Annotated in this window: 56 protein-coding genes and 1 tRNA gene (2 of these 57 cut by a window edge); 22 read left to right on the top strand and 35 right to left on the bottom strand. The window is 67.9% G+C overall.

The genetic code is table 11. The features are described 5' to 3' along the window. The 3 genes in view from dnaG to dusB are tightly spaced (each overlapping or abutting the next) and all read right to left on the bottom strand, a layout consistent with a single transcriptional unit that may run on beyond the window. Positions 1-1,634, bottom strand: partial view of a DNA primase gene (gene dnaG / locus GLO27_RS05560; protein ID WP_029260226.1) — the 5' portion only. The gene continues 226 nt to the left of window position 1, outside the view; only the first 1,634 of its 1,860 coding nucleotides appear in the window; the start codon lies at positions 1,632-1,634; its stop codon lies beyond the left edge, outside the window. Continuing rightward, complete coding sequence (locus tag GLO27_RS05555; RefSeq protein WP_167253976.1) at positions 1,634-3,019, bottom strand: deoxyguanosinetriphosphate triphosphohydrolase; 1,386 nt, start codon at positions 3,017-3,019, stop codon at positions 1,634-1,636. The genes dnaG and GLO27_RS05555 overlap by 1 nt, the downstream gene beginning before the upstream one ends. Continuing rightward, the gene (gene dusB, locus GLO27_RS05550; protein WP_021198588.1) at positions 3,009-4,163 is read right to left on the bottom strand and encodes a tRNA dihydrouridine synthase DusB; all 1,155 of its coding nucleotides are present in this window, start codon (positions 4,161-4,163) and stop codon (positions 3,009-3,011) included. The genes GLO27_RS05555 and dusB overlap by 11 nt, the downstream gene beginning before the upstream one ends. Before the next feature lie 59 nt (positions 4,164-4,222). On the opposite strand from dusB, the gene GLO27_RS05545 reads away from it, so the two are divergent. Next, positions 4,223-4,717 carry a glutathione peroxidase gene (locus GLO27_RS05545; RefSeq protein ID WP_021198587.1) on the top strand — a complete coding sequence of 165 codons (495 nt, stop codon included), beginning with the start codon at positions 4,223-4,225 and terminating at the stop codon, positions 4,715-4,717. A 33-nt stretch (positions 4,718-4,750) separates the two neighbouring features. On the opposite strand, the gene GLO27_RS05540 is transcribed toward GLO27_RS05545, so the two are convergent. Continuing rightward, positions 4,751-5,437 carry a DsbA family oxidoreductase gene (locus tag GLO27_RS05540; RefSeq protein WP_167253974.1) on the bottom strand — a complete coding sequence of 229 codons (687 nt, stop codon included), beginning with the start codon at positions 5,435-5,437 and terminating at the stop codon, positions 4,751-4,753. A gap of 69 nt (positions 5,438-5,506) precedes the next feature. Here GLO27_RS05540 and GLO27_RS05535 point away from each other — a divergent pair, with 69 nt between their 5' ends. Then, the gene (locus GLO27_RS05535) at positions 5,507-6,118 is read left to right on the top strand and encodes a hypothetical protein (RefSeq protein ID WP_021198585.1); all 612 of its coding nucleotides are present in this window, start codon (positions 5,507-5,509) and stop codon (positions 6,116-6,118) included. Here GLO27_RS05535 and GLO27_RS05530 read toward each other — a convergent pair. Continuing rightward, positions 6,058-6,861, bottom strand: coding sequence for an isoprenyl transferase (locus GLO27_RS05530; RefSeq protein ID WP_167253972.1), 804 nt, complete (start codon positions 6,859-6,861; stop codon positions 6,058-6,060). The two genes, GLO27_RS05535 and GLO27_RS05530, sit on opposite strands and share 61 nt — an antisense overlap. Continuing rightward, positions 6,858-7,601: a DNA repair protein RecO gene (recO, locus tag GLO27_RS05525; protein ID WP_021198583.1), complete on the bottom strand. Its 744-nt coding sequence runs from the start codon at positions 7,599-7,601 to the stop codon at positions 6,858-6,860. The genes GLO27_RS05530 and recO overlap by 4 nt, the downstream gene beginning before the upstream one ends. Before the next feature lie 34 nt (positions 7,602-7,635). Here recO and GLO27_RS05520 point away from each other — a divergent pair, with 34 nt between their 5' ends. Beyond that, complete coding sequence (locus tag GLO27_RS05520) at positions 7,636-8,334, top strand: TRIC cation channel family protein (protein ID WP_021198582.1); 699 nt, start codon at positions 7,636-7,638, stop codon at positions 8,332-8,334. A 19-nt stretch (positions 8,335-8,353) separates the two neighbouring features. On the opposite strand, the gene GLO27_RS05515 is transcribed toward GLO27_RS05520, so the two are convergent. Next, positions 8,354-9,088, bottom strand: coding sequence for a TetR/AcrR family transcriptional regulator C-terminal domain-containing protein (locus GLO27_RS05515; protein WP_167253970.1), 735 nt, complete (start codon positions 9,086-9,088; stop codon positions 8,354-8,356). 67 nt (positions 9,089-9,155) lie between these two features. On the opposite strand from GLO27_RS05515, the gene GLO27_RS05510 reads away from it, so the two are divergent. Then, on the top strand, positions 9,156-9,536 hold the full coding sequence (locus tag GLO27_RS05510) for a VOC family protein (RefSeq protein ID WP_167253968.1): 381 nt from the start codon (positions 9,156-9,158) through the stop codon (positions 9,534-9,536). Positions 9,537-9,617: 81 nt separating this feature from the next. Here GLO27_RS05510 and leuA read toward each other — a convergent pair whose 3' ends face one another. Beyond that, a complete protein-coding gene (leuA, locus tag GLO27_RS05505; RefSeq protein ID WP_021198579.1) occupies positions 9,618-11,372 on the bottom strand; it encodes a 2-isopropylmalate synthase in 1,755 nt (584 codons plus the stop codon). A 193-nt stretch (positions 11,373-11,565) separates the two neighbouring features. On the opposite strand from leuA, the gene GLO27_RS05500 reads away from it, so the two are divergent. Both GLO27_RS05500 and GLO27_RS05495 read left to right on the top strand, forming a co-directional pair. Continuing rightward, complete coding sequence (locus tag GLO27_RS05500) at positions 11,566-12,213, top strand: hypothetical protein (RefSeq protein ID WP_029260221.1); 648 nt, start codon at positions 11,566-11,568, stop codon at positions 12,211-12,213. A gap of 56 nt (positions 12,214-12,269) precedes the next feature. Then, the gene (locus GLO27_RS05495; protein ID WP_167253966.1) at positions 12,270-12,770 is read left to right on the top strand and encodes a hypothetical protein; all 501 of its coding nucleotides are present in this window, start codon (positions 12,270-12,272) and stop codon (positions 12,768-12,770) included. Positions 12,771-12,822: 52 nt separating this feature from the next. Here GLO27_RS05495 and GLO27_RS05490 read toward each other — a convergent pair whose 3' ends face one another. From GLO27_RS05490 to hrcA, 12 genes are all read right to left on the bottom strand, one after another. Next, on the bottom strand, positions 12,823-13,734 hold the full coding sequence (locus tag GLO27_RS05490; protein WP_292775348.1) for an NADP-dependent oxidoreductase: 912 nt from the start codon (positions 13,732-13,734) through the stop codon (positions 12,823-12,825). A gap of 60 nt (positions 13,735-13,794) precedes the next feature. After that, positions 13,795-14,268 carry a hypothetical protein gene (locus GLO27_RS05485; protein WP_167253962.1) on the bottom strand — a complete coding sequence of 158 codons (474 nt, stop codon included), beginning with the start codon at positions 14,266-14,268 and terminating at the stop codon, positions 13,795-13,797. Then, the gene (locus GLO27_RS05480; RefSeq protein ID WP_021198574.1) at positions 14,265-15,245 is read right to left on the bottom strand and encodes a hypothetical protein; all 981 of its coding nucleotides are present in this window, start codon (positions 15,243-15,245) and stop codon (positions 14,265-14,267) included. Before GLO27_RS05480 ends, GLO27_RS05485 begins: the two co-directional genes overlap by 4 nt. Beyond that, positions 15,238-15,765 carry a sigma-70 family RNA polymerase sigma factor gene (locus GLO27_RS05475; protein WP_167253960.1) on the bottom strand — a complete coding sequence of 176 codons (528 nt, stop codon included), beginning with the start codon at positions 15,763-15,765 and terminating at the stop codon, positions 15,238-15,240. The genes GLO27_RS05480 and GLO27_RS05475 overlap by 8 nt, the downstream gene beginning before the upstream one ends. 54 nt (positions 15,766-15,819) lie before the next feature. Beyond that, the gene (gene era, locus GLO27_RS05470) at positions 15,820-16,716 is read right to left on the bottom strand and encodes a GTPase Era (protein WP_167253958.1); all 897 of its coding nucleotides are present in this window, start codon (positions 16,714-16,716) and stop codon (positions 15,820-15,822) included. After that, a complete protein-coding gene (locus tag GLO27_RS05465; protein WP_021198571.1) occupies positions 16,709-18,004 on the bottom strand; it encodes a hemolysin family protein in 1,296 nt (431 codons plus the stop codon). Before GLO27_RS05465 ends, era begins: the two co-directional genes overlap by 8 nt. Continuing rightward, on the bottom strand, positions 18,001-18,459 hold the full coding sequence (gene ybeY, locus GLO27_RS05460; protein ID WP_021198570.1) for an rRNA maturation RNase YbeY: 459 nt from the start codon (positions 18,457-18,459) through the stop codon (positions 18,001-18,003). Before ybeY ends, GLO27_RS05465 begins: the two co-directional genes overlap by 4 nt. Continuing rightward, positions 18,456-19,481, bottom strand: coding sequence for a PhoH family protein (locus GLO27_RS05455; protein ID WP_208323627.1), 1,026 nt, complete (start codon positions 19,479-19,481; stop codon positions 18,456-18,458). Before GLO27_RS05455 ends, ybeY begins: the two co-directional genes overlap by 4 nt. A gap of 79 nt (positions 19,482-19,560) precedes the next feature. After that, positions 19,561-19,911, bottom strand: coding sequence for a histidine triad nucleotide-binding protein (locus GLO27_RS05450; protein ID WP_021198568.1), 351 nt, complete (start codon positions 19,909-19,911; stop codon positions 19,561-19,563). 67 nt (positions 19,912-19,978) lie between these two features. After that, on the bottom strand, positions 19,979-20,707 hold the full coding sequence (locus tag GLO27_RS05445) for a 16S rRNA (uracil(1498)-N(3))-methyltransferase (RefSeq protein ID WP_167253957.1): 729 nt from the start codon (positions 20,705-20,707) through the stop codon (positions 19,979-19,981). Between the two features lie 2 nt (positions 20,708-20,709). Further along, on the bottom strand, positions 20,710-21,825 hold the full coding sequence (gene dnaJ / locus GLO27_RS05440) for a molecular chaperone DnaJ (protein WP_029260212.1): 1,116 nt from the start codon (positions 21,823-21,825) through the stop codon (positions 20,710-20,712). Between the two features lie 37 nt (positions 21,826-21,862). Beyond that, the gene (hrcA, locus tag GLO27_RS05435) at positions 21,863-22,894 is read right to left on the bottom strand and encodes a heat-inducible transcriptional repressor HrcA (RefSeq protein ID WP_029260211.1); all 1,032 of its coding nucleotides are present in this window, start codon (positions 22,892-22,894) and stop codon (positions 21,863-21,865) included. A gap of 103 nt (positions 22,895-22,997) precedes the next feature. On the opposite strand from hrcA, the gene GLO27_RS05430 reads away from it, so the two are divergent. Further along, the gene (locus tag GLO27_RS05430; protein ID WP_243844748.1) at positions 22,998-24,416 is read left to right on the top strand and encodes a carboxylesterase family protein; all 1,419 of its coding nucleotides are present in this window, start codon (positions 22,998-23,000) and stop codon (positions 24,414-24,416) included. A 13-nt stretch (positions 24,417-24,429) separates the two neighbouring features. On the opposite strand, the gene hemW is transcribed toward GLO27_RS05430, so the two are convergent. The 3 genes from hemW to lepA all read right to left on the bottom strand — a co-directional run bounded on the left by hemW (position 24,430) and on the right by lepA (position 28,238). Next, positions 24,430-25,647 (bottom strand): radical SAM family heme chaperone HemW, encoded by a 1,218-nt coding sequence (gene hemW / locus GLO27_RS05425; RefSeq protein ID WP_167253953.1) that lies wholly within the window; start codon positions 25,645-25,647, stop codon positions 24,430-24,432. Continuing rightward, positions 25,647-26,300: a DUF1990 family protein gene (locus tag GLO27_RS05420; RefSeq protein WP_017830360.1), complete on the bottom strand. Its 654-nt coding sequence runs from the start codon at positions 26,298-26,300 to the stop codon at positions 25,647-25,649. The genes hemW and GLO27_RS05420 overlap by 1 nt, the downstream gene beginning before the upstream one ends. An 84-nt stretch (positions 26,301-26,384) precedes the next feature. Beyond that, a complete protein-coding gene (gene lepA, locus GLO27_RS05415) occupies positions 26,385-28,238 on the bottom strand; it encodes a translation elongation factor 4 (protein WP_167253950.1) in 1,854 nt (617 codons plus the stop codon). Between the two features lie 241 nt (positions 28,239-28,479). On the opposite strand from lepA, the gene GLO27_RS05410 reads away from it, so the two are divergent. The 5 genes from GLO27_RS05410 to GLO27_RS05390 all read left to right on the top strand — a co-directional run bounded on the left by GLO27_RS05410 (position 28,480) and on the right by GLO27_RS05390 (position 34,978). After that, the gene (locus tag GLO27_RS05410) at positions 28,480-29,463 is read left to right on the top strand and encodes an ABC transporter permease (protein ID WP_021198561.1); all 984 of its coding nucleotides are present in this window, start codon (positions 28,480-28,482) and stop codon (positions 29,461-29,463) included. 2 nt (positions 29,464-29,465) lie between these two features. Next, positions 29,466-30,395 carry an ABC transporter permease gene (locus GLO27_RS05405; protein WP_031206745.1) on the top strand — a complete coding sequence of 310 codons (930 nt, stop codon included), beginning with the start codon at positions 29,466-29,468 and terminating at the stop codon, positions 30,393-30,395. After that, positions 30,392-32,320, top strand: coding sequence for an ABC transporter ATP-binding protein (locus GLO27_RS05400; RefSeq protein ID WP_021198559.1), 1,929 nt, complete (start codon positions 30,392-30,394; stop codon positions 32,318-32,320). The genes GLO27_RS05405 and GLO27_RS05400 overlap by 4 nt, the downstream gene beginning before the upstream one ends. A gap of 117 nt (positions 32,321-32,437) precedes the next feature. After that, a complete protein-coding gene (locus GLO27_RS05395; protein WP_021198558.1) occupies positions 32,438-34,147 on the top strand; it encodes an ABC transporter family substrate-binding protein in 1,710 nt (569 codons plus the stop codon). A gap of 75 nt (positions 34,148-34,222) precedes the next feature. After that, positions 34,223-34,978, top strand: coding sequence for an alpha/beta hydrolase (locus GLO27_RS05390; protein ID WP_029260205.1), 756 nt, complete (start codon positions 34,223-34,225; stop codon positions 34,976-34,978). Here GLO27_RS05390 and GLO27_RS05385 read toward each other — a convergent pair. Together GLO27_RS05385 and GLO27_RS05380 are read right to left on the bottom strand one after the other, a co-directional pair. After that, a complete protein-coding gene (locus GLO27_RS05385) occupies positions 34,973-36,211 on the bottom strand; it encodes an MFS transporter (protein WP_021198556.1) in 1,239 nt (412 codons plus the stop codon). The genes GLO27_RS05390 and GLO27_RS05385 overlap by 6 nt on opposite strands. Then, positions 36,208-37,587, bottom strand: coding sequence for a family 1 glycosylhydrolase (locus GLO27_RS05380; RefSeq protein WP_167253948.1), 1,380 nt, complete (start codon positions 37,585-37,587; stop codon positions 36,208-36,210). Before GLO27_RS05380 ends, GLO27_RS05385 begins: the two co-directional genes overlap by 4 nt. 222 nt (positions 37,588-37,809) lie before the next feature. Between GLO27_RS05380 and rpsT the strand changes: the two genes are divergently transcribed. Continuing rightward, complete coding sequence (gene rpsT / locus GLO27_RS05375) at positions 37,810-38,070, top strand: 30S ribosomal protein S20 (RefSeq protein WP_017830351.1); 261 nt, start codon at positions 37,810-37,812, stop codon at positions 38,068-38,070. Positions 38,071-38,172: 102 nt separating this feature from the next. Here rpsT and holA read toward each other — a convergent pair whose 3' ends face one another. The 5 genes from holA to GLO27_RS05350 all read right to left on the bottom strand — a co-directional run bounded on the left by holA (position 38,173) and on the right by GLO27_RS05350 (position 46,259). Beyond that, positions 38,173-39,210 (bottom strand): DNA polymerase III subunit delta, encoded by a 1,038-nt coding sequence (holA, locus tag GLO27_RS05370; RefSeq protein WP_021198554.1) that lies wholly within the window; start codon positions 39,208-39,210, stop codon positions 38,173-38,175. A gap of 61 nt (positions 39,211-39,271) precedes the next feature. Next, complete coding sequence (locus GLO27_RS05365) at positions 39,272-41,599, bottom strand: ComEC/Rec2 family competence protein (protein ID WP_040569597.1); 2,328 nt, start codon at positions 41,597-41,599, stop codon at positions 39,272-39,274. Then, the gene (locus GLO27_RS05360) at positions 41,596-42,210 is read right to left on the bottom strand and encodes a ComEA family DNA-binding protein (RefSeq protein ID WP_167253946.1); all 615 of its coding nucleotides are present in this window, start codon (positions 42,208-42,210) and stop codon (positions 41,596-41,598) included. Before GLO27_RS05360 ends, GLO27_RS05365 begins: the two co-directional genes overlap by 4 nt. Before the next feature lie 112 nt (positions 42,211-42,322). After that, entirely contained in the window at positions 42,323-44,908 is a 2,586-nt protein-coding gene (gene leuS, locus GLO27_RS05355) for a leucine--tRNA ligase (protein ID WP_292775311.1), read from the bottom strand. Positions 44,909-44,933: 25 nt separating this feature from the next. Next, on the bottom strand, positions 44,934-46,259 hold the full coding sequence (locus GLO27_RS05350) for a chorismate-binding protein (RefSeq protein WP_167253943.1): 1,326 nt from the start codon (positions 46,257-46,259) through the stop codon (positions 44,934-44,936). Positions 46,260-46,300: 41 nt separating this feature from the next. Here GLO27_RS05350 and GLO27_RS05345 point away from each other — a divergent pair, with 41 nt between their 5' ends. From GLO27_RS05345 to GLO27_RS05335, 3 genes are read left to right on the top strand one after another with little or no spacing between them, the layout of a single operon-like run. Continuing rightward, entirely contained in the window at positions 46,301-46,972 is a 672-nt protein-coding gene (locus tag GLO27_RS05345) for a DedA family protein (RefSeq protein WP_029260200.1), read from the top strand. Positions 46,973-46,976: 4 nt separating this feature from the next. Then, positions 46,977-48,002, top strand: coding sequence for a phosphatase domain-containing protein (locus tag GLO27_RS05340; protein WP_029260199.1), 1,026 nt, complete (start codon positions 46,977-46,979; stop codon positions 48,000-48,002). 1 nt (position 48,003) lies between these two features. Next, positions 48,004-48,867, top strand: coding sequence for a hypothetical protein (locus tag GLO27_RS05335; RefSeq protein WP_021198547.1), 864 nt, complete (start codon positions 48,004-48,006; stop codon positions 48,865-48,867). Positions 48,868-48,870: 3 nt separating this feature from the next. On the opposite strand, the gene GLO27_RS05330 is transcribed toward GLO27_RS05335, so the two are convergent. From GLO27_RS05330 to GLO27_RS05315, 4 genes are read right to left on the bottom strand one after another with little or no spacing between them, the layout of a single operon-like run. Further along, positions 48,871-50,079, bottom strand: coding sequence for a glycoside hydrolase family 3 N-terminal domain-containing protein (locus GLO27_RS05330; protein ID WP_243844747.1), 1,209 nt, complete (start codon positions 50,077-50,079; stop codon positions 48,871-48,873). 20 nt (positions 50,080-50,099) lie between these two features. Then, complete coding sequence (locus tag GLO27_RS05325; RefSeq protein ID WP_021198545.1) at positions 50,100-50,756, bottom strand: NAD(P)H-binding protein; 657 nt, start codon at positions 50,754-50,756, stop codon at positions 50,100-50,102. 28 nt (positions 50,757-50,784) lie between these two features. After that, positions 50,785-51,312, bottom strand: a complete 528-nt coding sequence (locus GLO27_RS05320; protein WP_167253941.1) for a hypothetical protein — start codon at positions 51,310-51,312, stop codon at positions 50,785-50,787. Then, positions 51,309-52,100: a hypothetical protein gene (locus tag GLO27_RS05315; protein WP_167253939.1), complete on the bottom strand. Its 792-nt coding sequence runs from the start codon at positions 52,098-52,100 to the stop codon at positions 51,309-51,311. The genes GLO27_RS05320 and GLO27_RS05315 overlap by 4 nt, the downstream gene beginning before the upstream one ends. A gap of 138 nt (positions 52,101-52,238) precedes the next feature. Between GLO27_RS05315 and GLO27_RS05310 the strand changes: the two genes are divergently transcribed. Beyond that, a complete protein-coding gene (locus GLO27_RS05310; protein ID WP_167253937.1) occupies positions 52,239-53,261 on the top strand; it encodes a DUF2804 domain-containing protein in 1,023 nt (340 codons plus the stop codon). Here the strand turns inward: GLO27_RS05310 and GLO27_RS05305 are convergent. Beyond that, on the bottom strand, positions 53,248-54,318 hold the full coding sequence (locus tag GLO27_RS05305) for an NAD(P)-binding domain-containing protein (protein ID WP_167253935.1): 1,071 nt from the start codon (positions 54,316-54,318) through the stop codon (positions 53,248-53,250). The two genes, GLO27_RS05310 and GLO27_RS05305, sit on opposite strands and share 14 nt — an antisense overlap. Positions 54,319-54,464: 146 nt before the next feature. On the opposite strand from GLO27_RS05305, the gene GLO27_RS05300 reads away from it, so the two are divergent. The 5 genes from GLO27_RS05300 to GLO27_RS05280 all read left to right on the top strand — a co-directional run. Next, a tRNA-Ala gene (locus GLO27_RS05300) sits at positions 54,465-54,537 on the top strand. Positions 54,538-54,601: 64 nt separating this feature from the next. After that, positions 54,602-55,222: a hypothetical protein gene (locus GLO27_RS05295; protein WP_029260186.1), complete on the top strand. Its 621-nt coding sequence runs from the start codon at positions 54,602-54,604 to the stop codon at positions 55,220-55,222. A 106-nt stretch (positions 55,223-55,328) separates the two neighbouring features. Beyond that, positions 55,329-55,526 (top strand): hypothetical protein, encoded by a 198-nt coding sequence (locus tag GLO27_RS05290; protein ID WP_029260185.1) that lies wholly within the window; start codon positions 55,329-55,331, stop codon positions 55,524-55,526. Between the two features lie 65 nt (positions 55,527-55,591). After that, positions 55,592-56,065, top strand: coding sequence for a DUF6153 family protein (locus GLO27_RS05285; protein ID WP_167253933.1), 474 nt, complete (start codon positions 55,592-55,594; stop codon positions 56,063-56,065). Between the two features lie 106 nt (positions 56,066-56,171). Beyond that, a protein-coding gene (locus tag GLO27_RS05280) for a DUF305 domain-containing protein (RefSeq protein WP_167253931.1) crosses the window boundary here: on the top strand, positions 56,172-56,460 show its beginning. Its footprint extends 317 nt past the window's final position; 289 of the gene's 606 nt are visible here — the first part of the coding sequence; it begins with the start codon at positions 56,172-56,174; its stop codon lies beyond the right edge, outside the window.

Here is a 56,460-nt window from a genome sequence, read left to right as displayed (position 1 = left end):
AGCGAGCGGTAGGGCTCGCGGACGCCGTTCACGGCCTCGGTCACCCAGCCGGCCCTGGTGCGGTCGGGAGCCGCGGCGACGGCCTCGCGCACGGCATCCAGTGCCGGGGTGCGGAACGGCGCCTCCAGAGCCCTGTTGAGGAGGGCCTGATCAACCTGATGCCCGTACTGCAGGGCTCCCATCAGCGCATCGCGTTCGACCGCGACGTCGGGGCTGCGAGGCAGGGTCGCGAGAGTGACCGGAGCGACGAGGGGAGCGCCGGTCACCGAGTCGATCTGCGGAGCCTCCCGACGCACCTGATGCGGTGCAGGTCCCCCACGAGCCGCGCGTTCGACTTCACTGCGCACCTCGGTGGGATCCATCCCGAGCCGACGCGCCAGCACACGCTCGTATCCCGGCCGGAGGAGCTGGTCACGGATCTCGGCCACGATCGGAGCCGCGGCCCGCAGAGCCCCGACCCGACCCTCGACCGTCGAGAGGTCGAAGCCACTGAGCTTGCGGTCGATCGCGAACTCGAACATCGGCTGCTTCGCGTCCATCAGTCCGCGAACCGCGGCGTCTCCGCGCTGAAGACGCAGATCACACGGGTCGAGGCCGTCGGGCGCGACGGCGACGAAGGTCTGCGCGTTGAAACGGTCGTCCTCCGTGAAGGCACGCAGCGCGGCCTTCTGCCCCGCCTCGTCACCGTCGAACGTGAAGACGACCTCACCGGATGCGTTGTCGTCACCCATCACCCGGCGCAGCACCTTGATGTGATCGGTGCCGAAGGCCGTGCCACATGTCGCGATCGCCGTCGTGAGACCGGCGAGGTGACAGGCCATCACGTCGGTGTATCCCTCGACCACGACCACACGGCGAGGGTCGCCGCGAGCGATGTCGCGCTTGGCGAGGTCGAGCCCGTACAGCACCTGCGCCTTCTTGTAGATGGGCGTCTCCGGGGTGTTCAGGTACTTGGGTCCCTGGTCGTCGTCGAAGAGCTTGCGCGCGCCGAATCCGATGGTCTGCCCCGAGACATCCCGGATCGGCCACACCAGACGCCCGCGGAAGCGGTCGTAGACCCCGCGCTGCCCCGTGGAGACGAGACCCGCATTGCTCAGCTCCTCGCGGGTGAACCCCTGTGCGGTCAGGGCCTTGAGCATCCCGTCCCAGCCGCGCGGAGCGAAGCCGACTCCGAAATGCGCAGCAGCTCCGGCGTCGAATCCTCTCTCGCCGAGAAAGCGCCGTCCGGCCTCCGCATCAGGGGTGAGCAGCTGCGCACGGAAGAACTCCGCCGCCGCGGTGTTCGCCGCGTACAGCCGGCTGCGGCCGCTCGTCTCGGGGGCTGCTCCCCCGTCTTCATAGTGCAGTGTGTACCCGATACGCCCGGCGAGACGCTCGACCGCTTCCGTGAAGCTGACGTGATCCATCTCCCGCAGGAAGGAGTAGACGTCCCCCGACTCCCCGCATCCGAAGCAGTGGTAGTACCCTACCTGCTGGCGCACATGGAAGCTCGGGCTCTTCTCATCGTGGAAAGGACACAGCCCCTTGAGCGACCCGACACCGGCCGACTTGAGAGCGACACGCTCCCCGATGATGTCGGCGATGTTCGTGCGCGCCTTCACCTCATCGACATCGGCCTGCCGGATCCGGGGCATCAGTGCGCCCTTTCGGCGACGGGCAGCCGCTCGGCGTGCGCCTGGGCGCCAGGGCGGGCGTGACGGGGAGTCCAGATCCCGACCTCGGCCGGATCGATCTCGCCGACGAGGCGGTTGTGCCAGTCGATCGCGCTCTGGTCGGTGAGGCTCGCGATCTGGTCCACCACGACTCTGGCGCGTTCGGTGTCGTTCTCCGCCGCGACGAAGTCCGCGGCGAACGCGGGCTCGAGCACATCGGACCCGGCGGACCACAGCGCGTCGGTCGACCAGAGGGCGTCGGCGAGTCTCTTCAGCACACGCCGCTGCTCCTTGTAGACGCCCTTGCGGGCTTCGATCGTGACGATCGCCTGCCCCATGATGCCCTTGAGCACGGCGATCTCGACCTCGATCACTCGCGGGACGACGACATGGGCGTTGTAGCGGACGAGTGCTGTCGTGCCGTAGGCCTCCGTGGTCGCGGAGACCGAGGCTCGGGCGAAGCGTCCGATCAGATCGCTCGTGAGGTTCTTGAGACGGGCCAGTGCCTGGCGGGAGCGGTCGAACGACGAGAGCCACATCGGCTGCGACGCGAGGCGGTAGAGCGCATCGGCGAGTTCATCGCGAGTGAAGTCGTATCCCACCCACTGCTGGATCCGTCCGACGAGAGCGTCGTGCTGACGGGGGTCGGCGAGCTGAGCGACGTCGACATAGCCGTTCACGATGGCGTCCTCGAAGTCGTGGACCGAGTACGCGATATCGTCGGAGAGATCCATGATCTCGGCTTCGATGCAGCGCAGACGCCCCGGCGCCCCTTCGCGCATCCAGCGGAAGACCGCCTCGTCCTCGGGGTACACCCCGAACTTCAGCCGACCACCCGGGTCCGGCACCGGACTGTCGACCGTCCACGGGTACTTGCAAGTGGCGTCGAGGCTCGCACGGGTCAGATTCAACCCCACGGAACGGTCGGCGTCGTCGAGGACCTTCGCCTCCAGCCGCGAGAGGATGCGCAGGGACTGGGCGTTCCCCTCGAAGCCCCCGATGGGCTCTGCCCACTCGTTGAGAGCTCGTTCGCCGTTGTGACCGAAGGGAGGATGCCCCAGGTCGTGGCTCAGGCACGCCGTGTCGACGACATCCGCCGAGACGCCGAGGGCGACAGCGAGCTCGCGCCCGACCTGAGCCACCTCGAGGGAATGCGTCAGCCGGTTGCGGGCGAAATCCGCGGTGCTGGCGGGACTGAGCACCTGCGTCTTCGCGGCGAGTCGGCGCAGCGCGGCGGAGTGCAGAACACGGGCACGATCGCGAGCGAAATCGTTGCGCTCGGAACGATGGGTTTCGGCGAAGAAGCGTTCGGCGTCTCGCGCGTCGTAGCCGTCGGCGCGCAGGCCTGCCTTGGGGTCAACCGCCACTGTTCTCGATCTCCGCTCCACGCATCATCTCCGAGGTGTCGGATGCGATCTCCCGCGACTCCAACCACTTCTCCGGCAGGGCGGTGCGCTTCGGGTGTCCCGCTCGACCGCGCTGCCCCTCGGCGTCCGCACCGGGATAGGGCGCCGTGTGATCGAGCCGGCCGAGGAGGTCGTCGATCTCGGCGAGGCTGGATGCCGTGGCGAGTCCGGTGCGGATGTCGCCCCCGACCGGGTAGCCCTTGAAGTACCAGGACACGTGCTTGCGGATATCCCGGCACCCGCGGTCCTCGTCCTCGAAGAACTCGACCAGCAGCTCGGCGTGGCGACGGAAGGCGTTCGCGACGAAGCCGAGTGTCGCATCGACGGTCTTCCCCTCCCCACCGAAGGCCGTGGCCAGCTCGCCGAACAGCCACGGGCGTCCGAGGCAGCCACGTCCGACCACGACACCGTCGCAGTCGGTCTGCGCCATCATGCGCACGGCGTCGTCGGCCGACCAGATGTCGCCGTTGCCGAGCACCGGGATGCTCGTGACCGCCTGCTTCAGCTCGCCGATCGCATTCCAGTCCGCGAACCCCGAGTAGAACTCGCCAGCGGTCCTGGCGTGCAGCGCGACCGCGGCCGCCCCCGCATCTTCAGCCGCTCGCCCGGCATCGAGGAAGGTGAGGTGGTCTTTATCGATGCCCTTGCGCATCTTCACCGTGAGAGGGATGTCGCCTGCGGCTTTCACCGCCTGGTCGACGATGTCGGCGAACAGCTTCGACTTCCACGGCAGCGCCGCGCCCCCGCCGCGGCGCGTGACCTTCGGCACCGGGCACCCGAAGTTGAGGTCGATGTGGTCGGCGTGGTCCTCGGCGACGATGATGCGGACGGCCTCGGCGATGGTCTTCGGGTCGACGCCGTACAGCTGGATGGACCGCGGCGTCTCCGACTCGTGGTGGCGGATCAGTCGCATGGTGGTCTCGTTGCGCTCGACGAGAGCGCGCGAGGTGATCATCTCGCTGACGTACAGCCCGGCGCCGTACTCACGACACAGTCGCCGGAAGGCGGTGTTGGTGATCCCCGCCATGGGTGCGAGGACGACCGGCACGTCGAGATCGATCGGACCGATGCGAAGGGGGCGGGCAGGTGCGGTGGCGAGAGTCATGTCCCCTCTATTCTCCCAGACGCGGAGCCCACGGGGATGCGGCGATCTAAGCTGTGAATATGACCGAATCCGCGCTCCGCACGATCCCGTTCACCGACGCGAAGGGCGAGGAGAAGACGCTCGACGATCTCGGTGCCGACGTGGTGCTGGTCGTGAACGTCGCCTCCAAGTGCGGCCTGACGCCGCAGTACGAGCAGCTCGAGGAGCTGCAGCGTCTGTACGGCGACCGCGGGTTCACGGTCGTCGGCTTCCCGTGCAACCAGTTCTTCGGCCAGGAGCCCGGCTCGGTGGACGACATCCTCGAGTTCTGCTCGACGACGTACGGCGTCACGTTCCCGGTCAACGACAAGGTCAAGGTGAACGGCAAGAACGCCGCGGAGCTCTACAAGGCACTCAAGGAGACCCCGGACGCCGGCGGAAAAGCCGGACGGGTCGAGTGGAACTTCGAGAAGTTCCTCGTGCTGCCGGATGGGGACGTCCTGCGCTTCCGCCCGAAGCAGAAGCCGGACGCCCCCGAGATCGTCAGCGCCATCGAAGCCGCGCTGACCCGCTAGATCGAGCCGAGCGGTCGGACCGGCGCCGAACGGTCAGACGGCTGCCGTCTCCGTCTCGGCTTCTCCGCGCTTCGCCCAGAGGTCGCGGAGGACGTTCTCGAACGCCGCCGGTGGCTGCGCCCCGCTGATGCCGTACTGGCCGTCGACGACGAAGAACGGCACACCCTGGATGCCGTAGGCGCGGGCCTGGGCCTGATCCTGACGAACCGCCGGCAGGTACTGCTCGCTCTCGAGCGCCGCGCGAGCGCGATCTGCGTCGAGGCCGACCTCGGTCGCGAGCTCGACCAGGTCGTCGATACGGCCGACGTGCTTGCCTTCGGTGAAGTAGGCGGACATGAGCCGCTCCTCCAGCTCGTGCTGCAGGCCCTCGGCCTTCGCGAAGTGCAGCAGCTCATGAGCCTTGACCGTGTTGGTGTGCTGCAGCAGGTCGAAACGGTACTCGAGTCCCGCGTTCGCGGCGACACCGGTCACATTCGACAGCATCTGCTCGACCTGCTCGCGCGGCATTCCCTTGTGCCCGGCGAGGAAGTCGATCTCGTCGCCGTCGAAGTCGACGGGGGTGTCGGGCGAGAGCTCGAAGGAGTGGAAGGTGATGTTGACCTGCGGTGCGTCCTCGTCGGCGGCGACCGCTTCGAGACCCTTCTCGAGGTTGCGCTTGCCGATGTAGCACCAGGGGCAGGCGATGTCGGACCAGATGTCGATGGAGATGGGTTCAGTCACACTCTCATGCAACCGCATGCGCCTATGAGCTATTCCGAGGCAGCCACAGCTCGCGGGTAGGCTTCTCGGATGCTCTCCGCCGACGACCCGCTGCCGCTCCGGCCGGAGCGGGTTCTGGTGGCGGGCGTCTCCGGCTCGGGGAAGACGACCCTGTCGCGGCGTATCGGCACGATGTGGAGCCTGCGCCACGTCGAGATCGACGGTCTGTTCCACGGACCGAACTGGACTCCTCGCCCCGAGTTCCTCGACGACGTGCGCGCCTTCGCGTCCGACGACCGTTGGGTCACCGAGTGGCAGTACACGAGCAAGGGCACGGATGCGATCCTCACGCCGCGCGCGCAGCTCGCCGTCTGGCTGGACTATCCCCACCGCGTCGTGCGCGCCCGTCTGATCCGGCGCACGCTCGCCCGCGGCATCCTGCGACTCGAGCTCTGGAACGGGAACCGCGAGAAGGGACCGTGGAACCTGCTGAACCGCGATCCCGAGGAGAACATCCTCGCGTGGCAGACGGCGACGCTCCACAAATGGAGCGAGCGGTTTCCGGCCCTGCAGGAACACTTCCCCCACCTCGTCGTCGTGAGGCTGCGCCATCCGCGGGAAGCCGAGAGGTGGCTCCGGGCTCAGGCCGAGGCCTCCGGCGTGTCGATCGCGCCGCCGAAACGACGATCGCGCGACAGATAGATACCGATGGCGCGCCACAGCTCCTCACGCGAGAAATCGGGCCAGAGGGTGTCGAGGAACACCATCTCGGCGTAGGCCGACTCCCACAACAGGAAGTTCGAGGTGCGTTGCTCCCCCGAGCTGCGCAGGAACAGGTCGACGTCCGGCATGTCGGGCACATACAGGTTCCGGCGGATCATCTTCTCGGTGATCGCCTTCGGCTTCACCCGCCCGGCGGCGACATCCTCGGCGACCGCCCGCATCGCATCGACGAGCTCCACCCTGCCGCCGTAGTTCACACACATGGTGAGGGTGAGCACGTCGTTGCCACGAGTGAGCTGCTCGGCGTGCTGGAGCTCCTTGATGACGCTTCCCCACAGACGCGGCTTGCGTCCGGCCCAGCGGATCCGCACGCCCCATTCGTTGAGCTGATCACGGCGTCGGTGCAGCACGTCGCGGTTATACCCCATCAGGAAGCGAACCTCCTCGGGAGAGCGCGCCCAGTTCTCGGTCGAGAACGCGTACACGGAGAGATGCTTCACCCCGGCCTGGATCGCGCCGGCGACCACATCGAGAAGCACCTCCTCCCCTGCCTTGTGACCTTCGATCCGGTTGAGACCCCGGCGGTTGGCCCAGCGGCCGTTGCCGTCCATGACGATCGCCACGTGCTCCGGCACGGCCCGGAACGCAGGGGGATGCACGCCGGTCCAGTCCAGCGGGCGATAGGCCACGGCGTCCTTGTGCGTATACGGCTTCGGGCTCACCGTTCTCCTTCCGAAGGGATGTCGGACACGTGGGCGAGGGAGCGGATCCCGCGTTCCAGATGCCATTGAGCGTAGGCGGAGACCAGGCCGGACGCGGCGGCCGTGTCGGCGGGCGAAGACCCGTCGATGACGTCCCACTCGCCGGCGATCAGCGCCCGGAGCAGCGCCAGGGTCTTCTCGGCGACGCGGGGGCTCCCGGCAGGGGCGCAGTTCTGGCAGACCAGTCCGCCCAGCTGCGCGACGAACCGGGAGTGCGGACCCGGAGTGCCGCAGCGCGCGCATTCGTCGAGGGAGGGCGCCCATCCGGAGAGGGACATCACCCGCAGCAGATACGAGTCGAGGATGCTGCGGGCGACATGCTCTCCGCGGGACAGCGCACGCAGCCCGCCGACGAGGAGCAGGTACTGGTCGGGCGTCGCCTCCGAGTCGCTCAGGCGATCGGCCGTCTCGACCATCGCGTTGGCCGCCGTGAACCGGTCGTAGTGCGCGGCGATGTCCGTTCCGTAGGAACCGAGCGACTCGGCCTGCTGCACGATGTCGAGCGAGCGGCCTTGATACAGCTGCACGTCGGCGACCATGAACGGCTCGAGTCTGGCCCCGAACTTCGACGAGGTCCGGCGCACGCCCTTCGCGACCGCGCGAACCTTGCCATGACGCCGCGAGAGCATGATGACGATGCGATCCGCCTCACCGAGCTTGTGGGTGCGCAGGATCACCGCTTCGTCTCGATAGGTGGGCACCCTCCGATTATCCTCCGTGCGCGAGAATGGAGGCGTGACCGAACCGCTCTTCACCATTCCGCTGTGGGCGGACCTCCTCGGCGTCGGCCTCGGTGGCGTCCAGGGCGCGATGTTCGCATCGGGGTTCCAGGGGCAGCGTCGACTCGACTGGCTCGGCGTCTCGATCATCGGCATCATGATCGGGATGGGTGGCGGTCTCATCCGCGACATCCTGCTCGGGCAGACGCCCGCCACCCTGCAGAATCAGTGGTATCTGGTCACCGCCGGCGGTGCGGCCCTGCTCGGCATGCTGCTCGCGGGCCTCTTCACCCGGCTGAACACCGTGATCGTGGTCCTCGATGCCGTGGTGATCGGCATGTTCGGCGCCTTCGGGACGAGCAAGGCCCTCGCATTCGGGATCCCCGAAGTCCCGGCGGTCTTCATCGGCGTCTGCGCCGCGGTCGGTGGCAGCGTGCTCCGCGACATGCTCATGGGGCTTCCGACCGCGATCATGCACGTCGGTTCGCTCTACGCGGTCGCCGCGGGGGCAGGATGCACCTTCATCGTGATCGCCGTCGCCCTCGGGATGCCGATCACTCTCGCGGCGGTCATCGGCATCGCCGTCACAGCCGTCATCCGGGTCCTCGCCGTCACGTTCGACGTCTCCCTGCCCGAGCAGCGGCGCATCTACCGCCGCAAGGTGGCCGCAGAGACCGGCGCGATCGCGATCGTCAAGCCCAGCGCCGACCTCTGAGAACCAGCACGACACGCTCTCAGCGCGGCGAGGAATCCGAGACGATGCCGGCGAGCCCGTCGATCACCCGTGCCACACCGAAGTCCCATGCGACGTCGGCGTCGTAGGGGCCGTCCATCGCTTCGCCGGCTGCTTGACCGACCGCCTGAGCAAGGGGGAAGTCCGCCCCGAGATATCCCGTCACGCGCGGCGCGGCGTCGGCCCAGAACGGCCCGAAGCGCTCCCGCTCTGCACTCCCGCGCATTCTCGCCGCCGTCGCCCTCACGAAGTCGAGGACGAAGGACAACGCCGCGTCACGCTCGACAGCAGACAGTCCGGCGTCGTCGAATGCCCGCAACTCGCGGTCGTACTTCGCTATCGTTCCCGGACCCACGACGACTCGAGCATCATCGACGTCCAGCAACCACGCATGGGCGCGGAACAGGGCGAGATTCTCATCGACCACGCGACGCACGCGGGCTCGCCACCCCGCTCCGTCCGCCGGCGACGTCACCATCCTCGCGTGCGCCTCGTCGACCATCAGGACGAGCAGGTCCGCCCGACTGTTGACGTGCGTGTAGACGGACATCGCCGTGAGGTCGAGCGACTGCGCCAGCGCACGGACCGTCACCGCCTCGGCCCCACCGGCGTCCGCGAGTTCGATCGCCCCGGACACCACGGCGTCGACGGATACGCGAGAACGCGGCCCGCGACGCCCGTCCGCTCGCTCGGACGCGTCCTTGCGCCAGAGCAGGTCCACGAGATTCTTGGCCATTTCGGAATACCCTCCCGCGTCGACAACTTAACTCTGTACGTTGTACGTAGTTTATGACAGGAGAACCGTGAACATCACTCAGACCGCCATCTCGCTCAACGTTCCCGACGTCGCCGCCTCGGCGTCCTTCGCCAAGACCCACTTCGGCTTCGAGGAGGCGATGTCCGCCGAGGGCTTTGTCTCCCTGCAGCACCCGGACTCTCCACCGAGCATCATCTTCCTCGAGACCGGACTGAGCACGTTCCGCCCGCAGGAGATCTCCGGCTCCGCAGGGGAAGGCACCCTGGTCGTGTTCGTCGTCGACGACATCGACCGGGAGTTCGCGCGCATCTCCGACGCCGGAGCGCGGGTCATCACTCCCCCGGAGACCGAGCCGTGGGGTGAGCGCTACTGCCAGTTCGCCGATCCGAACGGTCTCGTCTGGCAGCTGGTGCAATGGGTCGCATAGCCCCCTGACCAGAGGTGCACACACAGACGACGGCGGCCGGGATCCTCGGGGATTCCGGCCGCCGTCGTCGAGACGCATCGATCAGACCGCCGCGAGCTCCTGCTGACGCGTGCGGATCGAACGGTTCACACCCGACACGATCGCCTTGAGGGACGCGGTCGAGATGTCGCCGTCGATGCCGACGCCCCACAGACGCTGATCGCCGACCTGCAGCTCGACGTAGGCTGCCGCCTGCGCGTCGCCACCGGCGCTGAGCGCATGCTCGACGTAGTCGTACACCGTGATGTCGAAGCCCTGCCCACGCAGCACCTCGACGAAAGCGGCGACAGGCCCGTTGCCGTTGCCGGTGACGGACACCTGCTGATCGTCGTCGCGCAGGACCACGTCGAGGGCGACGTCGCCGGACATGTCACTGCGGGTCTGCGTGGCGAGGAGCTCGAAGCGTCCCCACTTCGCCGCCGTGTCGACCGCCGGAAGGTACTCGTCGTTGAAGATCGACCAGATCTGCTCGCTCGTGACCTCTCCACCTTCGGCATCCGTCTTCGCCTGCACGACGCCCGAGAACTCGATCTGGAGCTTGCGGGGCAGATCGATCGCGTGGTCGGCCTTCAGCAGGTAGGCGACACCGCCCTTGCCGGACTGCGAATTCACGCGGATGACGGCCTCGTAGGAGCGACCGAGGTCCTTCGGGTCGACGGGCAGGTACGGTACGGCCCACTCGATGTCGTCGACCGTCACGCCCTCGGCCTCGGCACGCACGGCCATGGCTTCGAAGCCCTTCTTGATCGCGTCCTGATGCGATCCGCTGAAAGCGGTGAAGACGAGGTCGCCCGCCCACGGGCTGCGCTCCGGCACCGGCAGCTGGTTGCAGTACTCGACCGTGCGCTTGACCTGGTCGATGTCGCTGAAGTCGATCTGCGGGTCGATACCCTGCGTGAAGAGGTTGATGCCCAGCGCGACGATATCGACGTTGCCCGTGCGCTCGCCGTTGCCGAACAGGCATCCCTCGATGCGATCGGCGCCGGCCATGTAGCCGAGCTCAGCCGCTGCGATCGCGGTACCGCGGTCGTTGTGCGGGTGCAGCGACAGGATCACGTTCTCGCGGTGCGCGAGGTGACGGCTCATCCACTCGATCGAATCGGCGTAGACATTGGGCGAGGCCATCTCGACCGTGGCGGGCAGGTTGATGATCACCTTGCGGTCGGGAGTGGGCTCGAAGACCTCGATCACCTGGTTGCAGATGTCGACGGCGAACTCGAGCTCGGTGCCGGTGTAGCTCTCGGGCGAGTACTCGTAGTAGACCTTCGTGTCGGGGATGGTCTTCTCGAACTTCCGGCACAGACGCGCCCCCTCGAGCGCGATGTCGATGATGCCCTGTTTGTCGGTGCGGAAGACGACCTCGCGCTGCAGCACGCTCGTCGAGTTGTACAGGTGAACGATGGCCTGCTTGGCGCCGGCGATCGACTCATAGGTGCGCGCGATGAGGTGCTCACGCGCCTGCGTCAGCACCTGGATGGTGACGTCGTCCGGGATCAGGTCCTCTTCGATGAGCTGACGGACGAAATCGAAGTCGGTCTGGCTCGCCGAGGGGAAGCCGACCTCGATCTCCTTGTACCCCATGCTGACGAGCAGCTCGAACATCACGCGCTTGCGCTCGGGCGACATCGGGTCGATCAGGGCCTGGTTGCCGTCACGGAGGTCGACCGCGCACCAACGGGGCGCCTTGGTGATCCGGGCGTCGGGCCAGGTGCGGTCAGGCAGGTGGACGTTGATCTGCTCGTGGAACGGCCGGTACTTGTGGATCGGCATAGCGGACGGGCGCTGAGTGTTCTGCATGATGGGGCTTCTTCTCTTCGTCAAGATGAACGGGCCAACACAAGCGCCGCGACGAGGAAGGCCCTAGCTTTAGGACTCGTCGCGGCAGCTAAGAAGAAGCAGACCGCCGAAAGGCATGAGGTCATGCTAGCAGGGATGCGATCGCGGTACCGACGTGTCTGAGACGATCCGGATCTCACCGACACTCGTCGGTATGAGCACATCGCAGCGTCGCCTGTCCATCGCCGCCGCCTCAGGCGTCGCCCTCCTGTTCCTGAGCGCATGCACGACGGGCCCCGGCACCTCGCCGGCTCCGACGAGCACGACGGCGTCGTCCGAGCAGCGCATCGAGGACGCCCGGCCCGATCTCCCCGAAGGGCGCGTGATCGGGGTGGGTACGGTGCTGGACGTGGGTGGCGACGTGCAGCTGTGCATGGGAGCGATCATGGAGTCGTCTCCTCCGCAATGCGACGGCGTCCCCGTCGACGGCTGGTCCTGGGACGACGTGGAGGGTCGCGAGTCCAGCGGGGAGACGACGTGGGGTGCATACGCCGTGTATGCCACCTACGACGGCGAGCGACTCACGAACACCGATCCGCCAATCATGCTCGCACTCTTCGACCCGATCGCCCCGGAGGATCCCACGGACGGTGTCGACGGCACGACGCCGCCCGGAGAACTCAGCCGCATCCAGGACGACATCTCGGCCCGCCTCGGCGATGAGGCGGTCACCCTCCGCACCGATCGCGGTTACGTGTGGCTCGATGTCGTCTGGGATGACGGGACGATCCAGGATGCCGCGGACGCGGAGTACGGAGACGGTGTCGTGATCGTGACGTCCGCGCTCCGGGAGATCGACTGAGCGCCCGCCGTCGTGTGCGATCATTTCCACATGCATAGACCTCCGGTCGCGATGCGATGAGAATCGAGTTGCTCATCGGCGGGTTCGCCATCCTCATCGGCATCCTCGCGTCGATCCTGTCCCGGCAGACCACCGAGCTCATCGTCGCGGGGAACTACGTGATCGGATCACATCGCGGATCCGTGGCGAATGCCACGCAACGACCATGGATGACACGACTGATCGGCATCGTTTTCGTGATCGTCGGAGCCGCCCTCGTGGTGTACGGCGTCGATGACGCGCCTGGTCCCCGCCCCGCTCCTGCTGAGCAGTGGGAGCTCATCCTGCCGCTCGTGTCCTCGGGTGTTCTGGGAGCCTTCGGGCTCGGCGTCCTCGCCTCACGACGCCGCCTCACCGCCCTTGCCGCCGAACGGTTGAAGGTGAATGGTGCTGAGATCTATGAGGGCGATCAAGCGGAGAGGAGCGCCCGCATGATCGTGTTGACGTTCGCTATCTGGATCTTCGTCGTCTCCGCATTGATTTCTGCGGCCGGGGTCATCTTCTACCTGCGGGCCTGAGCCGGAGGACGCTGAAGCAGCGGACACACATCGGACAGACAACGCCCCTGCACTAGGGGATCAGAGCGATCTTGCCGCCGGGATGGCCGGTGGCGAGAAGCCGATGCGCCGCCGGTGCGTCGGCCAGGGGGAACGTTCGGGCCAGAGGGACCACGAGATCGCCGTTCTGTGCCAGCGCGACCAACTCTCCCCGCACCTCGTCGCGGAAGCGGGCGCTCTGAGGCATCGACCCGGCAATGAAGAGGATGCCGTCATCCTCCGCGCGACCCGCGGCGGCGATCGTGACGATCCGTCGACGGTCGGCGACGAGTTCGAGGGACGCGTCCATGGCTTCCCGAGTTCCCGCCGTGTCCAAAGCCGCAGCGATCGGAACATCCGCAAGGTCGCGGACTCGGCCGGAGAGCCCGGGGCCGTACTCCACAGGGACGCCCCCGAACCTTCGGACTTCGCCGAAGCGGGATGGGCTCGCCGTTCCGATGACGCAGATGCCGCGGAGCCGCGCCTGCTGCAGCACGCTCACTCCGACGGCGCCGGACGCGCCGTGGAGAAGGATCGTCTCCCCTGGTGCCGCAGCGGTGACGGCGAGCATCTCTGCGGCCGTGGTGCCGACGAGCAGCAGATTCGCGGCCTCTGGGCGCGTGAGCGTCGACGGCTTGGCGAACACTTTCTCGGCGGGCACGGTGATCTCGGTCGCGTAGCCCCCGCGCACGCGGAAGGCGATGACCTCGTCGCCGATGTCGACGGCCCCCGAGCCTGTCCTGGTGTCCGCGCCGATGGCCGAGATCTCCCCCGAGACCTCATACCCGATCGGGACGGGCAGCTCGATGCCCGTGCGGGGAGCCGCGACATGCTTCGCGTCTGCGGGGTTCACCCCCGCGGCGCGGACACGGATCGTGACCTCGCCGGGTTCGGGAGTGCGCAGCTCATGCTCGACGAACGCCCAGGTCTCGGGCGGGCCCCACACCGGCGCGGTCCACTGCCACGCGCGGAACGGATCAGTCGAGGCCACGGTGCGCGATGCTTCTCAGAGGACGCAACGCAGGTTCGTGACGGTGCCCGATACGTTGGACCAGTTGCCCGCGTAGATGGTGGCGAGCACCGATGATCCGTTTCGCGCCTGCATGTAGCCGGAGGTCCGTGCATTCGCCGCTGACCTGGTCACGAAGCTCGCAGGCACGGCGTTGACGCTGCACGAGCTGAAGCTCAGGATGCTCCCGCCGAGTGACGCGAGATTGAATGCGCAGGTCTTGCCGGTCGCGCAGCCGCCGACTGTGCGCGCGGAGATGCTGGACGCGCCGACGATCTGCAGCTCCATGCCGAGATCGGGCCACACCGCTCGCGTCGCATCGATGACGATGCCGCCCGGCACCTCTTCAAGCATGGCGGCGACGGCAGGATCGACCTCACGATCGCTCGGGTCTGCGGCCATCGCCGGAGTCGCTCCGAAGGCGACGAGCAGCCCGAGGACGATCGCCGCGAGAGCAGTCGAGCGCTTCATCGGAACACATCCTCCTCCACGTCCCACATCTGATACGAGATGATCGAGCCTGCCGCGAAGAGCTCGTCGGCGATCAGAACGGTACGCTCCACTCCGACGATCCTCCCCGTGTCGCGGGACACCAGGACCACGTCGCTCACCGCCCCGTCGGGCGACTGCACACGGATACCGTCGACGGGTCGCCCCAGCCGATCCGTCGTCGTTCCGAGCGCCTGACCGCCGCCGGCCTCCTCGAGGAGGAGCAGCAGCTCGCGGTGCTGCGCATTCGTCAACGTCCATTGGCCGAGGACGGAGGTGAATGCGGTCTCCACGTCGAATGCCGTCGGGTCGTCCGGCATGCCGAACGCACGGAGCATCGCCACCATGTCGTCGTGCGCCTCACCGGGCACAGCGGTCCAGGGAGTGGTGAAGTCCCCCGGTGCCATCACCAGATCGTTGACCACTCTTCCGCTGCTGGTGACCTCTGCAGCATTGCTCGCCGCCGCATCCGAGGGGTCGTACGGAACTCCGTCGATGGTGGTCGCACGTCCGGACCCGTCCGGTTCCCACGTGAGCGTCGAAAGCTGGGGAACGACGGTCGTGGTCTTCGAATCGACCTCGACGTTGAACCCCCATGAGGCGGTCCTGACCGATCGCACCGGCTCACCGGGACCGGGGCTCTCGGCGAGGCTCGCTTCGGCCCCGTCGACGACCTGAGCGACAGTGACCGAGCCGTCGAACTCGAGCGGTGACGGCATCCCGGCCACCGCCGCCCCCTGCGGGGAGAGTACGGCGAAGGCCAGAGCCGTCGAGGCTGCGACCGCGGTCAGACCGGAAGCCCAGCCGAGTGCACGCCGACGGCGACGCCTCGGTGCGGTGCTCGTGCGGAGGATGCGGTCGCGAGTCGCGAGGGCCCGCGCGTCGGGCGCAGCGTCACGTGGAGTCGGTGCGGGATCGGCATCGCTCAGCATCCGTTCGAGCACGGCGTTGTCAGTCATCACCCGTCGTCCGCCCCTCCAGGCCCAGCTCCGCACACAGGCGATCCTGCGCGCGTCCCAGCGTCTTCCGCACTCGCAACTCGGAAGCGCGCAACAACTCCGCGATCTCCCCCACCGTGAGTCCGTCCCAGTACGTGAGCATGATGATACGCCTCTGACCTGGAGTGAGGACAGCCAAAGCCCGCAGGACCGCGAGGCGACTGTGCTGATCCGGTCCGCCCTCTTCGCCGGAGAGCCCCAGATGCACAGCGTCGAGCGCACCGTAGGGCGTCGACGCCCGGCCGGAACGAGCCCGCAGCCGCCGATCCGTCGCCCGCAACAGCCAGACACGGCTCGGCGGTCGTGCAGGTCTGAGCTTGGTCCAGGCGAGCAGGAACACTTCGGAGACGATCTCGGTGACCTCGTCCTGCGCGCCGACGACGCCCTCGATGTGATGCCGCACTGCTGCCCAGTGCTCATCGAACACTCGGGTGAAGACCTCGTTGCGCAGCGGATTCGGGTCTTCGCTGCGACCACTCATGTCGCCGGGGTCGGCGGCCTGCCCGCCGCCATCGACGTGATGCCGGATGTCATCTCAGAATCCGAGCCTGCCGAGCTGCTTCGGATCGCGCTGCCATTCCTTCGCGACCTTCACATGCAGCCCGAGGAAGACGCGCGTGCCGAGCAGCTCCTCGATGCCGACGCGCGCTCGCGCCCCCACCTCGCTGAGTCGCTTGCCCTTATGCCCGATGATGATCGCCTTCTGACTGTCGCGCTCGACCACGATCGAGGCGTGCACGTCGGTGAGGTCCGTGCCCTCACGGGGCGCGATGTCGTCGATGACGACGGCGATCGAGTGCGGGAGCTCGTCACGCACCCCCTCCAGGGCGCCCTCTCGGATCATCTCGGCGATCCGATCCTCCTGCGACTCGTCCGTCGTGATGCCCTCCGGATAGAGTGCCGGCCCCTTGGGCATCAGCGTCAGGATCTCGTCCGAGAGCACGTCGAGCTGCTCGCGCGTCAGGGCGGACAGCGGGATGACAGCGGCCCAGTCCTCACGCAGCGAATCGACCTCCAGGAGCCGCTCGGTGACCTCATCACGAGCGGCAGCGTCCATCTTCGTCACGATCGCGATCTTCTTCGCACGCGGGTAGCCATCGAGCGAGGCGGCGATCCGTCGATCCCCCGGACCGACCTTCTCGTTCGCGGGCACGCAGAAGCCGATGACGTCGACGTCGCCCAGCACCTGCTCGACGAGATCGTTCAGCCGCTCGCCGAGCAGCGTGCGCGGCTTGTGGATTCCAGGGGTGTCCACGATGACGAGCTGACCCTCGGGACGGTTCACGATGCCGCGGATCGCCCGACGCGTGGTCTGCGGCTTCTCGCTGGTGATGGCGATCTTCTCGCCGACGAGGGCGTTCGTCAGCGTCGACTTCCCGACGTTGGGGCGGCCGACGAATGTCACGAACCCGCTTCGAGTATCGTCAGTCATCGTCTCGATCTCCTTCATCCTGCGAAGCGTCGGGTTCCCCCGCCGCACGTTCCACGAACACCGTCGCGATACCTCTGCCACGGCCGCGCGATGCGCCGCCCGTGAGAACCAAACCTTCCACGGTAGCCGTTGCACCGGGCTGCGGAACCTGTCCCAGCGCTTTGCCGAGCAGCCCACCGATCGAGTCGACATCCTCGTCCTCGAGCTCGAGACCGAAGAGATCGCCGACGTCCTCGAGCGAGAGACGGGAGCTCACGCGGTATCGTCCGTGACCGAGATCGACGAACTCCGCCGACACCTGATCGTACTCGTCCGAGATCTCGCCGACGAGTTCCTCGATCAAGTCCTCCAGCGTCACCAAGCCCGAGATCCCGCCGTGCTCGTCGATCACCAGACACACATGCACGGCGTCGCGCTTCATCTGCTGGAGGAGGGTCTCGGCGCGCATCGACTCGGGGACGAAGGTCGCAGGGCGCGCGATCGGCCGGATCGAGGCCGCGCGCCACGCGCTGTCGTCACGATAGGCGAACTGCACGAGGTCCTTGAGATAGAGCACGCCGACGACGTCGTCCGCATCGTCATCGACGACGGGCATGCGCGACACACCGCGGTTCAGGAACAGCGACATGGCCTCATCCGTCGTCGCCGTGGCATCGACGGTCACCATCTCGGTGCGGGGCACCATCACGGCGCGGACGAACTGATCGGTGAAGTCGAACACCGAGTGGATGAGATCGCGGTCGTCCTCCTCGATGAGGTCGTTCGACGCCGCCTCGTCGACCATGCTGAGCAGCTGGTCCTCACTGGTGAACGAGCTGCGGCCGGTACCCGGCGTGACGCGGTTGCCGAGCACGACGAGTCCCTGAGCAAGGGGGCCCAGGAAGATACGGAGTCCACGCACGACCGACGCCGTGCCGCGGATCATGCCCTCAGCATGCTGGCGCCCGAACGAGCGCGGGCTCGCTCCCACGAGAACGAAGGTGATCGCCGTCATCAACAGGGCGGCGGCGAGCATCGCCCACCAGTTGTTCTCGATCAGGATGGTGAACGCCACCGTCACGAGCACGGCGGCCGTGACCTCTGCCAGCACGCGGATGAACGCCACGGCGTTCACGTGCGCATCGAGGTCCGCGGCGATGCGACCCAGAGCCTTGGCCCTGCGCCCTTCCGTCGCCATGTCGGCCAGACCCGCCCGTGACGTGACACCGTATGCCGCATCGATCGCGGACATGAGACCGCCGAAGGCCACCAGCAGCACGGCGGCGATCAGCAGGAGAGCCGCGGTCATCGCCGGCGTTCAGCTGCGGCGAAGCCCTGGATCAGTTCCTTCTGCAGCCCGAACATCTCACGCTCCTCGTCAGGTTCGGCATGATCGAATCCGAGAAGGTGAAGCAACCCGTGCGTGGTCAGCAGGATCAGCTCGTCCATCAGAGTGTGTCCTGCGGCCTGCGCCTGCGCTTCCGCGACCTGCGGGCAGAGGACGATGTCGCCGAGCAGACCGGGAGCGGTCGGGCGATCCTCGGTACCGGGGCGCAGCTCGTCCATCGGGAAGCTCAGCACGTCCGTGGGACCGGGCTCATCCATCCACTGCACGTGAAGAGCCTCCATGGCGCCCTCGTCGACGAGAACGATCGCCACCTCGGCGTCCGGGCTCACGTGGAGCTGTGCGAGGTTGAAGTCGGTCAGTCGCTGCAGCACGGTCTCATCGACGTCGATGGCCGACTCGTTGTTGATCTCGATCATGAGAGTCCTCGTTTCGGGGCGCGATCACGCGGTCCTGGTCGTTGCGCTCCTCGGCGCTCGGCACGATTGGCGAACTCGGCCGCCTGTTCGCGCTCGAACCGCTGCGCGGTGCGCTTCTCGTCGTACTCGCTGTACGCGTCGACGATGCGGCCGACGAGCGAGTGGCGCACCACGTCATCGCTGGTGAGGCGGGAGAAATGGATGTCGTCGATTCCGTCGAGCACACGGGTGACCAGACGGAGACCGGATGCACCTTGCGGAAGATCGACCTGCGTGATGTCGCCGGTGACGACCATCCGCGTGCCGAAGCCGAGGCGCGTGAGGAACATCTTCATCTGCTCGGGAGTCGTGTTCTGCGCCTCATCGAGCACCACGAAGGAGTCGTTGAGGGTGCGGCCGCGCATGTAGGCGAGCGGGGCGACTTCGATCGTGCCCGTCGCCATCAGTCGCGGCACGATCTCGGGGTCCATCATCTCGTTCAGCGCGTCGTACAGCGGGCGCAGGTACGGATCGATCTTGTCCGTGAGGGTGCCGGGGAGGAACCCGAGCCGCTCCCCCGCCTCGACGGCGGGACGGGTGAGGATGATGCGGGTCACTTCCTTGCGCTGCAGGGCCTGCACCGCCTTCGCCATCGCGAGATAGGTCTTGCCCGTACCGGCGGGACCGATGCCGAACACGATCGTGTTCTCCTCGATCGCGTCGACGTACTCCTTCTGACCGAGGGTCTTCGGACGGATCACCTTGCCGCGGGTGGTCAGGATCGCCTCGCCCAGCACCTCGCTCGGACGCGGTCCGCCCTCCTGGCGCAGCATGCGCGCGGAGCTCGACACATCGCTCGGGGCCAGGTCGTGCCCCGCCCTCGTCATGGCGAGGAGCTCGTCGACCAGTGCTTTCGCCTTCGCGACCGCATCGGTGCTGCCGCCGAGCGTGATCTCGTTGCCGCGCACGAGCACCTGGACGCCGGGGTGCTCCTTCTCGAGCATCCGCAGAAGCCGGTCCTGGGGCCCGAGCAGCTGCACCATCGCGACGCCGTCGGCGTAGATCTTCTCGACGGCCTCGGGAGGCTGACCTCCCCGGCTGCGCTCCTGGGGTTCGTGGTTCTCAGGCACCGACGCTCTTCTCGGTCAATCCGCCGCCCAGCACATGCGCGTGGACGTGGAACACGGTCTGCCCGGCGTTCGCGCCGGTGTTGAAGACGAGGCGGAAGTCGCCGTCTTCGGTGTGCTCCGCGGCGAGCTCCCCCGCGAAGGCGATCATGTCCGCCAGCAGAGTGGCATCCCCGGCAGCGAGCTCGGTCACGTCGCGGTACTCCGCGGTCTTCGGCACCACGAGCAGATGCACGGGCGCCTGCGGCGCGATGTCGCGCAGAGCGAAGAGGCGGTCGGTCTCGCCGATGATCTCGGCAGGGATCTCCCCGTTCAGAATGCGCGTGAAGATCGAGGGTTCCGTCATGCCGTCAAGTCTACTGACCACAGCACGCTCGCAGTCCGGTGCGCGTGGGCAGGCGGGCGAGTCGCGTTCACCATCGTCCGAGTGCGACCGACAGCACGGCGATCGCGGCAGGCCCTGCCGTCGAGGTGCGCAGCACGGTATCGCCCAGGAGCACGCGCTCGGCCCCCGCCTCCGTCAGGCGGTGGAGCTCCTCTTCGGAGATCCCGCCTTCCGGCCCAACCACGAGCACCAGGTCACGGCCGTCCGTCACGATCTCGGACAACCGCACGGGGGCCGTCGGGTCGAGGAGCAGAACACGCTGCGAGCTGACGCGCTCGGCGAGCTGCTTCGTCGAGACCGGCGCGACCACCTCCGGGACCCACGCGCGGTGCGCCTGCTTCGCGGCCTCGCGCACGATGCTCGCCCAGCGCTCCCTCCCCTTCACCGCCTTCGGACCTTCCCAGCGCGACACGCTGCGACTCGCCTGCCAGGGCACGATCTCGTCGACGCCGAGCTCGCACGCGGCCTGTACGGCGAGCTCATCGCGATCGCCCTTCGCGAGCGCCTGCACCAGGACGATCCGCGGACGGGGCGCGGGACGCTCGACGCGCTCTGCGATGCGCACGTCGACGCGAGCGGGCGACACCTCCTCGGCGACACCGGCCAACCACACTCCGGCACCGTCGCCGACCGTGACGGCCTCGCCGACGCGAAGCCGTCGTACGACGGCCGCGTGCTTGGCTTCGGCTCCGGTCAACGACACGATGTCGCCGACTCCGGCATCGGTCGACGAGTCGACGAGGAAATGCAGGGCCATGGTCAGTGGCTGCGGAAGCGGTCGCGGAGCTTCGAGAACAGTCCCTGTTGGAACTGCGCGAGCTGGGGCTCCGGCGACTTCGTCTTCTTGGCGAAGTCCTCGATCAGGGCCCGCTGCGCGGAGTCCAACCTGGTCGGGGTCAGCACCTGCACGCCGACCCGCAGATCGCCGCGCTGCGTCCCTCGGAGCGGCGTGATGCCGCGGCCCTTGATCGTGAGCACGTCGCCGGACTGCACACCGGCACGGATCTCGAGGTCCACCTCACCGTCCAGTCCCTGGATCTTCGTCTCCGTGCCGAGGATCGCATCCGTCATCGACACCTCGAGCGTGGCGAGCAGGTCGTCCCCCTCACGGCTGAACGCCGCGTGCGGGTTGACCGTCACCTCGACGTACAGGTCTCCGTTCGGTCCGCCCGCCTTGCCGACCTCGCCGGAACCGGGAAGCTGCAGACGGAGCCCCGTCTCGACGCCGGCCGGGATGTCGAGCGATACGGTACGGCGCGAACGCACGCGGCCCTGGCCACCGCACGTGCCGCAGGGGTAAGGGATCGTCGTGCCGTAGCCCTCGCACGTGCCGCAGGGCTGAGAGGTCACGACGTTGCCGAGCAGGCTGCGCACCTGACGCTGCACGTGACCGGAGCCACCGCAGATGTCGCAGGTGACCGGAGAGGTGCCCTCTTGGCAGCAGGATCCCTGACACGTCTCGCACAGCACCGCGGTGTCGACGTCGATGTCGCGGTGCGCACCGAACACCACATCGCCGAGGTCGAGGGTCACGCGGACGAGGGCGTCCTGGCCACGCTCGCGACGCGAACGCGGACGCGCGCCACGTCCGCCGCCCTGCGAGGCCCCGAAGAACGTCTCGAAGATGTCGCCGAAACCGCCGAAGCCGCCGAAGTTCCCTGCCGCACCGTCTCCGCCGCCCATGTCATAGCGCCGGCGGGAGTCGTCGTCGCTGAGCACGTCGTACGCATGCGTGACGAGCTTGAACTTCTCCGCCGCGTCCTCTCCCGGGTTCACATCCGGGTGCAGCTGCCGGGCGAGGCGCCGGTACGCCTTCTTGATCTCATCGGTGGAAGCGTCTCGGGACACCCCGAGAACCTCATAGTGGTCCGCCACAATCGCCTTTCTTGCGTGTGTCTCGGTGGCGACCGCGTCAGCGGCCGGCCTCGTCTTCATCGAGCATCCGCGACAGGTAGCGGGCCACGGCCCGCGCTGCGGCGAGGTTGCTCGGGTAGTCCATGCGCGTCGGTCCCATCACTCCGACGCGCGCCGTGCCGCTCGGGGCGGCGTAGTTGCTGGCGACGATCGACGCCTCGCCCAGGCCGAACGGGGCGTTCTCCGTGCCGATGCTCGCGGCGAGTCCGTGCTCGTCAGTCACCATCTCGCTCATCAGACGCAGGAGCGTCACCTGTTCCTCGATGGCTTCGAGGAGGGGGTGGATGCTGCCGCGGAAGTCCTGCTCCCGGCGCGCGAGGGTCGCCGCTCCCGCCATCACCAACCGCTCCTGGCGGAACCCTCCGAGTTCGTCGACGATCACCGCAGCAAGCGTGCGCAGCACGGCATCCTGGGGCTTCTCCTCGGCGACCAGCAACGCCTGCAGCCGATCGGATGCCTCCCCGATGCCCTGACCGGTGATCGACGCGGACAGCCGTGCGCGCAGCACAGCCATGTCAGCGTCGTCGATCGGCTCCGGGAGGACGGCCATACGCTGCGAGACCCCGCCGGCATCGGTCACGAGCACGATCAGAAGCCGGTTCGGCGCGAGCGCGACCAGCTCGACGTGCGTGACATGCGCGCGGGCGAACGAGGGGTACTGGGCGAGCGCGACCTGGCCGGTCAGCTGTGTCAGCACCCGCACCGTTCGCGCCATCAGGTCGTCGAGGTCGGCCGGCTCGCCGAGGAAGGACTCGATCGCCGAGCGCTGAGCCGACGAGAGCGGTCGCAGCTGGGCGAGGTGGTTCACGAAGACGCGATAGCCCTTGTCGGTGGGCACACGGCCGGACGAGGTGTGCGGAGCCGTGATGAGCTCTTCGTCCTCGAGCAGCGCCATGTCGTTGCGGATCGTCGCCGCCGAGACGCCGAACGAGTGCCGGTCGACGATGGAGCGGCTGCCGACGGGTTCGTGGGTCTCGACGTAGTCCTGCACGATCGCTCGGAGAACCTGGAGTCCTCGCTCTGTGACCATCGCCCTTCCCTTCCGCTGGCACTCGGACGTTCAGAGTGCCAATCCTACCCCGTGCAGCTCGGGATTCTCCGTACCGCGGACGCACGACCCTAGGATGACGCTCATGACCACCTCACCCCAGGCCACCCTGTCGAACGGCCTCGTCCGCGGCACCGAGGAGGCCGGGGTGGTCCGCTACCTCGGCATTCCCTATGCCCAGGCGCCGTTCGGGGAGAACCGCTTCCGCGCACCGCAACCCGTCCCGGCCTGGGAGGGCGTGCGAGAGGCGACGCAGTTCGGGCCGACACCACCCCAGGTCCCCTACGCCGGAGCGATCGGCGAGCTGCTGGGATCTGTGCGCATCGACGGCGACGACATCCTCACCGCGAACGTGTGGGCTCCCGCTGATGCCTCTGGCGCGCCCGTCCTGCTCTGGATCCACGGCGGCGCGCTCGAGCGAGGGACCGCCGCGCTGCCGCTGTACGACGGCACCGTGTTCGCCGCGGCAGGCCTCGTCTTCGTCTCGATCAACTACCGACTCGGTTCGGAGGGCTTCTCGGTGCTGGACGGCGCCCCGCGGAATCTCGGCCTGCGCGATGCCGCCGCCGCTTTGGAGTGGGTGCACCGAGAGGTCCAGGCGTTCGGCGGCGACTCGGCGCAGATCACCGCCATGGGCGAGTCGGCCGGTGGCGCGATCGTGGCCGGTCTCCTCGCGCGGGACACCTCCCGTGAACTGATCGGCCGCGCGATCATCGAGTCCGGCCCACTTCGCGCCCAGACCGCGCGGAAGGCAGGAAGAGTGACCGCGCAGATCGCGAAGCGACTCGGTGTGCGGGCCGACCGTGAGGCCTTCGCCGCGCTGACACCCGACCAGCTGCTGGACGCACGCACGGCGCAATCGGCGGGATCGTCACCCCTCGGCGGGGCACCGGGGTTCCAGTTCGCGATCGACGCCGAGAGCCTTCCCCGCTCGCCGCATGAGGTGCTCGGGGAGATCGACACCCCGCTCCTCATCGGCAGCAACACCGACGAGTATCGGCTCTGGTTCCCGCCGGAGGCGCTGGCCGCCATCGGCGGGATGAAGCTGCAGGCCGCACGGCTGCTGTCACGCATCCCCCGGCGCGCGGTGACCGCGTACCGATCCGCATTCCCCGACGCGATCACCGGGGAGATCTTCGGGCAGCTCGTCACGGACATGATGCTGCGTGCGCCCCTCAGCCGTGTGGCGGCGGCCCACCCGGACACGACCTACGTCTACGAGTTCGCCTGGCCGAGTCCGGTGCGTGACCTGCGGGCGGCCCACGCACTCGAGCTCGGGTTCGTGTTCGATCGGCTCGATGATGCCGAGGCCGAGCGACTGGCGGGTCCCGATGCTCCGCGCCGGCTCGCCGCCGAGATGAACGCCGCCTGGGTCGGGTTCGCGACCGCCGGAGACCCCGGGTGGCCCGCCTATGGGCCGGACCGCCGGACGCGTGTCTTCGATGCGGACAGCGCGACGGTGACGCAGCGGCGGACAGCGGGCATGGATCTGCTTCCCGGATGATTCCGAGAAGGAATCAGTCGGTCAGCTGGCGGACCACGGCATCCGCGAGAAGACGGCCCCGCAGTGTCAGTTGGATGCGCCCCTGCAGCGCTGCAACGGGGTCGACGAGCCCGTCGGCCATGAGCCCGGCGACCCTGCTCCGGTTCGCACTCGGCACGTCGTCGACGGCGATGCCCTCACGGATACGACTGAGCAGCAGGATGCGCTCGAGCGTGCGCGACTCCTCGTCCGGGCGCTCGGTGCCGGCTGCCGGAGACTCGGATGCCGAGAGACGCTGCGCGTACGCGGCCGGGTGCTTCACGTTCCACCACCGCAGGCCGGCGACGTGGCTGTGCGCACCAGGACCGAAGCCCCACCAGTCGCTCCCCCGCCAGTACGCGAGGTTGTGCCGCGACCGGCGATCAGGCGTGCGCGCCCAGTTGCTCACCTCGTACCAGTCGAAGCCACCGTCGGCCAGGCGCGCATCGGCGAGCTCGTACATGTCGGCCTGCAGGTCGTCGTCCGGCGTCGGCACCTCGCCGCGGCGGATCTGGCGGGCCAGCTTCGTACCGTCCTCGATGATGAGCGCGTACGCGGAGATGTGATCGGGTTCGAGCGCGAGGGCAGCATCGAGAGAGGCCTCCCAGTCGGAGAGCGACTCCCCCGGTGCGCCGTAGATCAGATCGACGCTCACGGCGAGACCTGCATCCTTCGCGGCGGCGACAGCGGTGCGCACGTTCTCGGGGCGATGGGTGCGATCGAGCGCGGCGAGCACGTGGGGAACGGCGGACTGCATCCCCACCGACATCCTCGTCACCCCGGCATCCGCGAGAATGCGGGCCACCTCAGGTGTCACGGTGTCGGGGTTCGCCTCCACCGTGACCTCCGCACCCTCGGTCAGGCCGAACGCGTCGGTCGCCGCGTCGAGCATGCGTGCGAGGTCACCCGCGGGAAGAAGGGTGGGCGTACCTCCACCGAAGAAGACCGTGTCCATCGGCCGCCGTGCCCCGGCGTCGTCCAGCACGCGACGGGCGAGGGCGATCTCGGAGATCAACGTGGACGCGTAGTCCTCCTGCTTCGCCCCGCGCAGCTCGGTGGATGTGTACGTGTTGAAGTCGCAGTACCCGCAGCGCACCGTGCAGAACGGAATGTGCAGGTATGCCGAGAACGGAACGGCCGTGTCGATCGCGAGGTCGGACGGCAGGCGCCCGTCCGCTGGCGCGGGATCTCCGAGGGGAAGCGGTCCCGCCATCAGAGCGGGGTCGCGTAGAGCGGAGAGATCGCCCGGAGGTAGCGTGCGAAGAGCTCACGACGACGACGCTTCACGAGCGCGGGAATCGTGCGGTAGAGAAGACCGTTGGGCGCATCGAAGGCCCGGACGGTGAACCACACCTCGTCGTTGTCTTCACGCCAGTCCACGTCGAACGACTCCTCGCCGCTGACGACCGATCCGCCGACCGTGCCCAGGACGAACCCGACACGTCGGGTCTCCTCGGTGACGGAGATCACGCGCAGCTCGGAATCGGCGCGCATGCCGGCGACGCGTCCGCGCAGGTGCAGGGTCATCCCCGCCCCGACGAACGGCATCCCCTCGGCGTCGTACCGCGGCTCGACGTCTCGCTTGCTCGGAGCGATCGGGTTGCCTTCCGCGTCGAAGCTCACTCCGGCGTAGGCAGGTCCCGGCGCGGGTCGCACGTCCTCGACCGAAAGGCCGGCCGCACGCTGCGCCGTCCACGACAGAAGCGCTTCGCCAGCCGTCTGGAACCTTTCGACCCCACTGCCGATGCGCCAGGATTCCTCCGCCGGGATGCTGCGCTCCGGTGGGTACTGCATCAGGTCGGGCGCATGGGTCGCACCCACGGCCGCATAGTCCACCGTGTCGTCTCGGAAAGTCCCGCGCCGCATGACTTCCACCCTACTTCGCGTTACCTGAGCGAACACCCCCCACGCGCCGCGGGACGTCACATCCCCTGGCGCGATCAGACGTCGCTACTTCTTGTCCTTGCCTTCGACGTCGCCCGAGAGCGCGGCGATGAACGCCTCCTGGGGGACCTCGACGCGGCCGACCATCTTCATGCGCTTCTTGCCCTCCTTCTGCTTCTCGAGAAGCTTGCGCTTGCGGGTGATGTCACCGCCGTAGCACTTGGCGAGCACATCCTTGCGGATCGCACGGATGGTCTCGCGGGCGATGATGCGCGCACCGATCGCCGCCTGGATCGGCACCTCGAACTGCTGGCGAGGGATGAGCTTGCGCAGGCGCTCTGCCATCATCGTGCCGTAGGCGTAGGCCTTGTCGCGGTGCACGATCGAGCTGAAGGCGTCGACCTTCTCGCCCTGGAGAAGGATGTCGACCTTGACGAGGTCGGCCTCCTGCTGGCCGGACGGTTCGTAGTCGAGCGACGCGTAGCCCTGGGTCTTCGACTTCAGCTGGTCGAAGAAGTCGAACACGATCTCGCCGAGGGGCATGTTGTAGCGCAGCTCGACGCGCTCCTCCGAGAAGTACTCCATGCCGAGCAGCGTTCCGCGGCGCGACTGGCACAGCTCCATCACGGTGCCGACGTAGTCCTTCGGCAGCAGGATCGCGGCCTTGACCATCGGCTCCGACACCGAGCCGATGCGCCCGTCCGGGTACTCGCTGGGGTTGGTGACGGTGACCGTCTCGCCGGTGTCGCTCGTGAGCACCTCGTAGATCACGCTGGGCGCTGTCGTGATGAGGTCGAGGTTGAACTCGCGGGCCAGACGCTCGGTGATGATCTCGAGGTGCAGCAGCCCGAGGAACCCGCAACGGAAGCCGAAGCCGAGCGCGACCGAGGTCTCCGGCTCGTAGACGAGCGAGGCGTCGGAGAGCTTCAGCTTGTCGAGCGCCTCGCGCAGCTCCGCATAGTCGCTGCCGTCGATCGGGTACAGGCCCGAGAAGACCATCGGCTTCGGGTCGGTGTAACCGGGAAGGGCCTCGGAGGCCGGCTTCCGGGACGTGGTGATCGTGTCACCGACCTTCGACTGACGCACGTCCTTCACGCCGGTGATGAGATAGCCCACCTCTCCGACGCCGAGTCCCTTGGTCGGAGTCGGTTCTGGGCTCGACACGCCCACCTCGAGCGCCTCGTGGTTCGCGCCGGTCGACATCATCTGGATGCGCTCGCGCGGCGAGAGGCTGCCGTCCACCATGCGCACGTACGTGACCACTCCGCGGTAGGCGTCGTACACGGAGTCGAAGATCATCGCGCGGGCCGGAGCATCCGCGTCTCCGGTCGGGGCGGGGATCTCCTGCACCAGTCGGTCGAGCAGATCCTCGACGCCGACGCCGGTCTTGCCGGAGACGCGAAGGACATCCTCGGGCTTGCCGCCGATGAGCGAGGACAGCTCCTTCGCGTACTTCTCCGGGTCGGCGGCCGGCAGATCGATCTTGTTCAGCACCGGGATGATGTGGAGGTCGTTCTCGAGCGCGAGGTAGAGGTTCGCGAGCGTCTGCGCCTCGATGCCCTGTGCCGCGTCGACGAGCAGGATCGCTCCCTCGCAGGCCGCGAGCGAACGCGAGACCTCGTACGTGAAGTCGACGTGGCCGGGCGTGTCGATCATGTTCAGCGCGACGGTCTGGCCATCGAGTTCCCACGGCATCCTGACCGCCTGGCTCTTGATGGTGATGCCGCGCTCACGCTCGATATCCATGCGGTCGAGGTACTGCGCGCGCATGTCGCGATCGGAGACGACTCCGGTGATCTGGAGCATGCGATCGGCGAGCGTCGACTTGCCGTGGTCGATGTGGGCGATGATGCAGAAATTACGGATCTGCGCAGCCGGCGTCGCAGCAGGCTGAAGAGGGGTGAGAGCGCGTGGGGACATGTCCACTCGATTGTACGGTCAGGGGAGGCTAATCCCCGATTCGGCCATACCGGTGATAGTCTCCCGAAGTTGCCAGGGAAAATCCGTGACACCGGATCCCGCAAGCGATAAGACTCCGTCACATACCCCGTGATGGTCGTCGCATCGCAGAGTTCGGTGGATGGCGATTGTGTATCCAACTGACTCAGCGTTGCGTCGGCAGATCCCGAGCGCGTCTGTAGAAGAGAAAGACTGACCCCTTTTGATCAAGTACCTCCTGCGCCGAGCACTCGGCTGGCTGCTGATGATCGTGGTCGCCACGAATCTCACGTTCTTCCTGGCGTGGGGCTTCCTCGATCCGCGCAGCAATTACGTGGGACGGCGTCCCCCGCTCTCGCCTGAGCAGATCGACAACGTCCTCACCCCGCGCAACCTCAGCGACACCGTTCCCCTGATCGAGCGGTGGTGGAACTGGTTCAGCAGCATCCTGTTCCGCTGGGACTGGGGTGTGAGCCCGACCGGTCAGTCCGTCAACGAGCAGGTCTCCTACCGCATGTGGATCAGCGCGGAGCTCGTCCTCGGCGCCACGATCATCGCCGCAGTGCTCGGCATCTGGCTGGGCGTCTACACCGCTTCTCGTCAGTACAAGCTCGCCGACCGCATCGGTCAGGCGACCTCGATCATCACGATGAACGTGAACATCATCGTCGCGGGCCTCGCCGTCGTCCTTCTCGCGATCTCGCTCAACGAGTGGACCGGCGTCCGCATCTTCTACGTGACAGGCTCCTCGAGTCCCGGTGTCACCGGCTTCTTCCCCGTCCTGGTCGACACGCTGCAGCACCTGACGCTGCCCACGATCGCGCTCGTGATCGTCGGCTACGCCCAGTACCACTTCCTGCAGCGTTCGCTCCTGCTCGACAACATCAACGCCGACTACGTGCGCACGGCGCGCGCGAAGGGCTTGACCAAGTCTCAGGCGATCCGCAAGCACGCCCTCCGGACATCTCTCATCCCTGTCGCGACGCAGGTCGCCTTCACGATCCCGACGATCTTCACCGGCGCGATCCTGACCGAGCGCATCTTCGCCTGGCAGGGCATGGGGCGGTACTTCCTCGACACCATCAACAACAACGACATCAACGGCGTCGTCGCCGTCGCCGCGTTCGGCGCCGTGCTGACGGCGATCGGCGCGGTGCTCGCCGACATCGTCGTCGTCGTTCTCGACCCGCGAGTGAGGGTGAGCTGAAAATGACCACCGATATGATCGATCCCCTGGTCGAGCCGCCGGCCGTGCCGCCGACCGCCGACCGCGCCTCGGGAAAGTCGCTGTCCAAGTGGACGCTCTACACCCGCCGGTTCATGCGCAACAAGCCGGCAGTGGGCGGCGTCGTCGTTCTCTTCGTGCTGATCCTCTTCTCGACGCTCGGACCGCTCCTGTCGCCGTACGCCGTCGACAGCATGGACTTCCTCGCCCTGAGCCAGCCGCCGTCCGCTGCGCACTGGTTCGGCACCAACGGGGCTGGCAACGACACCTACACGCAGACCGCCATCGGCCTGCAACGCTCCCTCATGATCGCGATCACCGTCTCGGTGGGCACGACGATCCTCTCGGCGCTCGTCGGGACCGCGGCCGCGTACTTCGGCGGCTGGTTCGAGCGCATCGCTCTCCTGGTGATCCACTTCATGATGGTGGTGCCGACCTTCCTCCTGCTGTCGATCATCTCGAACGACTCCGGCGGCGTGTGGTGGGTCATCGCGTTCGTGATGATCTTCGTCAGCTGGTTCTTCCCCGCGAGGATCATCTGGACCATGACCCTGTCGCTGCGTGAGCGCGAGTACGTCCAGGCCGCTCGGTACATGGGTGTCCGGGGACTGCGCATCGTGACGCGTCACCTCATTCCGAACATCGGCTCGCTGCTGGTGATCAACTTCACCCTCGGCATCGTCGCGGCGGTCACGACCGAGACCGGGTTGTCGTTCATCGGCTTCGGCGTGAAGATCCCCGATGTGTCGCTCGGCTCGTTGATCGGCGAGGGCAGCTCGTCCATCGTCAGCTCGCCGTGGCTGTTCTATTTCCCCGCACTGATCCTCACGCTGCTGACCGTATCGATGGCGCTCATCGCCGATGGACTGCGCGATGCCCTCGATCCCACTTCGGCTGCAGGAGGCCGCGCATGAGCCCCGTACTCTCCGTCCGCGACCTCCGGGTCAGCTTCGCGTCCGAGGCCGGCCGCGTCGACGCCGTCCGCGGCGTCTCCTTCGACCTCGAGGCGGGAAAGACCCTCGGCATCGTCGGCGAGTCCGGGTCGGGCAAGTCCGTCACCTCGCTCGCCGTCATGGGCCTCCTCGACGAGAACGCCAAGGTCACCGGCTCCATCGTGTTCGACGGCCAGGAACTTCTCGGCAAGACCGACACGCAGCTCTCTGCCATCCGCGGCAACGGGATCTCGATGGTCTTCCAGGACCCGCTCACGTCTCTGACGCCGGTGTACACGATCGGCGCTCAGCTGATCGAGGCGCTGACGGTGCATCGCAATCTCAGCATCAAGGAGGCGACCGCACGCTCGATCGACCTTCTCAAGCTGGTGGGCATCACCGAGCCCGAGAAGCGGATGAAGTCGTTCCCGCACGAGTTCTCGGGCGGCATGCGCCAGCGCGTCGTGATCGCGATCGCGATGGCGAACGATCCGAAGCTGATCATCGCGGACGAGCCCACCACGGCTCTCGACGTCACGATCCAGGCGCAGATCCTCGACCTCATCGAGAAGGCGCAGGCCGAGACGGGTGCCGCCGTCATGATGATCACCCACGACATGGGTGTCGTCGCCCGAACGGCCGACGACGTGATGGTCATGTATGCCGGCAAGCCCGTCGAGCAGGCGCCCGTGCGCGAGCTGTTCCACCAGACCCGGATGCCGTACTCGATCGGTCTCCTCGGCGCGATTCCCCGCGTGGACAAGGCCGAGAAGGAACCGCTCACCCCGATCAAGGGCAACCCGCCGCTGCTGATCAATCTTCCGGACGCGTGCCCGTTCGCGGACCGCTGCCCCATCGTCATGGACGCGTGCCGCACCCGCGAGCCGGAGCTTCTTCCCGTGCTGACCGGTGGCGGCGAAGAGCACCGTGCGGCCTGCATCCGTGCGAACGAGATCACCGACGGCGGCCTGCTCGGCGGTCTTCCCGTGTATCCGGTGCGCGAGGCACCGGAGAGCGCCCTGACGCGACTCCCCCGTGAAGAACGCCCCATCACCCTCGAGGTGAAGAACCTCACCAAGACCTTCCCTCTGCTCAAGGGCGCGTTCCTGAAGCGGAAGGTCGGCGAGGTGCACGCGATCAAGGGCATCAGCTTCGACGTGCGCGAGGGTGAGACCCTGGCCATCGTCGGCGAGTCCGGCAGTGGCAAGACCACGACGCTGCTCCAGATCATGGACATGGTCAAGCAGACCGATGGAGACATCGTCATCGCGGGCACCAGCGTCAACGACATCCACAGCCACAAGGTGGAGCGAGCGCTGCGCCGCGACATCCAGATCGTGTTCCAGGACCCGATGGGAGCGCTCGATCCGCGTATGACGGTCGCGGACATCATCTCGGAGCCGCTCTCGGCGATCGGTACCCCGAAGGCCGAGGCGCACCGCCGTGTGAAGGAGCTGATGGACCTCGTCGGACTCAACCCGGCGCACAGCGATCGCTTCCCGCAGGCTTTCTCCGGAGGCCAGCGTCAGCGCATCGGCATCGCCAGGGCACTGTCGACCAACCCCAAGATCCTGGTGCTCGACGAGCCGGTCTCCGCGCTCGACGTGTCGATCCAGGCCGGTGTGATCAACCTGCTCGACGATCTCAAGGTCAAGCTCGGGCTGTCGTACCTCTTCGTGGCGCACGACCTCTCGGTCGTCCGGCACATCGCCGACCGGGTCGCGGTGATGTACCTCGGCGACTTCGTCGAGCACGGCGATGTCGACGATGTCTTCGACAACCCACAGCACCCTTACACGAAGGCGCTGCTGTCCGCGATCCCGGTCCCGGACCCCGACATCGAGCGCACGCGTGAGCGGATCGTGTTCGATCCCGCCACGGTGACAGCGCGGCCTGCGGCCTCATGAACAGATCACGGATCACCGTCCGATAACGGTTAGCCGATATTCACTCGCCGCCCGGACATTCGCGGATCCGGCGAACTATTCTCCCCTTATGACACGCCGCAAGGCGAAAGGAGCACCATGAAGCAGTACAAGCTGATGGGAGCGCTGGCACTCACCGGCGCTTTCGCACTCGCGCTCAGCGGGTGCGCTGCCGGTAACACCGGCAGTGGCGACAAGGGCGACGCCGGCGAGACGACCGACGTCGAGATGGCGAACTACAACCCGCAGCCTCGTGAGAACCTCAAGGAGGGCGGCACGGTCAACTTCGCGATCCGCGAGGTTCCGACGCAGCTGAACTCGTTCAACAGCGACGGCAGCGCCGACACCGCACGCATCGCCGCGTGGTACATGCCGCAGATCATCCTCATGAAGCCGGATGGCACGCAGTACAAGAACGACAACTACCTCTCCGAGTGGAAGAACGAGGTGAAGGACGGCAAGACGGTCCTGACCTTCACGTTCACCGATGAGGCGCACTGGAACGATGGCACCGACATGGACTGGACTGCCATCGACGCCACCTGGAAGGCCAACCGCTCGTACGACGAGGGCTTCAACCCGAACGCGACCGACGGCTACAAGGAGATCGAATCCGTCGAACAGGGCGACACGGCGAAGACCGCCATCGTCACGTTCAAGGGCGAGTTCGCCTGGCCGCAGATGCCGTTCAACGGCGGCGTCATCCACCCGGCTCTCGCTGACCCGACGACCTTCAACGAGGCCATGATCAGCAACCCGCACCCCGAGTGGGGCGCTGGCCCGTACACGGTCAACGAGTTCGACGCCAACAAGGGCTACATCTCGTTCAAGCCGAACCCCGAGTGGTGGGGCGACGCGCCGCTCCTCGACGAGGTCACCATGACCGGCATGGACGCCCAGGCCGGCGTCAACGCCTTCAAGAACGGCGAGGTCGACATGGTCGAGACGGGTTCCCAGGAGCTCATCGACCAGGTCAAGGACGTCGACGGCGCGAAGGTCTATCGCGCACAGCAGACCGCCAACACCATCCTGCAGGTCGACTCGACCAAGCCGCAGTTCGAGGACGTCAAGGTCCGTGAAGCGTTCTTCAAGGCCATCAACATCGACCAGCAGAAGCAGATCGCCTGGAACGGCCTCGGCTACCAGGAAGACCCGGCGGGCTCGCTGACGCTCTTCTCGTTCCAGCCCGGCTACGAGGACTCGATGAAGGCCGCAGGCTGGAAGTTCGATGTCGAGGGTGCCAAGAAGCTCCTCGACGAGGCCGGCTGGAAGGAAGGCTCCGACGGTATCCGCGAGAAGGACGGCGTCAAGCTCTCCGTCGTGTACCCGATCTGGAGCGACTCCGCCACGCAGAAGGCTCTCGCGCAGTCGCTGCAGGCCCAGGAGAAGGAGGTCGGCATCGACGTCAAGGTCGAGGTCCGCCCCGCCAGCCAGTTCTCCGACGACTACACGTCGAAGAACTGGGATGTCTCCGGACTCCGCTTCACCTCCTCCGACCCGTTCGGTGCCGCCTGGTTCTGCCAGCTGTACTGCTCGGACTCGGGTCTCAACCTGTCGGGTGTCGGTGACGCCGAACTCGACGCCGAGATCAAGGACAAGGTCGAGTCTCAGTCGGACCCCGAGGCGCAGACCGCTGCCGCGATGAAGCTCGAGCCGGAGATCTACAAGCGCTGGGGCCTCATCCCGCTGTACAACGGCCCGCAGATCTACACCGTCAAGGAAGGCCTGGCGAACCTCACGCCCGAGCCCTACGTCGGTCTGGACCTGTTCGGCATCCAGCCGGTCGAGAACGTCGGCTGGGAGAAGTAACACTCTCTGACACACATGGTGTCGAAGCGGGGTCGGTGGTTCATCCACCGGCCCCGCTTTCCTTATGCTGAACCCGTGAGTGTCCAGATCGTCTTCGTGCACGGTATCCGCACGTCCGCCACCATGTGGCGGTCCCAGGCGGCCTACCTCGAGGAGCGCGGCTACGCCTTCACCGCCGTCGACCTCCCGGGGCACGGTACGCGGATGCAGGAGGACTTCACCCTCCACGAGGCGCTGCACACCATAGATGAGGCGGTGCGCGCCGCGGCCGAGAAGGGCCCCGTCCTGCTGGTGGGGCATTCGATGGGCGGATTGCTCTGCCTCGCGTATGTCGGGGGCGCGGAGCAACCTCCCGTCGCGGGGCTGATCGCGGCGTCCTGCACCTCGATCCCCCACGGTGCCGGGCTCGCGGCCTACCGTCTCTTCACTCGAGCCGTCGATGCCCTTCCCGACCGCGGGATGTGGCTGACCGGCCGGATCCTCGAAGCCACCGTGCCTGTGGAGACCCGGTCCGACTTCGCCGCCGGCGGCTACGCGCTCGACACCCAGGACGCCGCGCTGCGCAGTCTGGCCGCGCTCGACATCGCCGCGGCGATCCCTCGCATCACGATTCCGCTCTGGTTCGTGAACGGGCAGTACGACCAGCTGCGGCTCAACGAGTCACTGTTCCAACGGCTCGCCCCGCATGCCGAGCTCATCATCGTGCCACGCACGACGCACCTCGTCACCGCGATGCGGCCGCAGATCTTCAACGCCGTGCTGCAGCTCGCCATCGCGACCGTGGAGCGTGACGCCGCGCAGGGAGTGGCGCCTGACCCCTCGAGTTCATGACGCCCTGGCCGGCTGCCGCGCGAACGCCGTGAGCAGCCCGCCGACGAGGGAGAGAACCGCCGCCGCGACGAACACGAGCCAGAAGCCGCCGACCAGCGCGACCAGTCCCGCCCCCAGCACAGGGCCGATGAGCTGCCCGAGCGCGGCTGTGACGTTCACGATCCCGAGGTCCCTCGCATGGTCCTGCTCGTCCGGCAGCAGGTCGGCGGCGAATGCGAGGCCCACCGTCGAGAACGCGCCATAGCCGAGGCCCATCAGCGCGGCAGCGACCATCGTCATCTCGAACGTCGGTACCAGCGCGATCGCCACCCCCGAGGCCGCCTGCACGACCGTCGCCGCCACCGTGAGCGTCCGGCGATTCCCTGTCCGGTCGGAGACGATCCCCGTGATCACCGAGGCGATGACGACGAACACCGTGTAGACGACGATCAGCAGCAGCAGGTTGTCCTGGGCGATGGCGCTGGGCTGACCGAGGCCGTGCAGCAGGAAGAACAGGAACAGCGCGGTCCCGAGTGCGTTGCCGACGTTCGTCACCAGGCGCCCGGACAGCATCCAGGCGAAGTCGCGATCGCGCAGTGAGTCCAGGTGGCGGCGTCCGATCCGTTTCGGCCGCATCGCCTCCGTGGTCGGTGGATCGGGCAGCAGCAGCGCCGCCGTCGTACCGACCACCGCGATGATCCCGGCGAGCAGGAGATAGCCTTCCCGGAGCTCGAGACCGAGCAGGACAACGAGGCCGACCCCGACCACGATGCCGACAGCCTGGCTGGACCCGACCGCGGCGGAGGCGGCCCCGCGCTGTGTCGTCGGCAGCTGGTCGGCGATCAGCGCGGTGAAGGCGGCGGACGACACCGCCACGCCGATCGACACCCCGACCCAACCGGCGCCCACGGCCCATGGCCCTTGCGCGTAGCCGGTGAGGACGAGGCAGACCGCGGTGAACAGCACACCGCCCAGCGCCCACGGACGCCGACGGTGGCGGCCCGCAGCCGCGCGGTCCGAGAGCGCGCCGGCCGCCGGTCCCGCGATGATCCCGGCGAGCCCGCCGATTCCGAGAACCAGTCCCGAGGAGACGACGCCCCGGATCCAGTCGTCCTGCGGGGTGTCGAGCTGCAGCGGCAGGAGCAGCTGCACCGGCGTGAGCTGCACGGTCCAGATCGCCAGCCACGCGAGCGTGAACAGCGACATCCAGCGCGCACCCGCGCGGACCGGGCGCGTTCCGGTCGCTTCGGTCATCTCGCCGCCTCCGTCGTGGCAGCGGTCGCATCCGTCCGCGCGCTCTCGATGATCCCGCGGTACCAGTCGTACGACGCCTTGGGGGTCCGTTCCCCCGTCTCGAAGTCGACGTGGACGAGTCCGAAGCGCTGAGTGTAGCCGTCAGCCCACTCCCAGTTGTCGAGCAGCGACCACACCGTGTACTCCTCCACCGGCACCCCCGCATCGATCGCCTCCCCTACCGCGGCGATGTGTCCCGCCAGATAGGCGATCCGATCGGCGTCATCCACGCGGAGGGCGCGCTCGGGTTCCGGGAACGACGCACCGTTCTCGCCGATGATCACGGGCGGCATCTGCGGATGCCGGGTGTGCAGGTCGATCAGGAGATCGCGCAGCGCGCTCGGCATGATCGGCCATTCCGGACCGAACCCGGTGACCGGGACTCCCGGAGTGGGCACGATGTCGAACGGGATCGGGCTCTCCTGCTCGGCGGCGGTCACCGTGGTCGGGTTGTAGAAGTTGATGCCGTAGAAGTCGATCGAGCGTCCGATGGCCTCGAGGTCGCCGTCCTGCACGGGCATCGGGGGCAGGCCGAGTGATTCCAGGTCGGGGTATGTTCCGGCGAGGAGGGGTTCGCTGAAGATCCGGTTGTGGATCAGATCGTAGACCGCTGCGGCCTGGTGGTCTTCAGCGGTGTCGCCCAGCGGCAGGACCCGAGTGTGGTTGTTGACCAGTCCGACCGATGCGGCACCACGCTCCCGCAGAGCGGCTGCCGCGCGAGCATGGGCGAGCAGTTGATGGTGAGCGGTCGGCAGCGCGCCGAAGAGGAGCTGCTTCCCGGGCGCCAGCGCGCCGACCGCGTATCCCTGAAGCGTCATCATGGCGGGCTCGTTCAGGGTGTACCAGTGCTGCACCCGGTCGCCGAGACGATCAGCCACGATGGCCGCATAGTCGGCGAAGCGCTCCGCGGTATCGCGCTCGAGCCAGCCGCCGCCTGCTTCGATGAGACTCGGCATCTCCCAGTGGAACAGGGTGGGGAACGGGACGACCCCGGCATCGAGGAGGAGATCGACCAGGCGCGAGTAGTGATCGAGGGCCGACGCGTCACCGCGGCCGAGGCCGTCGGGCTGCACGCGAGCCCACGGGATCGAGAACCTGTAGCGGTCGAGACCCAGGCCCGCCGCAAGGGCGACATCATCCTCGGGGCGCCGGTAGCTGTCGCACGCGGGATCCGCCGTCGATCCGTCGACGATCGCTCCCGGTCTCTCGAGGAAGTCATCCCAGATGGAACGACCGGATATCCCGGTGGGGCGCGACCCCTCGATCTGGAACGCTGAGGTCGCGGCGGACCAGCGGAGCCCGGCAGGCGCAGACAGGCGAGGGAACGCGGGGGTCATGGGGCTCCTTGACATCAGTGTCGAGATAGTGATGATTCTGCACCCGGTACCATCGAATGCGCGACTGCGTCTCGCATTCTCCTCGTCGTTTCGCGTCAACAGCCCCTCTGCTGGTAGACTCGACTCTTGGCTTGCGTGTGGGTTCTTCCCTCACGACCGCTGTGCAGCAGCCCTCTTCTGCTGCCGGCATTCCGAACACTCCTGTACAGAAAGCGTCCACACGTGGCAAACATCAAGTCGCAGATCAAGCGCAACAAGACCAACGAGAAGGCGCGCGAGCGCAACAAGGCCGTGAAGAGCGAGCTCAAGACGGTCATCCGCACCACTCGCACGGCCGTCTCCGCCGGTGACAAGGCCGCCGCAGAGGCCGCCCTGAAGAAGGCTGCCGTCAAGCTCGACAAGGCCGTCAGCAAGGGTGTCCTGCACAAGAACCAGGCGTCGAACCGCAAGTCGGCTCTCGCCAAGCAGGTCGCTTCCCTCTGAGCCGAAGCTTCTGAGAAAGGCCCGTCCCGTTCCTCGGGGCGGGCCTTCTTCATTGCCTCGGAGCGTCCCGGCAGTCGAATCCGACTGGCCACTCTCGCTCGATCACTCGCCGAACGGCTGGCGAGTGGCGATGACGGTGACCATGCGCTCCAGCGCGAAGATCGGGTCGCGTGCCGCACCCTTGACCTCGCCATCGGCCCTGGCAGTGGCCTGGATCGCCATTCCGAGTGACCGCTCGTTCCAGCCGGCGAGATCGCGGCGTGCGCGGTCAACCTGCCAATCCTTCATTCCCAGACGCTGAGCGAGCTGGCGGCTCGGCTCGCGGTTGCCGGCGACTCGTGCCATGGTGCGGAGCTTCATGGCGAAGGCCGCGACCATCGGAACCGGGTCGGCGCCCGACGAGAGAGCATGACGGAGGGCGATGAGGGCCTCGCCGTAGCGTCCGGCGATGGCCGTGTCGGCGACGACGAACGCCGACACCTCGACCCGACCTCCGTAGTACTTGGTGACGATGTCTTCGGAGATGTCGCCCTCGACGTCTCCGATGAGCTGCTGGCAGGCCGCGGCGAGCTCGGTGAGGTCGTCGGCGAAGGCCGAGACCAGGGCTCGAAGAGCCGGAGGCGCGATGCGCTTCTTCGCCGCGCGGAACTCGCCGGCGGCGAAGTCGACTCGGTCGCTGTCGCGCTTGATGGCAGGGCAGGCGATCTCGATACCGCCGCCGTTCCCGGCACGGACAGCGTCGAGCAGCTTCTTGCCTCGCACGCTGGCGCCCGTGTGGCGAAGGATGACGGTCGCGCCCTCCTGCGGGTTGTCGAGATACGACACCGCCTCCTGGATGAAGGCATCGGAGCACTTCTCCACGCCGGAGACGCGGACGAGACGTGGTTCCCCGAACAAGGACGGCGATGTGAGGGAGAGCAGCGTTCCGGGTGCGTAATCATCGGCCCGTACGTCACTCACTTCGAGCGCGGGGTCCTCGGCACGGAGGTAGTCGCGAACGCCGGCGATCGCGCGCTCGGCGCAGACCTCTTCCGGGCCCGACACGAGCACGATCGGAGCGGGGTGCGGCTCACGCCAGGAGACCTGCGGGATCTTGGTGGGCTTCGCGCCGCCGCGGGAAGGGGTTCGCGAAGCTGCCATGGATCCAGCCTACCGGCGGTCGCCGACATGGTTCCGCTCCTTCGAGGCTGATCCGAGCGGCTCATCCGGCAGGCTTCTCCGTCCAGACCTGCAGTTCGCCGTCGCGAAGACCGAGCAGAATGCGCCCCCGTTCGTCGGTGCGCAGCACATGTGCACCGGTCGCCGCCAGGAGATCGAGGGTCTCGGAACGTGGGTGCCCGTAGTCGTTGTCCGCTCCGACGCTGAACAGCGCCACCCGGGGCCGCATCGCCTCGTAGAGGCCGGGATCCTGGTCGGCGCTGCCGTGGTGCGCGACCTTGACCACGGCGTACGGCATCATCCTCGCCGTACGCTGCAGCATGCGCTGGGGCGCGGCCGAGAGGTCGCCGAGATAGATCGAGCGGGGCACCTCTCCCCCGTCGAACTCCATCACCACACTCGCATCGTTGCCGTCGGGAAAAGCAGCGGAATGGCGCAGCGGCCAGAGCACACGCCACGCGGCCTCGCCGAGCATGCCCTGCTGGCCTGCCGACGCCGCGTGGACGCGTGCGCCTCCATCGACGAGGTCATCGAGGAGGCGTCGATCGGCGTCCTCGGCGATCGGACCATGCATGACCACGTCGACACGACCGCGCACCGCCTCAGCCCCGCCGACGTGATCGAGGTCGAAGTGGGTGAGGACGAGAAGGTCGATGCGCTCGACGCCGAGCGACCGCAGACATGAGGCCAGTGGCTGGGGCTCCGGCCCCGTGTCGATCAAAGCGACCTGGGTCGCCGAGCGCACGAGCACCGCGTCACCCTGCCCGACATCGCACGCCGCGACGGCCCAGGCGTCGGGGGTCGTCGCCGTGGCGAGGGGGCCGTCGAGAAGCGCACGAGAACCGGCGAGCGACAGCACCACGACGACGATCACCGCCGCACCGCGACGTCCCCAGGCAGCCGCCCGCTCCACACGTGAGCCCGGCTGATGCGTGGGGGCACGCATCAGCACGATGGCGATCGCCGCACTCACCACCGCCACCACCAGGGCACTGCCGAGGCCGGGTGGTACCAGGACCTGCGCGCCCGGCAGCTGGGCCGTGGTGGTCGCGGTCATCGCGATCCACGCCGCGGGAAGCCACGCCGAGGCCGTCAGCAGGTCAGCGAGCACCGGCAATGGAGCGGCGAGGCAGGCGAGGAGCCCGATCACCGTCGCGACCGGGGCTGCGGGCCCCGCGATCAGGTTCGCGGCGATACCGACCAACGACTGCTGTTCCGCGAACAGGGCGATGATCGGGCCGCACGCGAGCTGCGCGGAGAGCGGGACCGCGACAGCGAGCGCGACGGGGCGCGGCATCCCCCGAGCCAAGCCGCGCGCCAGAGGTGGGGCGAGCAGGATCAACGCACCCGAGGCGACGACCGACAGCGCGAACCCCGGCGTCGCCGCGAGCCAGGGGTCCGCAACCAGAATGATTGTGGCGCACAGCGACAGCATCCCGGCCCCGGCGCTCGGCTTCCCCGACAGCACGGAGAGCATCCCCACGGCCGCCATCACCCCCGCCCGGATCACACTCGGCTCGGGAGTCACCAGAACCACGAACCCGGCCAGGCCCACGAGTGACAGGACGACACGCAACCGGCGGCCGCCTCCGCACAGTGCCGTCAGCCAGAAGATCGCGCCGACCACGATCGCGCAGTTCGCTCCGCTGACCGCGGTGAGGTGACTGAGCCCGCTGGTGCGCATGTCGTCGTTCAGCTCGGCGGTGACGGCGCGCGTGTCGCCGACCGCGAGTCCGGGAAGCAGCCCGTTGCCCGGTTCCGGCAGGCGTAGAGACCGTTCGACGAACACGCTCTTGATCGTCGCCGCCGCACCGAAGACACCAGGCGCGGGCGAGATGACCTCGGCGTCGCTCGCGAAGACGACCAACGCTGAGCGCTCCACGGCATCCGTCGCCGATGACTCGCCCACGACCCGAACCGTCGCGCCGAGGTCGAAGCCCTCGGCGGGGGCGACCCCCAGGCGCACCGGGGCGGCGGACGCCACCGCACGGCCCGGCGGCCCGAGCGTCGATGTCACCGCCTCGAACCACAGCCGCCCATCGCGTCCGATCGATGCGGAGGACGTCACCTCGGCCGTGATCTCGACCACGCGAGCGTCCCACCCCTTCGCCGCTTCCCGCTCGGGCACGGCGAACCCGACCGATACCGCCGCAGCCGCCATCGCGGCCAGCACGACGACGGCGAGGCCCCCGAGCGCCCAGGACTCTCCATGGCGGTTTCGACGGTGCACGACCGATGCCAGCACGCCTACCGCCCCGAGCCCGCACACGGCGGCGCACCCCCACGCGACCGCAGGGAACATCACACACAGCAGCGCGACGCACCACACCGCCACCGCGAGCGGCACGAGCCGGAGGTCTCGTCCCCTCACACCCTGACCCCGTCGCGCAGGCCTGCGACCAGCTTCTCCCCGATGCCGGGAACCGCCAGGAGGTCGTCCACCGAGGCGAACCGGCCGTTCTCCTCCCGCCAGGAGATGATCCGCTCCGCGAGTGCCGGACCGATACGCGGGAGCGTCTCCAACGCCGCCTGATCCGCGGTGTTGAGGTCGATCCGGTCATCGTCCGGTGGCGGTGCGACTTCGCCGGGCCCACCCGCCATGGCTCCGGCTGCCGGCACGACGACCTGCTCTCCGTCTTCGAGCATTCGAGCGAGGTTGACCGCGGCCAGATCGGCCTCGACGGTAGTTCCCCCTGCAGCCGCCAGCGCATCGACGAGCCGTGCGTCACGATCGAGCACATAGAGTCCGGGCTTCTCGACAGCGCCGAGAACGTGCACGTAAAGGTCATCGGTCGACTCGGGACCCGCGCCTGTTCCCGTACTCGTGTCTTCGAGCGGCACCGATTCGACAGGCGCGGCCTGCCCCCGCATGATCCCGAGCCCCACGGCAGCCGACAGCACGACGACAGCCAGCACCACTGCCGCTCCGATGCTCAGACGCAGTCGACGCCGAGGTGGGAGGGGTGCCTGTGGAGATTCCATCCGGCCACGCTAGGCGCGGTCGATCCTCCGGCCGGGCGGCATTCGCCCCTGCCGGGGACAACCCCGTGCGAGGAGACTTCCGTGGAGGACAGGCGATCAGCCCGTACGTCGATCAGCCCTTGACGACGAAGCTCACGATCTTCGGAGCACGCACGACGACCTTCACGATCTCGCGGTCGCCGATCGACCGGATCACGCGCTCGTCGGCGCGGGCCAGAGCCTCGAGCTCCGACTCGCCGATACGCGCCGAGACCTCGAGCTGGGCGCGCACCTTGCCGCCCACCTGCACGACGGCGATGATCGTGTCCTCGATCAGCAGTGCCGGGTCGGCGGAACGCCACGTCACCAGGCCGACGGAAGGCTCGTGTCCGAGGACCTCCCACATCTCCTCCGCCGTGTGCGGAGCGATGAGGTCGAGCATCACGGCGATCGTCTCCGCGGCTTCGCGGACGGCGGGGTCAGCCGCGCCGGCGGCACCGTCGATCGTCTTGCGGGTGACGTTCACGAGCTCCATCAAGCGCGCGACCAGCACGTTGAACTTCGTCTGCTCGACCAGAGCGGGCGCTTCGGCGAGCAGCTTGTGCGTCGCGCGTCGCAGCGCGGAGTCACCGCCGTCGAACACCACGTCGACCGGGCTCGACACCTCACCGGCGATGCGCATCGCGCGCGCCAGGAACTTCTGGGCGCCGGTCGTCGAGACGTCGGCCCAATCTTTGTCGTCCTCCACGGGACCGGCGAACGCCAGCCCCACACGCAGGGCGTCGGCGCCGTGGGCGTCGAGCTCCTCCTGGAAGAGCACCAGGTTGCCCTTGCTCTTGGACATCTTCTGCCCGTCGAGCAGCACCATGCCCTGGTTGATGAGGTTCGAGAACGGCTCGGTGAAGTCGATCAGCCCCATGTCGAACAGGACCTTCGTGATGAAGCGCGCGTACAGCAGATGCAGGATCGCGTGCTCGACACCACCGATGTACGAGTCCACCGGTGCCCAGCGCGCCGCCTGCGCCGGATCGAAAGCCACCGTGTCGCTGTTCGGCGAGAGGAAACGCAGGAAATACCACGAGCTGTCGACGAACGTGTCCATCGTGTCGGGGTCGCGCAGCACGGGGTCGCCCGTCTGCGGGTCGGTCGTGCGCACCCAGCTCTCGGCACCGCCCAGCGGCGAGGTGCCCTTGGGCTTGAGGTCGAGTCCTTCGACGCTCGGCAGCTTCACGGGGAGCTTGTCCTCGGGAACCGGGATGATGCTGCCGTCTTCGGCGTGCAGCATCGGGATCGGCGTGCCCCAGAAGCGCTGACGCGAGATCAGCCAGTCACGCAGACGGTAGTTCTTGGCGGCACGACCCGTGCCGGTCGCTTCCAACTGCTCGATCGCACGCGCGATGGCGTTGCGCTTGGAGAGCCCATTGAGTGCACCGGAGTTGATCATGCGGCCTTCGCCGGTGAGTGCAACGCCCGTGGTGGCGGGGCTCTGCTCCTCGAGCGCGGCGCCCGTGTCGATCGGCACGCCCTCGTCGTCGACCTCGATCACCGGCATCGCGCCCGTGACGGGAGCCGTCGTGTCGACGACCACCTTGACGGGCAGGTCGAACGCACGAGCGAAGTCCAGGTCGCGCTGGTCGTGCGCAGGAACCGCCATGACTGCACCGTGACCGTAGTCGGCCAGCACATAGTCCGCCGCCCACACCGGCAGCTTCTCGCCGTTCACGGGGTTGATCGCATAGCGCTCGAGGAACACACCGGTCTTCGGGCGGTCCGTGGACTGCCGATCGATATCGGTCTCCTTCTGCACCTGCTCCAGGTACGTCTGGAAGCGCTGACGCACGTCATCGGAAGCACCGGCAGCGAGTTCGGACGCCAGGTCGGAATCGGGTGCGACCACGAAGAACGTCGCGCCGTGCAGCGTGTCAGGGCGCGTCGAGAACACCGTGACCGGCTCCTCACGCCCCTCGATCAGGAAGTCGACGTCGGCGCCCACGGAGCGTCCGATCCAGTTGCGCTGCATCTGCAGCACCTTGTGCGGCCAGAATCCCTCGAGCTGGTTCAGATCGTCGAGCAGACGGTCCGCGTAGTCGGTGATCCGGAAGTACCACTGCGTGAGCTTCTTCTTGATGACCTCCGCACCACAGCGATCGCAGCGTCCGTCGACGACCTGCTCGTTCGCCAGCACCGTCTGGTCGTTCGGGCACCAGTTCACCGGGCTCTTCTTGCGATACGCCAGGCCCCGCTCGTACAGCTTCAGGAACAGCCACTGATTCCAGTGGTAGTACTCGGGGTCGGACGTGTGCAGGACCCGGCTCCAGTCGAACGAGACGCCGTACTGTTCGAAGCCGACCTTCTGCTGCGCGATGTTCTGATACGTCCAGTCCCGAGGGTCGGCACCCTGCCGGATCGCCGCGTTCTCGGCGGGCAGCCCGAACGAGTCCCAGCCGATCGGGTTCAGGACGTTGTGTCCGCGGTGGCGCCAGAAACGGGCCACGATGTCGGAGTAGAGGTAGTTCTCGGCGTGCCCCATGTGCAGGTCGCCGGACGGGTACGGGAACATCGCGAGCACGTACCGGCGCGGGCGGGTGTCGTCGTCGCCGCCCGTGAGGAACGTGCCGTTCTCCGCCCAGTACTTCTGCCACTTGTTCTGGATGGCGTGCGCCGACGGGGTCTCGTCGTCGGCAGGAGCGGTGGACAGGTTCTCAGACAACGAACGCACGACCAATCTGGTGGAAAAAGCGGGATCAGTTCAGGATATCGGAACGCCAGGGCACGGGCATTCCGGCACCGAGGGCAGCAAGCGGCGCCCTCGCCTTGGTCGCGACCTCGGCGACCTCTGAGGTCGCGATCGACCCCCAGGTGATCCCTCCGCCGGCGCCGACCACAGCCTGATCCCCGTCGATCACGATGCTGCGGATGACCATCGCCAGATCCAGGGTTCCGTCGTCACCGATGTACCCGAAGCATCCGGCGTACACGCCGCGAGGCCCGCCCTCCAGCTCGTGCAGCCGCGTCATCGCCGAGAGCTTCGGAGCCCCGGTCATGCTGCCGGCAGGGAAGGCCGCCTCGAGCAGGGCCTCGACCGTGGTCCCCTCGCCCGCCCGCCCACTCACGGTACTCACCAGCTGGTGCACCGCGGGATAGCTCTCGACCACCCAGAGACCCTCCACACGTATGCTCCCGGGCTCGCACACCCGCGAGAGGTCGTTGCGCATCAGGTCGACGATCATGACGTTCTCGGCGCGCTCCTTGCGGTCCGTCGCCAGTTCCGCGGCGAGCGCGGCGTCTTCGACGGGATCGATGCTTCGGGGCCTGGTGCCTTTGATGGGACGGGTACGGATGACTCCGCCCGCGGCATGGAGGAACTGCTCGGGACTGGCACTCAACAGGGTGCGATCGCCGATGCGCAGGAATCCGCCGTGATGGGCGGGCGTGGCGGTGCGGAGCCGACGATAGACCTCGACAGGGTCGTGGGCGCCCGCCACGGTGAAGCGCGTGGTGAGGCACAGCTGGTAGGCGATGCCCGCACGGATGAGATCGCGGCAACGTTCGATGAGTGCGGCGTACTCGCCGGGGTCGTGTCGGGCGACGGCGATACGCGGCGGGCGATCGGGGTCGCTCATCGAGAAGGGCGCGGATTCCGGGACCCCCACCAGTGCCCGGACGTCTGCCGCCCAGTCCTCGACGTCGCTCTCCATCCCGAGCACCCAGACGCGCTGCTTGTCGTGGTCGAAGGCGACGACACGGGTGGCACGCAGCCAGGAACCGCCCGAGCCGTCTTCCAGGCCCGCGACCGGTGCACCGACGGCGGCGGCGCCGCTCTCATAGTCGAGCCACCCCACCCATCCCCCTGTGAACGGCGGCAGCTCAGGGTCGGCAGCGACGACGTCGACGCGCACCTCGCGCGGAAGCGTCGAGCGCTCCCCCGTCCCGACGAAGCTCCATCCGGTGATCGCGTCAGCCCCGGCGTCGAGCCAGAACACATCGGCGGTCCCGGCTTCCAGCATCCCGAACACCGACGACGGCTCCACCCAGTCAGGAAGCGGACGAGCACTCAGCTGTTCGGGCACCTTTCCAGCCTAGGACCGGGTGGCTCCCGTATCCTCATGGGGTGGACGACCTCCTGATCTGGCTCCTCGACACCGTGCAGTCGATCGATCCGGTCGCCCGCACGCTCATCGCCGGGCTCGCCGTGATGCTGGAGACGAGCATCCTGATCGGCCTCATCGTTCCCGGCGACACGATCGTGATCATCGCGTCCATGGGTGTCGCCACTCCCCTGGAGGGCATCGCGATGGGTGTCGCGGTCGTGATCGGTGCGCTGATCGGTGAGAGCATCGGGTTCTGGCTGGGGCGGTGGCTGGGCCCGCACATCCGCGTCTCCTGGTTGGGGCGGCGGATCGGCGAGCACAACTGGGTGCGCGCCGAGAACTATCTCGAGCGCCGCGGGGGGATCGCGATCTTCCTCTCCCGCTTCCTCCCCGTGCTGCATTCTCTGGTTCCCCTCACCGTCGGGATGAGCGAGTATCCGTACCGCAAGTTCCTGGCATGGACGGCTCCCGCCTGTGTCCTCTGGGCCACCGCCTATGTGAGTGTCACGTCGCTTGCCGCCGGCAGCTTCCGCGAGCTGGTCGATCGCGTGCACTTCGCCGGGTACATCTTCGTCGGCGTGATCGCCCTGTTCCTGCTTCTGGCCTTCCTGGGCAAGAAGCTGCTGCAGCGCATCGAAGCCCGTCACCTGGAGTCCCCGGAGGCAGAGGCCGACGCCGACGTGAAAGACTGAGGCAATGGCATCGGCTCCCCCAGCCCCCCGGATCCACTGGTTCGCCCGACTCGAACACCGCTTCCATGTCTGGCGCGAAGGTCGTGCGCGCCGTCGTGGCCGTGTCGCGACGATCCTTCCCTTCCCCGGTTACGGTGGTCCGGGCTGGGTCCGCGTCGTCGGCCGGGTGCTGATCGTCCCGCCGCAGCGTCGCACCCGAGACGGTGAACCGGCCAGCGTCCGCGGATGGCGCAGCTTCGTCGGCATCCCGGTGGGATTCGCCGCTGTGAGCGTGCACTTCGGCGAGACCACCCACCAGGTGGCCGCCGACCGCGGCGGCGTGGTCGATGCCATGATCCGTGTCGATCTGGAACCCGGCTGGCAGACGTTCACGTTCTCGGTCGAGGGCCAGGCGCCGGTGGAGGCTCGCGCATTCATCGTGGCCGAGGGCACCTCGTTCGGCGTGGTGTCGGATGTCGACGACACCGTGATGGTTACGGCGCTGCCTCGTCCCTTCATCGCCTTCTGGAACTCCTTCGTGCTCGACGAGCACGCACGCCTTCCCGTCCCGGGGATGGCCGTCCTCCTCGATCAGCTGCTCCGCCAGCACCCGGGTGCACCCATGGTGTACCTCTCCACCGGTGCGTGGAATGTCGCCCCCACCCTGTGGCGCTTCCTCGGTCGCCATCTCTTCCCCGCCGGCTCCATGCTCCTGACCGACTGGGGTCCCACTCACGAACGGTGGTTCCGCAGCGGGCGTGAACACAAGCTCACGAACCTGCGTCGCCTCGCGACCGAGTTCCCCGACGTGAAATGGCTGTTGATCGGAGACGACGGCCAGCACGACGAGTCGATCTACAGCCAGTTTATGGACGAGTACCCCGATTCCGTCGCCGGCGTCGCGATCCGTCGTCTGCTTCCCGCCGAGGCCGTGCTCGCCGGTGGACGCGCCGGTCACGAACCGCACTCCGAAGATGCCGCCCCGTGGGTGAGCGCCGAGGACGGCGCCGGTCTTCGCGATCTGCTCGGCGAAGCCGGCATCCTGCACTGACATGACCATCGCCCGCCCGGACTGGACCCTCCGCGAGGAGGCGCATCGTGAACGAGCCGATGCCCTCACCGCGGCGCACCGCGAACGGGCGACGCGGGCGGAGAAGCATCCGGTGTGGGACTTCCTCTTCACCTACTACTCGTACAAGCCCGCGCACCTGCGTCGATGGCATCCGGGGGCCGGTGTCGAACTCGCCGATGCGCCGGAACGCCGCGACTGGCGGTGGTACTCCCCCGGACGATCGCCCGGCAGCGTCGTGCCGGATGCGGCGACTTTCGGCGCAGAGAAGACGGAGTTGGCCGCGCTCATCGAGCGCATGCTCCGCCGCACCGCATCCCGCCCCGGACAGTTCGGCTGCTTCGGCCTGCACGAATGGGCGATGGTGTACCGCGCGGACGAGCATCGCCACGCGGTGCCGTTGCGACTCGGGCAGGCGGGCACGGATGCCGTCGTCGAGAATCATGAGCTGCGTTGCACCCATTTCGACGCATTCCGCTTCTTCACCCCCGAAGCGGTCCCCCGCAACCGCACGCCGTTGAGCCGCGACGACCAGCCCCTGTTCGAGCAGCCCGGTTGCCTGCACGCGGGGATGGACCTGTACAAGTGGGCGACGAAACTCGGGCCCCTCATCCCCGGCGAACTCCTCCTGGATTCGTTCGAGCTCGCCCGCGACATCCGCCTGCTCGACATGCAGGCCGCGCCGTACGACCTCTCGGCATGGGACGTGGTCCCGGTTCGCATCGAGACGACCGAGGGCAAGGCCGAGTACGTCCGTCGGCAGCGAGGGTTCGCCGACCGGGGCGCCGATCTGCGCGCGGCGCTGCTGAACGCCTGGATCGGCGACGGAGCTCGCGATGCGGCCTGAGCGTCAGCCCACCGGTTCGCAGTCATCGCAGATCGACCAGCGGGCGGTCGCCGCGGCGGTCTGCATCCGGAGCGCGACCACGCGTGTCGCCGCCTCCTCGAGCCGCTCGGGCGGAAGCGTCCCCGCTTCGGCCGCCGCTGCGATGCCTGCGACCATCGATCCGGCTGTCTGCGCGTCGGACCCCGCGATCATCAACACGAGGTCGTTCCCCGCAGCGATCGCCGCCACCGCGTTCGTGACCGGGTCGGCATAGGCCGGATCTCCTGAAGACAGCAGCATGCCGAGGTCGTCGGTCACCGCCACCCCGGTGAAGCCGAGCTCGTCTCTCGCGATCTCATGCCACCGCGGCGAGAGGGATGCCGGCAGCGGATCGACCGCCGCGTAGGCGAGATGCCCGTACATCAGCAGCGAGGCCCCGGCGTCGATACCGGCGGCGAATGGCACGGCCGCGGTGGCGCGCCATTCCTCGATTCCCATCGTGGTGCTCGGGATCGCGTGATGAGAGTCACCCGGAGCCGCGCCGTGGCCTGGGAAGTGTTTGAGGGTCGAGGCGACGAACTGCTCCTGCGCGACGGTTGCCGCCGCCACGCGCTCCGCCGCCGCGGCAGGGTCTGTGCCGAGCGCGCGACCGTGGATGAACGAGCCGGGATCGTCCGTGTAGTCGGCGACCGTTCCGAAGTTCACGGTGATGCCCGCTCGCGCCACCAGAGAGCCCCGCGCGGTGAACGCCGCGGACGTCTCGGCGACCGGAAGCCCCTTCAGGGAGAGGGAGGCAGGGAAGCCGTCACCGTGCAGTCGGGAGACGAAGCCGCCCTCCTGGTCCACGGCGATGAGCGGTGGCAGACCGGGATCGACCGTCAGCGCGGCCGTGAGCGCCTGCAACTCCGCTTCGGTCGCGGGGATATTGGCCCCCATGAGGATGAATCCTCCCAGTCCGGACTCCATGTACGACCGAAGGGCGGACGGGTCCGTTCCTGCCACGTGCCCCATGACCACCGTCGCTGCCTGTTCCGCCACGGTCATCTCCTGCACCCGCGCCTTCGCACGTGCGGTGAGCAGCTCAGATCCGCTGGTCGACACCGTGGACTCGGGGATGCCCGACGTCGAGGGTGCGCCCACCGCCGACGCCGTGGCGGCCGACGAGACGAAGAGCCCCATCACCGCGGCGAGCGCGAGTGCGCTCGCCGTCCGTCCCCGGCGCCGATTCTCCATGTCGCGCGAAGTGGCGTGTCTCAGCAGGACAGCGCCTCGGCGATCGGCACCGCCGAGTCGGCGTCGCCGTTCCCGAAGCGGATGGTCCGGCCGACCGTGCACGGTTCGTGCAGGGACGCAGCGATCACGGCAGCGACGTCGGCACGCGCGACAGCTCCACGACCGTCCGGATCGAGCTGGATCCGACCGGTGGGATCGTCGAAGGTGAGCGTGCCCGGCGCGAGGATCGTGCCCTCCAGACCGGTGCCACGCAGGTGCTCGTCGGCGGCCCACTTCGCGTCTGCATAGGGGAAGAAGGAGTCGCCTTCCGGCACACCGTGATCAGCGGTGGACCCGAGCCATGACACCATCACGTACCGTCGGACGCCCGCGCGTTCTGCCGCGTCCATGGAACGCTGCGCGGCGTCGCGGTCGACCGCGTAGGTGCGTTCGGCCGATCCGCCACCGGCGCCGGCCGACCAGACGACGGCGTCATGACCGCGGATGATCTCGGCGAGCGCCTCGACATCCATGTTCTCGATGTCGGCGACGAGCGCTTTCGCACCGCCGGCTTCGACATCGGAGGAATGGTCAGGGTTGCGGATCACCCCGGTCACCTCGTCTCCCCGTGCGACGAGGAGCGGCGCGAGCAGGAGGGCGATGCGGCCGTGGCCGCCGAAGACGATGATTCGCGACATGCCTTCACCCTACGCGCCCCCTCCGCACTCAGCGCGGGGTCTGGTCGCTGTCGATCACGAACGCCTGTGGATGGCTCGAAAGGTAGCGCACGACGATCAGCTGACCGCCGGGTATGTACGCGTCGCGGTCGGGATACACAGCGGGGGTAAAGAAGTTGCTCTCCAGCGTGTATTCGACGCCTTCGGCCGTCGTGAACGTCACCCAGTCACCATCCAGAGTCGCCGCCGTCGGTCGGCCGTTGTCGTAGATGTACGCACGGGTGAGGGGCACGCCGGTGAGGCTGAGGATACCGATCACCAGGCAGGCGAGCATGAGGAAAGCGAGGATGCGCGCGCCGATGCGCACGATTCCTCCCCCGACGCGGCCTCGCGGACGCTGATCCGCACGCAGCAGCCCCTCCCGCTCGCGGATGGCCCGCAGCTCCCCGCCGGGCATCGCTCCCCGCGCCGACAGCGCGAACAGGCCGAGGATCGAGAAACCGGCGATGAACACCATCGCGTATCCGTGCGACGCCGGGAAGTTCACGAGCCAGATGAGCGTGTCCATCGGGTTCATCGCCCCTCCTCCTTCTCGATCGTCACGGCGACGGTCTGCGGGTCCTCACGCCGATAGAACGCCCAGACCGGGGCTCCGACCTGCAGGTGCGGAATGGCCTGCGGGTACACGAAGACCGTGGTGTCCGCTTCCCAGGTCGCCGCTCCCTCCGGCGCCATCAGCACGCGCAGGGCGAGCTCGCTCTGCCCCTCACGACGCCGCCCCGTCGGTCGCACCTCGAGCACGGATGCCGTCACCGGGGTGCCGCTCGTGCGCGCCCGCACCTGCCGCGGATCGATCAGCCCCCGTTCGATCCGCCATTGCAGCATCGCGTCCCGCACCGCGGGGTCGTTCAGGTCGGCGAGCTCCACCGTGTCCTGGTCCGTGAGGCTGTACCGCACGGGTACCGGGAGCCCGATCTGCAGGCCGGCGAGATCGGAGGCGTCGACCAGCATGCGCAGCTGCGCGATGAACTCCTCTGCGGTGCTCGGTGTCACCCGGATGAACAGGTCGTACTGCGGCACGTCGTTGACGGTGAGACCGGTGCGCGCGACCTCGACGATCGTGCCCACTCCGATCTGCGTCTCTCCGCGCACCCGCTTACGGCGCCCGAGCCCCGACAGGATCCCGCCGAAGGTCAGCAGCAGACCCCACGCCACACCGATGATGATCGGAGCGCCCAGTGTGTCCTCTCCCGAGAACGGAAGGCTCGACTGTCTCTGATCGACGCCGAAAAGTCCCTCCCCGACCCAGACCACGAGCCAGGCGGACAGCAGCAGCCAGACGACGAAGAGCAGGATGCGGAGCATGCCCTCAGCGTAGCCAGGAGCCGATCTCGACCCGAACACGGTTTTCCCACAGGACCCCCGCCGTTCGTCGCCCGGTCCTCTACACTCAGGGCAACGACACCGACCCGAGACGGTGTCCCTCCGGACAGCAGGACGACGATGCCCACACCGCTGATCGAGCGCGAGATCACCGCGCATGTATCTCTCACCACGCCCACCGGGATGCTGAACCGGGAGGCTCTCGGCTGGTCGCGCACACCGGTTCACGACACCTCGGGTATCCCCGGCCGCGGCCACTGGGGGCGCAACAAGCGGTGGGAGTACTGGAACGTGATGACGCCGTCGCACATCGTCGCCGTCACGGTCTCGTGCGTCGACTACATGGCTCTGCACGAGTTGTGGGTGCTCGATCGCGCGACCGGTGACGACATCGACACGACGGTGATCTCGCCGGGAGGGCGCAGCGCGACGCTCCCGTCGTCTCTCGGCGCGGGGCCCGCCCGCGCGCGCACGCGTCGGATCACCGTCGACATCGACGAGACCTTCGACGGAACACGCCTGCGCGCCTCCACCCCCCGCGTCTCGATCGACCTGCTGGCTGGTCGCCTGGAGGCACACGAGTCGCTCGGTGTCGTCGTGCCGTGGCGCCTCGGCGACGAGATCCCCCATTTCCAGTACGCGGTCAAAGATGTGGCACGCCCGGCCACCGGAACAGTGACCGTGGACGGAGTGGCGCACGAGGTGCCGACCGGAAGCTGGGCCGTACTGGACCACGGTCGCGGGCGCTGGCCGTATCGCGTGCGCTGGAACTGGGCTGCGGCCAGCGGTGTCGTCGACGGCCGCGTCATCGGGCTGCAGCTCGGTGCGAAGTGGACCGACGGCTCGGGTGCCACGGAGAACGCGCTGCTCGTCGACGGTCGGCTGTCGAAGATCAGTGAAGAGCTCGTGTGGGATTACGACTCCGAACATTTCATGCGTCCGTGGCACCTGCGCGGGACGAGCGCCGACCTCGTGTTCACCCCGTTCTACGACAAGCACTCGCACACGAACGCGCTGGTGATCTCGAGCCGGACCGATCAACTGTTCGGTGTCTGGACCGGCTGGGTGCGCGACGAGAACGGAACGCGGGTGCGCGTCGACGGCATCGAGGGATTCGCGGAGGAGGTGCTCAACCGCTGGTGATGCGCACGCCTGCAGACTGCAGCGCGCGCTGCACTCCCTTCGCCGCCGAGCGACCAGCACGATTGGCGCCGATCGTGCTCGCCGACGGCCCGTAGCCGACCAACTGCACGCGGGGGTCTGCGACCGCCGTCGTACCTCGACCGTTCCGGTCGAGCTGGATGCCCCCGGCCGCACTGCGCAGGTGCAGAGGGGCGAGGTGACTGATCGCAGGGCGGAAGCCGGTGGCCCACAGGATGACGTCGACCTGCTCGAAGCTGCCGTCTGCCCAGCGCACGCCGTCGGGTTCGATCCGTTCGAACAGGGGGCGCCGGTCGGCGTAGGCACCCAGACGCTCGGCCTCCCGCTCCTGCGGGCGGAGCATGAGTCCGGTGACGCTGACCACGCTCTCCGGAGGGAGACCGGCCGCGACGCGCTGCTCCACGAGGGCGACGGCTGCGGCTCCCGCTTCCGGCGTGAAGTCGTCATGGCGCCACACCGGTTCGCGCCGGGTCACCCACAGGGTGTCGGTGATCGGCGCCAGCGCCCCGAGGAACTGCACGGCCGACGCTCCCCCGCCCACGACGAGCACCCGCTTGCCGATGAAGTGCTCGGGCCCCGGGTAGTCGACGGTGTGCAGCTGTTCACCGACGAAGGTCTCCATGCCGGGGAAGTGCGGGAGGAACGGATGCGACCAGGTGCCGGTCGCATTCACCAGGGTGCGGGTCGTCCACTCCCCCTCACGCGCCCGCACGAAGAGAAGACCCTCCTGGTCCTCGACGCGCTCCACGTGCACGGGGCGGAGCACCGGGAGCTCGTGCGTCTTCTCGTATCGCGCGAAGTATGCGGGCACGGCCTCGTTGGCGCGTGCACCGTCGCGGGGCGGCGGCGTGTCGCCGGGCAGTTCGGCGACGCCGTGCACATCGCGCATCGTCAGCGCGTCCCACCGGTGCTGCCAGGCGCCGCCGGGCTGTCGGTCTGCGTCGAGAACCACATGCGAGATGCCCAGCCTCGAGAGGTGGAAGGATGCCGAGAGGCCGGCCTGCCCTGCGCCGATCACCAGACTGTCGAGGATGCTCACGCCGGTTTCAACGCCCGGCGCCGCGAGCTTGTTCCTCCCCTCCGCACTCCACGGTGACGCGCCCGGGATGCCCTCCCCGATTGGTGTTCGCGTCGATTCGTGTAGTACTCTTTTCAAGTTGCTCCGGCTGGTCCGGAACAGCGTCTGGGCCTGTGGCGCAGCTGGTAGCGCACCTGCATGGCATGCAGGGGGTCAGGGGTTCGAGTCCCCTCAGGTCCACAGAAAAAGCCCCCGGTTCTCCGGGGGCTTTCTTCGTCTCACGCGGTAGTGACCAGGAGGCACCATGACGCACACGCCCCTGGGCTACGCGGATCGTGTGCGTGCGTCGCGGGGATATCGGACGGTGAGCCAGCTCATCGCGGACGACCTCAACGTCTTCCTCGACCCTTTCTCCGCCCTCCTCTCCGCGCACGCCGAGATCGGGACCGGCAATGTGTTCTGTCCGAACGTCCGCATCGACGCCGACCCCGGCACTCTCCTCATCGGTGACGACAACCGCTTCTTCGAGGGCACCCGAATCGAGGCGACCGGCGGCGGACGCGTGAGCATCGGCACCGACAACGAGTTCGGCCCGCATGCGGTGGCTCTGCTCGCGAATCGTTCCGATTCCGTGATCACGATCGGCAGCCGGGTGCGTCTGATCGGGAGGATCGACCTCGCCGGCGCTTCCACTCTGGGCGATGGATCGCAGATCCTCGGCGATGTCACGGCGGTGAACGTCGCGCTCACGAGCGGCGGGAGCCACCGCGACCCCGATCCTGACCTGCGCGGCGCCGTGCTCAAAGGACGAGGCCGGGCCACCGGACTCGCGCTGGCTCGCGGCCACGTCATCAATGCAGACGGTGATTTCGGCACCGCAGCCGTAGAGGCCCAATCGGTCTATCACCCTCGATCCGCCGGATGACCGCGTCGCGTCGGCTCGCTAGCGCGCGTCTGCACGAGCGTCAACCCGATTCCGACCGCACGCCCCGCGTTCTACCGTGAACCCATCTCGACGAAAGGATGCGATCATGTCGAACCCGATCATTCCCCCGGTTCCCCCGCTCCCCCATGACGACGACCCGACCGACCCGACGGGTGTGCCGACGAGGGAGGTCGACGGCGAGCGTGTTCTCGATCCGGATGTCGATGACGCGCTCGTCGACAGCGCCGAGGCCGACCGCGTCGCTGCCGGCGCGGACGAGCACGACGACGGCCCCGACGCCTGACCGCACACCCTCGCCGGCCCGCAGCGCACCGGTCGCCGCCACCCGCGCCCCGTAGACTTGCTCTCATGGCACCGGTGGCGGCGACGTGGTCCGGAAGAGGCTCATCGAGCGTCTTCCGGGGTGTGCTGTCGGGCGTGCTCCTCGTCGCCGCGGTAATCCTGGGGCTGCTGGGGATGCACACCCTGAATCTGCACGGCACTGCGGCGGCCGACACTCCGGCGGCGGCGATTTCGGCGGCGATGACCGTGTCCGAGCCGGTATCCGCGCATCACGGCACCGCAGAGGCGCAGGCGCACCCGTCCGAAGACCCGTCCGGCACGACCGCGATGTCCTGCGCAGGCTGCGGCACCGATGATCACGCCGGCATGGCGATGATGTGCGTCCTCGCGCTCCTCCTCGCCCTCGTGCTCCTCATCGCGCCCGGAGTGCTTCGCGGCTGGACGGCGATGCTCCTCCGCTCGCCCCTTCTCGAGGTCCTGGCCGCGCGGGTCCTCCCCCGCGCCCCTTCTCTGCACGTTCTCTGCATCAGTCGCACCTGAGCAGCCGTCGAGCCCGCGCTCTCGCGCCACGGCTCCAGGCCTCTCACCCTCGCGCGCCGCCGTCCGGCGTGTGCGCAACGACTATGCGTATTTGGAGAACACACCCATGAAGATTCGTGCTGCGGCGACCGCCGCACTCACCCTGTCCGCCGTTCTGCTGCTGTCCGGCTGCGCGACCGGCACCGACGACGCTTCCATGCCCGGCATGGACCACAGCTCGTCGTCACCATCGGCCGGCATGAGCGATGCCGACGTCAACGATGCCGACGTCATGTTCGCCTCGATGATGATCGTGCACCACGAGCAGGCGATCGAGATGAGCGACATCGTGCTCGGAGTGGAGGGGATCGACCCCGAGGTGGCCGAACTCGCCCAGCGGATCAAGGCCGCGCAGG

The organism is Microbacterium sp. Be9, assembly GCF_011754135.1.
In the GTDB taxonomy this organism is placed as follows: domain Bacteria; phylum Actinomycetota; class Actinomycetes; order Actinomycetales; family Microbacteriaceae; genus Microbacterium; species Microbacterium maritypicum_A.
The sequence above is the reverse complement of the archived record's forward strand: the minus strand, read 5'-3'. Positions and strand labels throughout refer to the sequence as shown.

Bases quoted from the DNA above. Each gene is read 5' to 3' on its own strand.
- dusB (WP_021198588.1), bottom strand. From the start codon at position 4,163: ATGACTCTCGCCACCGCACCTGCCCGCCCCCTTCGCATCGGTCCGATC.
- GLO27_RS05545 (WP_021198587.1), top strand. From the start codon at position 4,223: ATGACCGAATCCGCGCTCCGCACGATCCCGTTCACCGACGCGAAGGGC.
- GLO27_RS05535 (WP_021198585.1), top strand. From the start codon at position 5,507: ATGCTCTCCGCCGACGACCCGCTGCCGCTCCGGCCGGAGCGGGTTCTG.
- GLO27_RS05515 (WP_167253970.1), bottom strand. From the start codon at position 9,088: ATGGCCAAGAATCTCGTGGACCTGCTCTGGCGCAAGGACGCGTCCGAG.
- leuA (WP_021198579.1), bottom strand. From the start codon at position 11,372: ATGCAGAACACTCAGCGCCCGTCCGCTATGCCGATCCACAAGTACCGG.
- GLO27_RS05500 (WP_029260221.1), top strand. From the start codon at position 11,566: ATGAGCACATCGCAGCGTCGCCTGTCCATCGCCGCCGCCTCAGGCGTC.
- GLO27_RS05495 (WP_167253966.1), top strand. From the start codon at position 12,270: ATGAGAATCGAGTTGCTCATCGGCGGGTTCGCCATCCTCATCGGCATC.
- GLO27_RS05485 (WP_167253962.1), bottom strand. From the start codon at position 14,268: ATGAAGCGCTCGACTGCTCTCGCGGCGATCGTCCTCGGGCTGCTCGTC.
- GLO27_RS05480 (WP_021198574.1), bottom strand. From the start codon at position 15,245: ATGACTGACAACGCCGTGCTCGAACGGATGCTGAGCGATGCCGATCCC.
- GLO27_RS05475 (WP_167253960.1), bottom strand. From the start codon at position 15,765: ATGAGTGGTCGCAGCGAAGACCCGAATCCGCTGCGCAACGAGGTCTTC.
- era (WP_167253958.1), bottom strand. From the start codon at position 16,716: ATGACTGACGATACTCGAAGCGGGTTCGTGACATTCGTCGGCCGCCCC.
- GLO27_RS05465 (WP_021198571.1), bottom strand. From the start codon at position 18,004: ATGACCGCGGCTCTCCTGCTGATCGCCGCCGTGCTGCTGGTGGCCTTC.
- ybeY (WP_021198570.1), bottom strand. From the start codon at position 18,459: ATGATCGAGATCAACAACGAGTCGGCCATCGACGTCGATGAGACCGTG.
- GLO27_RS05455 (WP_208323627.1), bottom strand. From the start codon at position 19,481: ATGGTGCAGCTGCTCGGGCCCCAGGACCGGCTTCTGCGGATGCTCGAG.
- GLO27_RS05450 (WP_021198568.1), bottom strand. From the start codon at position 19,911: ATGACGGAACCCTCGATCTTCACGCGCATTCTGAACGGGGAGATCCCT.
- GLO27_RS05445 (WP_167253957.1), bottom strand. From the start codon at position 20,707: ATGGCCCTGCATTTCCTCGTCGACTCGTCGACCGATGCCGGAGTCGGC.
- hrcA (WP_029260211.1), bottom strand. From the start codon at position 22,894: ATGGTCACAGAGCGAGGACTCCAGGTTCTCCGAGCGATCGTGCAGGAC.
- GLO27_RS05430 (WP_243844748.1), top strand. From the start codon at position 22,998: ATGACCACCTCACCCCAGGCCACCCTGTCGAACGGCCTCGTCCGCGGC.
- hemW (WP_167253953.1), bottom strand. From the start codon at position 25,647: ATGGCGGGACCGCTTCCCCTCGGAGATCCCGCGCCAGCGGACGGGCGC.
- GLO27_RS05420 (WP_017830360.1), bottom strand. From the start codon at position 26,300: ATGCGGCGCGGGACTTTCCGAGACGACACGGTGGACTATGCGGCCGTG.
- lepA (WP_167253950.1), bottom strand. From the start codon at position 28,238: ATGTCCCCACGCGCTCTCACCCCTCTTCAGCCTGCTGCGACGCCGGCT.
- GLO27_RS05405 (WP_031206745.1), top strand. From the start codon at position 29,466: ATGACCACCGATATGATCGATCCCCTGGTCGAGCCGCCGGCCGTGCCG.
- GLO27_RS05400 (WP_021198559.1), top strand. From the start codon at position 30,392: ATGAGCCCCGTACTCTCCGTCCGCGACCTCCGGGTCAGCTTCGCGTCC.
- GLO27_RS05395 (WP_021198558.1), top strand. From the start codon at position 32,438: ATGAAGCAGTACAAGCTGATGGGAGCGCTGGCACTCACCGGCGCTTTC.
- GLO27_RS05385 (WP_021198556.1), bottom strand. From the start codon at position 36,211: ATGACCGAAGCGACCGGAACGCGCCCGGTCCGCGCGGGTGCGCGCTGG.
- GLO27_RS05380 (WP_167253948.1), bottom strand. From the start codon at position 37,587: ATGACCCCCGCGTTCCCTCGCCTGTCTGCGCCTGCCGGGCTCCGCTGG.
- holA (WP_021198554.1), bottom strand. From the start codon at position 39,210: ATGGCAGCTTCGCGAACCCCTTCCCGCGGCGGCGCGAAGCCCACCAAG.
- GLO27_RS05360 (WP_167253946.1), bottom strand. From the start codon at position 42,210: ATGGAATCTCCACAGGCACCCCTCCCACCTCGGCGTCGACTGCGTCTG.
- GLO27_RS05340 (WP_029260199.1), top strand. From the start codon at position 46,977: ATGGCATCGGCTCCCCCAGCCCCCCGGATCCACTGGTTCGCCCGACTC.
- GLO27_RS05335 (WP_021198547.1), top strand. From the start codon at position 48,004: ATGACCATCGCCCGCCCGGACTGGACCCTCCGCGAGGAGGCGCATCGT.
- GLO27_RS05330 (WP_243844747.1), bottom strand. From the start codon at position 50,079: ATGGAGAATCGGCGCCGGGGACGGACGGCGAGCGCACTCGCGCTCGCC.
- GLO27_RS05325 (WP_021198545.1), bottom strand. From the start codon at position 50,756: ATGTCGCGAATCATCGTCTTCGGCGGCCACGGCCGCATCGCCCTCCTG.
- GLO27_RS05320 (WP_167253941.1), bottom strand. From the start codon at position 51,312: ATGAACCCGATGGACACGCTCATCTGGCTCGTGAACTTCCCGGCGTCG.
- GLO27_RS05315 (WP_167253939.1), bottom strand. From the start codon at position 52,100: ATGCTCCGCATCCTGCTCTTCGTCGTCTGGCTGCTGCTGTCCGCCTGG.
- GLO27_RS05310 (WP_167253937.1), top strand. From the start codon at position 52,239: ATGCCCACACCGCTGATCGAGCGCGAGATCACCGCGCATGTATCTCTC.
- GLO27_RS05295 (WP_029260186.1), top strand. From the start codon at position 54,602: ATGACGCACACGCCCCTGGGCTACGCGGATCGTGTGCGTGCGTCGCGG.
- GLO27_RS05290 (WP_029260185.1), top strand. From the start codon at position 55,329: ATGTCGAACCCGATCATTCCCCCGGTTCCCCCGCTCCCCCATGACGAC.
- GLO27_RS05285 (WP_167253933.1), top strand. From the start codon at position 55,592: ATGGCACCGGTGGCGGCGACGTGGTCCGGAAGAGGCTCATCGAGCGTC.